A 56,993-nucleotide genomic window follows, 5' to 3' on the forward strand; every position below is an offset into this window, starting at 1 on the left:
AAAGAAATGGACCATGCCTATACAACACTGGCGACAGGCATTGAATCGCTTTGATATAGAATTTGGGGAGCGCATCAACGCTCACCAATAGTTCCGGGAGAACTTACACAGATTTTTTTACAGGCTCGATTTTGCGGGTACCCAGTTTGTCGGCTACCTTATCTACCACCGCAACGGGGGATTCTGCCAGGATAGAGATTTTTGGATAGACGACTTCAAAATTGCCACCAAATTCCTGGCGCACGAGTTGTACTTCATTTTCAAAGGTCACCAGCACATCACCAATTTCACGCTGGGTGAAGGTGGTGGTGGCACCGCGTCCACCACCATCAAGCACCGGTACATTCTTGAACAGGTTTTCTACCAGTTGGCGTGCCTGAGCTTCTGTGCCGCCAGTTTTGATGACGGAGCCCCAGGCTGCCAGGTAGCTGTAACGGCCATTTCCAGAGGTTTTTGGATTGGGGATGATGACTTTTAAGCCGGGTTTGCCAAGGTCATCCCAGTTGGCGATGTGCTTGGGGTTGCCCTTGCGCGTCAGAAATACCATGGTTGAATAAAACGGTGCTGCATTATTCGGGAATTGTTTGGCCCAGTCTTGTGGCAGCAAGCCCTTGTCTGCGAGGATGTCGATATCATTGGCCTGGTTCATGGTCACGACCGAGGCTTCCAGCCCATCAATGACCGAGCGCGCCTGTTTGCTGGAACCACCGTGGGATTGGTTAACACTGATGCTCTCGCCGGTTTTCTTTTTCCAGTCTGCGACAAAGGCAGGATTGATGTCCTTGAATAACTCCCTGGTCACGTCATAGGATGCATTCAGTATGCCGGTGGCAGCTTGTGCCGTGCTGTAAAAGGCAAGCAGGCTGACACTGGCAATTAGCAATGCGGCGGCGAAAGTGGTGCGGCGCTGGCGTTGGCGGGTTTTGATTAATTGTTTTACATGTGCGATTTTGTTCATTTTTTACTCTCGGTTTGCAGTTCGTCCATCTTGCGCAAAAATGCCAGGCTTGTGAACGATGATATTTTTACTTGCTTAGACGCATAAGGAATAAGTGACATGGCATACGCGAAACTGCAAAACGGGCCAGGTATTTCTGGCCGGAGAAAAACAAATATGCATACTCAAAATTAGTCTGATAACAGCTTGCGTCCGCTGTACTGCAAAGACATTAAATTTGCTACACTGAGCCTCTTGATATATTTATCCAGGTCAAAACCGATGAAAATGACTACTCCCCTGATGGCAGCCCTGTTGGCTGCAAGCACCTCAATTTCACTGACTGCCATGACTGCATTACCCGCCCAGGCGGCGGATAGCAAGGCGGCCAGCGCCTCAGCACATGCAGCCAATGCCGCGCAGGGCGGTATAGACTGGCGCAAGGACAATAATGTGGATGCGGCTTTTGCCCAGGCCAAGGCCAGCAACAAGCCCTTGTTTTTATACTGGGGTGCGATCTGGTGCCCGCCTTGTAATCAGGTAAAGGCGACAATTTTCAATCGCCAGGAATTCATCGATAAATCACGTCATTTCATTCCGGTATATCTGGATGGCGATACCCCGGGTGCGCAAAAATTTGCTTCGCAATTCAAGGTGCGTGGTTATCCGACCATGATACTGTTCAAACCTGACGGCACAGAGATCACCCGTTTGCCAGGTGAAGTTGATTCTGAACGTTATTTGCAAGTGCTGACCCAGGCACTGAATACCACGCTGTCTGTGCAGGACACCATGAAACTGGCACTGGCTGGCAATAAAAATCTCAAGGATGAGGATTGGAGCCTGCTGGCCGATTATTCATGGGATGATCCTGAGCAAAAACTGGTACCCGGCAAGGAGCTGGTGGCGACTTTGCTCAAACTGTCTGAACTGAGCCCGGCTGGTTTGCATGCCACGCGTTTGTACTTGCGCGGCATTTATGCAGCAGCGACAGCCAAGCCTGGCCAGACATTGCCAAGCATAGACAAGGCCCAGGCAACAGATAAAGTCTTGAAAGCCATCAATGATCCCAAAACAGCACGCGACAATATGGATTTGTTGAGCAATGCTGCTGGGGAGATCACCGAGTTCCTGACTGTCGCCAAATCAGAGCCTCGCAACAAGCTGGTACGTGCCTGGAATGCGGCAGTGGTCAAGCTGGCTGATGATGCCACGATTTCCAAAACCGACAGGTTGGGCGCAGTCGGTGCCCAGGTTGCTCTGGCCAGTCTGGATAATGCCAAGCCAGAAGCGGCTTTGCAAAAGGATGTGCAAAAGCGTGTAGCTGCGATAGAGCAGGCAACTACCGATGCCTATGAACGCCAGTCTGTCGTCAATGCCGCTGCCCATGCACTGGGTGATGCTGGTTTGCTTGATGACTCTGACAGCTTGCTCAAGGCTGAACTCAAGCGTTCACATTCTCCGTACTATTTCATGTCCACCCTGGGTTCTAATGCCAAGAAGCGTGGTGACAAAGTGGCTGCAGCAAACTGGTATGAGCAAGCCTATAACGCCGCTAAGGGCCCGGCCACCCGTTTGCAATGGGGTTCCAACTATGTCAGCAGCCTGGTAGAACTGGCACCAAATGATGATGCGCGTATAGAAAAAGCCGTGCAAAGTGTCTTTGGCGAAGCTGCAAAAGTCGATAATGCCTTCTATGAACGCAACCGTGCCTATCTGGAAAAAATGGGTAAAAAACTCATAGACTGGAATAAGGAAGGCAAGCACCAGGTCGCTTACCAGAAAGCCCGTAGTCAGCTTGATGGCATATGCGGCAAGCTTCCCGCGAATGACCCGCAAAAAGCAGTTTGCCAGGGTGTGCTTAATAAATCTTGATACATAAATCTTGATGCGTAAATCCTGATTACTGATAGCAGTCTTGGCATAAAACAAAAATCCCGCGACTTCATATCGCGGGATTTTTTATGGGATGTTCAATGCAACTTAGTCTGGTTTGAACTGGTGAGCAAAGGTAAATTCATCTGTCCTCGCTTTGTAACGCAAGCCCTTGCGCATGGCCCAACTGGCGTACTGGTGATGCAGGGGGATGGCCGCATAATCCTGCAAGGCGTTCGCCATGGCTGTTTTGGCAAATGCTTCGCGCTTGTCTGCTTCGACGGATGCGAGAGAAGATTGTATCGCCTCATCCAGTGCACGGTTGCTGTATTTGCCCCAGTTCCAGCTACCCCAACCATTGTCGGCATTAACAGTACCCAGAGTGGTACGTAACGCGAAGTCACCAGCCAGTGAACCCCAGCCCAGCAAGGCCATGCTGTAGTCGCCCTTGGACGCTTTGGGGAAATACACTGCCAGCGGTTGCGTTTCTACCTTGGCCTGTATGCCTATCTTGCTGAGAAATTGTGCAACGGTCTGCACTATTTGCTCATCATTGATATAGCGATTATTGGGGCCATGCAGGGTAATCGCAAAGCCATTTGGATAGCCGGCTTCAGCCAGCAATTTTTTAGCGCCTTCCGGGTCGTAGGCTTCGACCTTCAGACTATCGTTATAGCCAAACACGCCAGGGGCGACGAGATTGGATGCTGGCACTGCAAGGCCCTCCAGTATGCGCTCTGTCAATGCCGTACGGTTGATGGCCTTGGCAATCGCCTTGCGCACGCGTATGTCTTTCAGGGGATTGGTCGCCAGCGGTTTGCCAGCCTTGTCAGTGATATAAGGTGGGACCCTGGCCTGGTGATCCAGTTGCCAGAACAGGGTACGCCAGGAAATTTTTTGTTCCAGCTTGAATTTGGCATTGCTTTTGAGTTTGCTCAAATCTGCTGGAGGAATACTCTCTATCGCATCGACATCACCAGACAAGAGTGCGGCCATACGCGGCGCACCGGCGGTGATGATGCGGAAGGTAACCTTGTCCCAAGCCGATTTTTCACCCCAGTAAGCATCGTTTTTTGTCAGCTCGACTGCATCACCGCGTTTGAAACTGGCAAATTTATAGGGCCCGGTGCCGATTGCTGCCTTGCCGCTGTTGAAATCATCGGTGCCTGCCTGCAATGCTGCTTTTTTTGAAACGATAAATACAGAACTCATGTCCAGCGGCAATGGGCCGTATGCCGTCGCCGTTTTCAGGCGCAGGGTATGGGCATCAACTATCTGTTTGCCAATAATTTGTTTGGTAAAGCTGGTGTAGGGGCCAGGGCTGTTTTTTATATGTGCTGGCCTGTCCAGGGAAAACACCACATCTTCTGCAGTCATCTCGCTGCCATCATGGAACTTCACGCCAGGCCGTAATTTGAATTCCCAGGTGGTCGGGTTAATCGCCTTCCATGACAGCGCCAGGCCAGGTGCAACGCGACCATCTGAATCAACACTGACCAGTGCCTCGAACAAATGGGAGGCCATGGCATTGTTCGGCCCGCTATTGAAATAGTGCGGGTCGATGGAATTGACGTCAGCGGCTAGGCCTATCTTGAGATTCGCTGCAAGACTGTGTGCTGGTTGCAAAATAACCAGCGAGACTGCAAGCAGGGTGGGGAGCAGGAGCTTTTTTGTGGTGAGAAGCATAAGCAACTTTCAAGTTTCAATCTTGCAAGCTTACCATTGCCTGCGTTTTTCATCAGGGCCGCGAATGTATTTGTATATTTGAAATGAGATAAAGTGAGATGGAATGCGTTCTGACATGTTGATAACACCAGCTTGCAAATTTAGAAATTTAGAATTTCGAAATTTACAAATCGAAGCACATTCTGCAAGAGCGAAATGAATCAGGTTGTCGCGCAGGTTTTGCGAGGGGCTACAAGGATTTTTTCTGTAACAATCCGCAGTTTTGCTTATTTTGATTTACATGTCGTTACTTGTGAAAGCTATTCGCATGAAACTATATTGAATACATTGTACGAATGAATAAGCAAATCATTGTTCTTCTGCATAAATACTTCAACAGTTTCAATAACGGGTATAAAAAATAGATGAGAAACCTGACAAAAATTCCTGGCTTACTGGTGTTGTTGATTACCGTAAATATCTGTGTTCTTCCTGTGCATGCTGCAGGTCCTTCGACTGAGGCCGAAGCCCTGCACGTACTGAACCGCCTGGCCTATGGCCCGCGACCTGGTGATATAGAACGGGTCAAAAAAATGGGTGTGGATGCCTATATAGAGCAGCAACTGAATCCGCAATTCTTGCCCCTGCCAGATGGTTTGCAAAAGAAATTGAAATCACTCGATGTCATGAGCCAGAGCGCAGGCTCGGTCTTGTTTGATTATCAAAAAGCCTTGAAAGACACCAGCGATGAATCCGACGCTGCGCAAAAGAAACGCCGTGAACTGGTTGGCCGCATCATGGAACAAACCGCAGAATCCAGGCTATACCGTGCCATAGAAAGCTCGCATCAACTGGAAGAAGTGATGGTCGATTTCTGGTTCAATCATTTCAATGTGTTCAATGGCAAAGGCCTGGACCGCGCACTTGTCGCCAGCTATGAGCGCGATGCGATACGCCCCTATGTCTTTGGCAACTTCCGTGATTTGCTGGGTGCGACGGCCAAGCACCCTGCTATGATGTTTTATCTGGATAACTGGTTATCCACGTCCGCAGACTTTCATGCCAATGGCAAACAGGGTAAGGGCGGTGGACAAAAGGCCAAGTCCAGCGGCCTGAATGAAAACTATGCGCGTGAAGTCATGGAGTTGCATACCCTGGGTGTGGATGGTGGCTATACCCAGAAAGACGTGACCGAACTGGCACGCATGCTGACCGGCTGGACCTTTGATCCGCGTGCCATGGTCAGGAGTAATCAAAACTTTTACTTTGATGCTGACAGACACGATAAAGGCAGCAAGCTTTGGCTGGGCAAATCCATACCTGCGCGTGGTCAGGCAGAAGCAGAATTCGCGCTCGATGTGCTGGCAACACACCCATCTACTGCGCATCACCTGAGTTTCAAACTGGCACAGTATTTTGTCGCTGACAAACCTGCACCAGCATTGGTCGAGAGGCTGGCCAAGCGTTATCTCGATACCCGCGGTGATATACGGGCTGTATTGCAGACACTGTTTGCCAGTGCCGAATTTCGTGATCCCCAAAATGCGGGCGTGAAATATAAAACCCCGTATCAATATGTGGTGTCCGCCATCCGGGCCAGTGATGTCAACGTACAAAATGTCAGGCCCGTGTTGGGCGTACTGGCACAACTCGGCATGCCTTTATACGGCAGCCAGACACCTGATGGTTATAAAAACACTCAGGATGCCTGGATGAACCCGGATGCCATCAGCCGCCGCATCAACTTTGCCACCGCACTCGCAACCGGCCGCCTGCCATTCGATAAAGAGATAGGGGATGGAGACAAAATGGGCAAGAAGCAGTTGGCAAAACAGGCTGAAGAAAAATCAGACTGGCCCGCGGTCATGCCTGCGGTCAGCGCCACTGTCTTGTTGCAGACACTGGGACCAGGCTTGTCTGGGCGCAATATAGAAATTGTGAATGGCAATCCAGAAGCCTTGCGTGCCTCACTGATATTGGGCAGCCCGGATTTTATGCAGCATTGAAGCAGGCAAGCGAAAAGATCGTACAGACAAAGAGAGCAAAATGAAACGCAGAAATTTCTTATATTCCATGGCCGCAGGAGCGGGTTTGCTGGTCCCGGTGGGGCAGGCTGCCTGGGCTGCGAGGGCAAATGGTGCAGCTACCGAGGCAGCAACAAAAAACAAACTCATCGTCATCATGTTGCGGGGCGCAGTCGATGGCTTGAATGTGGTTGCCCCTTATGGTGACAGCAACTATGCGCACCTGCGCCCGGCTATCGCACTGGCAAGGCCTGGGCAGGTCGATGGTGCGATAGATCTGGATGGCTATTTTGGTCTGCATCCCGCACTGGCAGACTTGCAGGATCTTTGGCAGCAAAAGAAACTGGCTTTCGTGCAAGCCAGCGGTTCACCGGATTTTACCCGTTCGCATTTCGATGCCCAGGATTATCTGGAGTCTGGCACGCCTGGGCGTAAAGGCACGACAGATGGCTGGATGAACCGTTTGCTGGGTAACTTGCCGGGTACGACGACGCCAACGCGTGCCGTCAGTGTCGGTGCGGTCATGCCCCGTATCTTGTCGGGCATGGTTGCCGCCAGCAATATCGCCAGCGGTGCGGCGGGCACCAAGGCGAATGTACTGGACAGACCCAAGGTTGGTGCAGCTTTTGAACAGATGTATAAGGAGAACGATAAGTACGCGAAAGCCTTTAGTGATGCCAAAGAAGCGCATCAGGAAATGATGGGCGCGTCCATGGAAAAAGAACAGCAGGCTGCCGATGGCGGCGCGCCCTTGCCCAATGGTTTTCCTGACGACAGTACCCGTGTTGCCACCTTGCTCAAGAATGATCCTAAAATCCAGATGGTGTTCATGGCATTGGGTGGCTGGGACACCCATGCCAACCAGGGAGCCGGCAAAGGTCAGTTGGCCAACCGTTTGTCACCGCTGGGTCTGGGCCTAGCGAATCTGGCCAGACGCCTTGGCCCCATGTTTGATGACACCACGATAGTCGTGATGTCAGAGTTTGGCCGTACTGCCAAACAGAATGGCAATGGCGGCACCGACCATGGGCATGGCAATGTCATGTGGGTGATTGGTGGTAAAGTCGCTGGCGGCAAGGTATATGGCGACTGGCGCGGCCTCGGCAACGATCAGTTATATGAGGGGCGTGATGTGCCTGTGACTACCGATTTTCGTTCGGTATTGACGCAGATCTGTGAGCGTCATATGGGTTTGTCAGACAATCAATTGCTCAAGGTTTTTCCTGAACAAGCTTACGCCAGGTCCAGCTTTAATTTATTTGTGAATAAAGCCTGATTGCTGATTAATTGCTGATCATAGTAAGTAAAAAAGCCACTCTGGATTAAATCGGAGTGGCTTTTTTGTTTGGGACGGTGTTCAGGCAGTGGTATTGATGGTTGTGCCAGTCACTTGTCCGCTGGTATTGACCACTGGTTTTGGTTGTTCTGGCGGCGGTGGTTCTGGCTGCTTGACATTCTGCTTGCTGGCCAGTTGCGCCTGTTGCTCAGCCTGTGAGGCGGTAATTCTTTTTTGATCTGCAATGGCATCAGCCGTACCGGAGTCGCGGTCTGCAGCCGCGCCTATGGTTTCCGCACTTTGTTTCTGTTGCCCGGCAGCAGCCTGCTGCAAGAGTTGCTGTTGTTGTGCAACTTGCGCTGCGCTCGAAGATGTAACGGACGTGACCATGATATTAACTCCTAAGACTAGAACCAGGATCATTTCAACATAGCGAGCCTGGACCAAAATTACAAGCGATTTAAACACAAATCACAGTTTATTGCCACGTGTTAACTTTAATCAAACCCGCTCAATTGATAGTGCGTATTCATTTTTCACCTTTGCTTATACGAATAGTTGTATATACAAATGCATATATATGATTGGAAAAAACTTGTTGCCTTCGATAAAGTTGAGTCCAACAGTAACAACAGCCGGTCAGATACTCAGTGATACGTATAGAGCAGTTAGCAAAGATATATAGCCATCAGGGCCGCGAAGTAAGGGCCTTGCATAATATTAATTTCAACATAGAAGCGGGTCAGGTTTTTGGCATCATAGGCCGTTCCGGTGCGGGTAAGAGCACTTTGCTGCGCACCTTGAATTTACTGGAACGTCCCAGCGCGGGGAAAGTAGTGATTGATGATGAGGACATCACCAGTTTTGACACTCAACAACTGCATGCCTTGCGCCAGCGTGTGGGCATGGTGTTCCAGCATTTCAATTTACTGCATGCAAAAACGGTCATCGACAATATTGCCTTTCCGCTCAAGCTGAGTGGCAAATACACAAGGCAGGAAATCCTGGCAAGGGTAGAAGAATTACTTGAGCTGGTAGGTTTGCAAGACCAGGGTCATAAATATCCATCGCAATTGTCTGGTGGACAAAAGCAGAGGGTGGGCATTGCCAGGGCGCTGGCAAATTATCCGCATCTATTGTTATGCGATGAGGCGACCTCGGCATTAGACCCTGAGACCACGCAAGCGATCTTGCGCCTGTTGCTGGATATCAATAGAAAACTGGGCCTGACCATCGTCTTGATCACCCATGAAATGCAGGTGATACGCACTATCTGCGACAAGGTGGCAGTCATCGATGCGGGAGAGATTGTTGAGCTCGGTGATGTGGTTGATGTGTTCCTGCATCCTCAGCATGCGGTGACACAAAGCCTGGTGGCAGAAAATCAGGCACTGGATCTGTCTGTGCTGGAGCGTAACGACCAGGATGCTGGCCGCCATTTGCTGCGTTTGAGCTATGTAGGTGCAAGTACGCATGAACCCATCATTACCCGTATCGCGGCGCAGGCTGGTGTCGATATCGCCATTCTGCAAGGCGTGATAGGACGCATCAAGGATACGCCTTACGGGCAATTGCTGGTGGAGTTGCACAGTACGCAGGAACAGTCCGCGACTGTCGAGGATTTATTGAAAAATGCTGGTGTCAGGGTGGCAAGAATCAGCGCAGCAGCAGGGGTGCACTGATGGATTTTTCTCAAATTGACTGGAGTGATATCGCACTGGCGACACTCGATACCCTGACGATGACAGGTGCGTCTTTGCTGTTCACCGTGTTGCTGGGTTTGCCCTTAGGTGTACTGCTGTTTTTGACAGGTAAAAAGCAATTGCTGGAGCAGGGCCTGCTGTATGCAGTGTTGTCAGTAGTCGTGAATATTTTGCGCTCTATCCCTTTCATTATTTTGCTGATCGTATTGATCCCTTTCACGCTGTTATTGATGGGGACATCGCTGGGGGTGCCGGGAACCATACCGCCGCTGGTAATAGGAACAACGCCATTCTTTGCACGCCTGGTAGAAAACGTCTTGCGGGAAGTGGATAAGGGAATTATTGAAGCCTGCCAGGCCATGGGTGCCAGGACCTGGCAGATTATCTGGCACGCATTGCTGCCAGAGGCATTGCCGGGTTTGCTGGCTGCCGCGACAGTAACGACGATTGCCCTGGTGTCGTATGCAGCCATGTCGGGCGTGATCGGTGGAGGTGGTCTGGGTGACCTGGCGCTGCGTTATGGTTACCAGCGCTTTCAAACTGAGGTCATGGTAGTGACGGTATTTATTTTGATTGTGCTGGTGCAGTTGCTGCAATTTGTCGGTGACAAGCTGGTGTTGAAATTCACACGTAAGTAATTAAGTAACTGAGTTTTTATTTTTTATTGGAGTCTATATGTCTTTAAATTTGAAACGCCGTTTTACCCTGATACTGGCAGGTAGCCTGACAGCCGCTGCCATGTTTTCACCAGCAGCATTTGCAATCGAAACCTTGAACATAGCTGCCAGCCCCGTGCCACATGCAGAGATACTGGAATTTATCAAACCGCAACTCGCCAAAGAGGGTGTGGATTTGAAAGTGAAAGTGTTCACTGATTACATACAGCCAGCAGTGCAGGTCAATGAAAAACATCTGGATGGCAATTTCTTTTTGCACCAGCCTTACCTGAACGAATTCAAGAAAAGCCACAAGAATGATATCGAAGTGCCTATCGCCAAAGTGCACGTAGAACCTTTTGCTGCTTATTCAAGCAAGTACAAAAAGCTGGCTGACTTGCCCGATGGTGCAACTGTCGCTATTCCAAATGATCCATCCAATTCTGGCCGTGCCTTGCTGTTGCTGGCAAAACAGGGTTTGTTGAAACTGAAGGACCCAAAAAATATCTCTGCAACACAAAAAGATATTATTGAAAATCCAAAGAAACTGAAATTCAAGGAACTGGAAGCTGCGACTCTGCCACGTGTATTGAACCAGGTTGATCTGGCCTTGATCAATACCAATTATGCGATAGAAGCAAAACTCAATCCTGTGAAAGATTCTTTGTTTATTGAAGATGCAAATTCACCTTATGCAAATTTGCTGGTGGCGCGTGAAGATAATAAAAATAGCCCGGCTTTCAAAAAACTGGTGGCAGCTTTGAATTCACCTGAAGTCAAGAAATTCATTGAAGACAAATACAAGGGCGCAGTGGTTCCTGCTTTTTAATCGTCTCTTCGGATAATGAAACACCCCGGCAGAATTTTTCTTGCCGGGGTGTTTTGTTTTATATGACGCTTTATCTGTTGGTTGATGCCGGTTCAGTTGCTGCCTGCTTCAAATTCACATAGGGGCTGTGCGCAAAGCTTTTCAGATAATCGATATTGTCCTTGAATTCTTCATCTCGCATGGCATTGCCTTTTGGCGTGCTGTATTCCAGCAAAAGATTGTCGTCATTGGAGAGTGTGGTTTCACTCAATGCCAGCATTTGTTTGACTTGTTCAGGATTGAGCACCTGAGCGCCAGAAACAGATTGGATGCCGTTCTTGTAAAGATCGATATAGGTCTTCATGGTCTGGTTATTGGCCATCGCTAATAAATGTTTTTCCTTTTCTGAATTGGGGAAAGCATCCAGGCTATTGCTGGCTATCATTGCACCTTGCTTGCCCACGTTATAAATCCAGACATAGCGGAAGGAGTGGGACAGGCTCGCAATCATGACTCTCAAGTTCAGTTTGGACATATGCGCCAGTTGAAACCATTGCTTCAATATGCCTTTGTCGGCCAGCCTGGATTTGGCCAATGCATAAAACTCCTGGTTATACAGAGAGGCTGCACCTGCAAACCAGATAGAGGAAAGTTGTATCGCAATCAAGTCGTATTTTTTGTCGGTCAGCGACAAATGATTCCTGCCATCGGTATACAGGAATGACACACCAGGTTTTGTAGCGAGATTCTGATTAACGTCGGCAAAATGACGGTTGGCGATATTCACCAGGTCGCGGCTCAGATCGACCACTTCCATGGACTTGAAGCCGGATTCATGGATAGCCATGGCCGTGACGCCAGTGCCATATCCTATGACCAGGGCATTGTCGTAGTTATTCAAATGCAGCATGGGTATCAACCCAAAACCTGCCTGCGCCAGCATTTCACTACCGGCTTCCATGACATTATTGCCCTGGAATTTGCCATTCGTGGTCAGGGTTTTAAATTCCTTGCCTTGTTCGGTTTGCGCCATGACCGCAGTTAGGCCACCATCTGCACTCTCCGCATGGTCTATCATTTTCCAGCCCGCATAGTAAGTAGGTTTGAAATAAGTGTTGATGCCAGTGGCGATTGCGTTCAGGTCCAGTTGTTTGGGGCAGGCAATGAGTAATATCGTAGCGGCAATAGCACTGCCATATTGTTGCAGGGCGGGCGCAGATTTGTCGCGCGACCTCCAGGTCGCTATCAATAGCAGGGTGAAGGCAACCACACCGCACAACAAGCTGGTATAGAAACCACCGATAACTGGCAGGAGCAAAAATCCAGCCAGTAACACGCCAGCGATATTGCCCAGGGTATTAATGGCAGAAGGAAAACCTATGCCGTCATGCTGACCTTTAGAAGCGATCGTCATGCTGACAGGATAGAGGGCTCCAATTGCAAATGCTGGTGGCAGGGCAATGATGACGGCAGGAATAGCGCGCAAAAATTCCCTGAACCAGAAAGAGTAGGGGACTGTGCTTTTTGCCAGACCATAGAAATACAAAGAAGAAAGATGCCACAAAAAAGTGGAGCACAAGATCGTGCAGGTCAGCAAGAACAAGGCGTCATTTAATTGCTCATTGGTGGAGCGTTTGCTTGTCTTGCCTGCATATTTGCCACCGAGGGCTAGGCCTGCAAGAAAGCACGTCAGCATCAGGGAAAAAGCATAAGTGCTATTGCCTATGACTACGGCCAGCAAGTGTATGGTCGAGACTTCCATCATCATCGTCAGTGCGCCGACGATGAGCAGGACGAACAGGCCAAAGCGATAAGAGCCTTGCGCCAGCAGATCAGTTTTGCCTTGCTCCTGTGCTGGTAAGTTGTCTGCTATTTTTGTTTCGCTGACCAGCAAGAATGCCAGCAGCGCCACCATGATATCGATGGCTGAGGACAGCCACAGCGTGCCATTCATACCCAGCGCAGGAATGATCAGATAGCCCGACAATAAGGCGCCAGATGCCGCACCAAAAGTATTGGCTGAATAAAACCATGAAATAGAAGCCATGCAGGATTTGCTATCTGCAACGGCACGTACCAGCAGGGGAAAAGTCAGGCCCATCAGGATGGTAGGGAAGAGCAGCACCAGGGCGCCCAACAAGACCTGATAAATGACGAGGGAGCCAGAATCGGGCCTGTAGCCGATTGCAATTATTAAATAGATATCGTGCGCGAACGAAAATATATAAGGCGTACACAGACAGTACAGGGCAATGGCCAGCTCTGCGACGGCATACATGCGAACCGGGAAGCGTGTGCGCTTTGCCACGCCTGCACCTATTGCAGCCCCGATTGCCATGCCAGCCATGTATATCGCCAGCACGGTGTAGGTGGCGCTGGACTGGCTGCCAAAGACCAGGGCAAGCTTCTTTGCAAAATAAATCTGGTAAGCCAGTGCAGCAAAACCGGAGGCAAAGAAAATTCCAAACAAGGTGTTTATTTTTTTCACGTTGATATTTTTAGTGAGCGTCTTCCAGGCGCCGGTGGATGGGAATTTATTCTTTGTTATTTATACCATATTCGCCAATAGTTTAAGTGAATAATAGTAAAAAGAAGTTGAATGGTAATGATGTTGATAAATATTGTCAAATGACTAAATTGTGACCTTGCTTTTCAGGTGTATGATGGTTTGATAAAAAGACCATCTTGTCTCTGTCCGCCTGTGTTGGGGGCGTAGAAGGCAAATTGCCAGACGAAAAAAAACGCCGCTGTATCAGTGGCGTTTTTCGCAAAGTCTTTACGTCTTATTGCTTAGTTACGTACGACTTTTTTGTATTCATTAGTGCGTGTATCGATTTCGATCATGTCGTCCTGGCTGACGAACAGTGGAACTTGAACAGTATGGCAATATTCTTCGATCGCGTTTTCGATCTTGGCTTCTTTCAGGACGTTGCCTGAAGTGTTGCCTTTAACTGCTGGCTCAGAGTAAATAACCTGACGAACGATAGTTGTAGGCAATTCAACAGAGATCGCTTTACCGTCGTAGAAAACGGCTTCGCATTCCATACCATCTTTCAGGTAGTTGATGGATTCGCCCATGTTTTCTGCTTCGATTTCATACTGGTTGTATTCTTGATCCATGAATACGAACAGTGGGTCAGCGAAGTAAGAATAGGTAACTGGTTTTTTGTCCAATACAACTACGTCAAACTTGTCGTCGCCACGGAAGACGTTTTCTTGTGGGCTGTTAGTCAACAGGTTTTTCATTTTCCACTTGTAAGTGAAACCTGTACGACTGGAGCCGTTGACATCAGAGCGCAATACGATCATTGGTTTGCTATCGACCATAATGATGTTGCCAACACGAATTTCTTTTGCAAATTTCATAGCGAGTATACGTAAAAAGTAGGTTGCATAAAAATCATCTGTTGCCTACTGGCAAAAATCACCGCAAGCCCACGTTTGATTGAGATTTAAAACAGGTTAAAAATTAACCCAACATTATACTGCATCTTTTTGGCTTGCCACCCTAACTGCATTGACGAACTTCAATAAATTGCCCGTCATATCCCCATTTTCGCGCATTTTTTCCTGCCAATTGCCAGAAAGTTGTGCAATTTCAGGGAGGTCGGCTTGAAAGGCTTGCCATATTTCTACCCAGTCCAATGGCGGATGGCTGACGCCATTCCAGGCATGTGACAAGGCAATCAGGCTTGCTGTCGCAGATGTAGTGGTTTTTAAAAATGCATTCAATTTCACATGATGCAGGTTTTCATCCTGAGGGTAGATATGCCAGATGAAGGGTTTGTTTGCCCACTGCGCCCGCACGAATGAGTCTTCACCACGGACAAAGTTGATATCGCAGGCCCACAGCAACTTATCGTAATCTGCCTGCGGGATGAATGGCATTACACGTACTGTCAAGGCACCTTGACTGCCACTGACACCTGCTTTGGATGCTTGCCCCAAAAATGCTTCGATTGCTTCACTTGCGACGCCTTCAGGCACCAGGCAAGTCATGCCTTGATCACCGTTTTGCCATGTCTTGAGCAAATCAGCCACAGGTGCATGTGGGTAGCAAAACAGCGATACTTTTGTGCTCCTGATCTCAGTTTCAGTCAACCCCAATTGCTGCAGGAAGGCAGCGGCAGCCTGAGAGTCAGCTTGAAATGCGGCTCTTTCGTGGTCCAGGCTGGCTTCGCGCAACAGGCCGCCGGTTTTGTTATTGAAGCCGGGGAAAAAGAAATGCTTGGTCAATGACAAGGAAGGATGGGGCGAGGGCAGGGTATGGCAGCCTTCTACCCATTCCTCTGCCGTCAAGCCTTCAAGATTGAGCCAGACCGGGCGCGGCTCGCACTTTGCCATGGCCTGAATATAGCCTGGCGGGATATCGCAGGCAAAAAACTCTATAACGATGTCGGCAATATCGGCCACAGTAAATGTGCCCTGCTGATCACTCCAGTGCCTGACGGTGACGCCCGCAATTTCCTGCACTTCGGCATCAATATTCACTGGCGGGCAGATGCGCTGGAAGCTGCCCAAATCATCCACCCATAGCGTCACGGCTATTCCATGTTCTTGCTGCAGTTGCCTGGCCATGCGCCAGCAAATGCCTATATCGCCAAAGTTATCGACGACCTTGCAAAACAGGGCCAAAGTTTTTGCTGCGTGAGTCGTATTTATTTCTGTTAAATGCATTGCAATGTGTTTTTAAAAGCGTACCTGAAAGCGTACTTAAAAGCGGTTTTTCCATTCACGCAAAGCCGCGAAATGGCTGACATCGTTTTGTGCGGCTGGGATTTTACCGCGTTCCAGAAGTCGTTCGATAACTGTGCTTTCGCGGCTGCGCAAGAATGGATTGGTCTGTTTTTCCAGGCCTATCTGGGTAGGCACGGTAGGTATGCCTTGCTCACGCCTTGCTTGTTCGCGTTTGATACGCTCCAGCAAATCCTGGTTACCAGGCTCGACCTCTTTGGCAAAACGCAGATTGGATAGCGTGTATTCATGGGCGCAATAGACTGCCGTATCATCGGGCAGGGCAGCAAGCTGGTCTAGTGAATGCAGCATCTGCGAAGGCGTCCCCTCAAACAAACGGCCGCAGCCACCTGCAAACAGGGTATCGCCACAAAACAGCCAATGTTGTTCAGGGGCGAAATAGGCGATATGGCCCAATGTGTGGCCGGGAACGTCCAGTACTTTCAACTCCAGGTTGATGCCGGGCACGGTCACTACATCATCCTGTTGCAGTTTTTGCGTGACCACGGCGATTTTGTCATTGGTGGGGCCAAATACGGGCGCTGCCGCATGTTCCAGCAAGCGTGGCACACCGCCTATATGATCAGCATGATGATGAGTGAGTAAAATAGCGGACAACGTCAGTTGATGCTGTGCCAGGGCTTGCAAAATTGGCATGGCATCGCCAGGATCAACCACGGCAGCATGCTGGCCGTCATGGATAATCCATAGATAATTGTCGTCAAAGGCGGGGACAGTCAATATACTCAGGGAATTCTTCATATCAGGCATGGATGCTTTGGAAAAAAACATTATAGACCTTGGAGCATGGTTAGAGCTGCCGGCTGGTAGCTATATCCGTCAATGGGAGCAGGCCATGCTCGATAAATTGACGGTGGATATCTTTGGTTTCAATGCCTTGCAGATAGGTTTGCCGCAAATTGATGCGCTGGCAGCCAGCCGCATGCCACATCGCTGGCTGACCAATTCCTGCATGCCAGATGAAAATCAGCCGGGGCAAAAGCGGCCTGTCGTGGTCGTGCACGACTTTGCTGAGCTGCCTTTTGATGCGCACAGCATAGATTTGATCGTCTTGCCGCATGTGCTGGAATTTGCCGAAGAGCCACACCAGATATTGCGTGAGGTGGAGAGGGTATTGATACCAGAAGGCCGGGTTATCATCACCGGCTTTAATCGCGCCAGCCTTTGGGGGGCCAGGCAGGCGACCGGGCGTTTGAGCAAAAATTATTTCCTGCCCAAAGAAGGTGAATTCATCAGTCCGCCGCGTTTGAAGGATTGGCTGAAGTTATTGAATATGGAAGTGGGTAGCAGCGATTTTGGCTGTTATGCCCCTCCTGTTAAATCGGAAAAATGGTTGCAACGTTATCGTTTCATGGAAAAAGCAGGACAACGCTGGTGGCCTTATTTTGGCGCAGTGTATATATTGCAGGCCGTGAAAAGAGTCAAAGGCATGCACTTGATAAGCCCCGCATGGAAACAAAAGCGGGTTTCCAGTACACATGCCTTGCCAGTTGCAAACAAATCAAAAGAATCAAATGGATAATATAGAAATTTACACAGATGGCGCCTGCAAGGGTAATCCTGGCGTTGGCGGCTGGGGCGCTTTGCTGATCGCTGGCAATAAAGAAAAAGAACTATTTGGCGGTGAAAAAGAAACCACCAATAACCGCATGGAATTGATGGCAGTGATACAGGCGCTGGGCGCATTGAAACGCCCCTGTCATATCACCCTGCATACTGATAGTCAGTATGTATTAAAAGGTATCACCGAATGGATCACAGGCTGGAAAGCCAAGGGCTGGAAAACCGCTTCTAAAGCACCAGTGAAGAACGTCGATCTCTGGCAGCAGCTTGATGCTGCGCGTACCATCCATGAAATTGACTGGCGCTGGGTGCGTGGCCACACTGGCCACCCAGGTAATGAAAGAGCTGATCAACTGGCTAACCGCGGTGTTGAATCAGTATTGTAAAAGCACACAAAATATCTCATGGACATAGCGAACATCCACACTGGTATCCAAAAAGGTGATCATGAACAAGGCGACCAGGGCGCTTTGTCCATGCCCGGTGTGCCAGAGAGCTTTGAACATGTGAGTGACCGTGCCGAATTCAAAAGGGCACAGCATCGCCCAGGTGTAGAGCTATACCGCGCCCATATTGTCGCCCATGCTTTTGAACCGCATACGCATGAAGCATTTGGCCTGGGTTCTATCGCCAGCGGAGTAGAGCGTTTTCGTTATCTCGGTAGCGATCATCTGGCCCCGCAAAATTCAGTAGTGATGATGAACCCGGATGAATTGCATACTGGCAGGGCAGAGACTGATACCGGCTGGCGTTATCGCATGATGTACATCGATCCTGATGTCGTGGCCGAAGTCACTGGTGAGCAAGGCTGGTGGTTCAGGGATGCGGTTGCTCATGATGCCAGCAGTGCGCGCAAGCTGGGTGTCATGCTGGAGCAGATCTGGCAAGCAACCGACAAGCTGAGTTTTGATAGTTTCCTGTTTGATATCCTGTTTGAGTTCAAACGCTTTGCCAGTGCGCCGCAGGCGCCAGCGGGCCTGGCGAAACAACGCTTTGCCACGGTGCTCGATTATATGCGTGCCAGCATGGCAGAACGCATCAGCCTTGAGCAACTGGCACTAGTTGCCGGGCTTAGTCCCTTTCATTTTTTGCGCAGCTTTAAGGCGCAATATCATGCGACTCCTCAGCAGATGTTGATGGCCTTGCGCCTATATGAAGCCAAATGCCTGTTGGGCAAGGGTTTGCCACCAGCGCAGGTGGCGGCGGCAACTGGCCTGACGGATCAGTCTCATTTGAACAAGGCTTTTGTGCGTCGCTATGGCGTGACACCGGCCCGCTATCAACTGCAGATGCGCGCGTAGCCCGCACTTCAAAACTGTCCACAAGCGCAATCTGGTACAAGACTGTTTTCCCGCATTGTTTTAAGCTTATTCTTTTCAGGGGATGAACAATATGGGTATTGGTGTTTTATATGCGATGGCAGCAGGTTTGATGTGGGGGCTGGTATTTATCGGCCCTTTGCTCTTGCCTGAATACCCGGCTGCCTTGCAATCATTCGGCCGCTACCTGGCATTTGGTTTGATCACTCTGCCTATAGCCTGGATGGACAGGCGACAATTGCGTTTGTTGAACAAATCAGACTGGATAGAGGCACTGAAGCTGGCAGCGGTCGGCAATATTTTGTATTACCTTTGTCTGGCCAGCGCGATACAGCGCTCTGGCGCACCGTTGCCTACGATGCTGATAGGTACGCTGCCAGTCGTCATCGCCATTACCGCCAATTACCGCAATGCACAGCGCGACGGCAGCATCGCCTGGCGACGCATGCTGCCATCACTATTGATGATTTTTGCCGGTGTTGCCTGTGTCAACAGCGTGGAAATAGCCGCATTGCAGGCAGCTTCAAACAAAGATATCCAGACTTATATCATCGGCGGCCTGTTTGCCCTGGTTGCTGTGGCCTGCTGGACCTGGTACCCATTAAGAAATGCAGACTGGCTGCGCCACCATCCTGATCGCAACCCAAGGGTGTGGGCCAGTGCCCAGGGAGTTGCAACCTTGCCGCTGGCTTTGCTCGGTTATATGGGATTATGGATATACATGGGCGTGACTGGCCAGGATTTTTCCATGCCATTCGGCCCCCGGCCACAATACTTCATCACCCTGATGCTCATCATCGGTCTGTTTGCCTCATGGCTGGGCACGATGTGCTGGAACCAGGCCAGCCAGCGCTTGCCTACCAATCTGGCGGGGCAACTCATTGTGTTTGAAACGCTGGCCGCACTGGCCTATGCCTTCATTCTCAACAAGCGCATGCCAGAACCCATGGTTTTGCTGGGTATCGTTTTATTGATTATTGGCGTGATGACTGCCTTGCGCGCCAAGCCAGTAACAGCCTCGGTTTCATCTCCTGCACATTAATGACGATGGCCCTGATGATCATGTTTTTATCATCAGGGCCATGGTACTTTTGCTCAAGCAAGAGTCAAGTCAGTCACATCATGCAAATCAGAAAGCGTAATTGACGGTCGTCATCAATATCGGGCTGGTTTTCTTTTTCGTCAGCGGGCTGTCAGCCGCATCACCCATCACTTGCGATACACCGGCAGCACTACGTACGGACCAGTTTTTATCGATTACATGGGTCCATGCAACTGTTGCCATCGCCTGTGAGAAACCTGCTTTAGGCGCAAAGGTTTTATAACCGGAATTGGTGCTTTGCGTTGGCGTTACACCAAAATAAGTCTGGTTATATTTAGCATCGCTGTAAGTCAGGTTACCCGCAATTTCTACTCTGTCTGTCGCTGTCTGGAATACTGGTGCTGCCAGGCCAAATTTGTAGGCATTACCATTTTCCCTGTGTGACAGCGCCAGATTGGTGTCGATACTTGCCTTGATGCCGGGACCAAATGTTGTACCTGCATGCAGGTTGACTGTTGCTGAACCAGAGATATTACCCATGCCTTTCAAGTCATCTGAGCTGAACAGGGATTTGGAGTCGCGTGAATCTTCACGGCCGGCACGGTAACCCAGTGCGGCGCTGAATGAAAAGTCATCCACTTTTGTACCAAAACCGACGCCACGCATGGTGCTGGCAAAGAAACCGTTCTTGTTTTGGTATTCACCATAAATAGCAGGGCCAAAGCGATTTTTCTTTGCACCTATGTACTCGGGTGCGTAGAACACACCAGCACCGACCACTGCAGTTGATTCCGGTTCTTGCGCCGTTTTGTCCTGTGCTTGAGCAGAGAATGACATGGCCATCAAGCTGGAGAAGGCAATAGCTGTCAGTGTAAATATGTGTTTCATGGTGATCCTTTAATCAGTAAAAGCTAAACAGTCCTGGCAGTATTTGCGCCGCGCTGCTACTCCCCGGCGGAGAGCACGGAGCGAAGTCTCGCAAATATAAAAAAACTATGCCAATGGAAAATCTCAGGCTCTGCCTGCATGCACAAAACGTATCGCAATGCAGTACTTTTGAAGAGATTGACTTATGCAAGGGTTGCAAAGATAGGCTTTCAGGCGTGATGCAGATAAACAGGTCAAATGCTCGTTCCCGCATGAAAGAGACAGGATTGTTAAATTTTATTTGTTTTTTAGATAATCACTTGCGCAATTTGCAATCATGATGGATGATGTTAAATAAGCTAGTAAAAATGTTAAATATGCCATCCGTATTCAGGCTGGCATATCGCGTCAATGGACTGTTACCCGTCGGGAGAATTCATGATTCGCCTCAAGCACCTGTTAATAGAACACCGTGACAATAGTTTTGATCACAGGCTCAAGCTGCTCAAGCATTCCCTGCAGACCGCCATAGAGTTGGAGCATTCGACCATACCACCGTATCTGTATGCCTTGTACTCGATCAAGACAGACCAGAATCTGGAAGCCGCCCATCTCATCAAATCCATCGTCAAGCAAGAGATGTTGCACATGTCGCTGGATTGCAATGTCCTCAATGCCATAGGCGGACATCCAAAAATTGATCATCCGCGCTTTATTCCTCACTATCCCGGGAACTTGCCAGGTTCGGTCGAGGACAGCCTCATCGTGCCCCTGGCTGCACTATCCAAGCAATTACTGCTCGATGTATTCATGGTCATAGAAGAGCCAGAAAAAACCGTGGATGGCACAACACCTCCGGCAGACGGTGTGACCATAGGCGAGTTCTATGCGCACATCAAAAAAGAAATTTGCGAGTTGTCCAGGATGGGTAATATCTTTACCGGTCCGCCAGAAAAACAATTGGTGACGGGCTTCAGGGAATTGCAAAACAAGGGGGTCTATGATGAGGCAACGGCGCTGGCGGCGATAGACATGATCGTTGAACAGGGCGAGGGCAGCGATACCAGCCCCATTGATCCTGAGCATGAACTTGCGCATTACTACAAATACGCAGAGATTTATCATGGCCGCAAACTTATCGCCAACCCCAGACCAAAACCAGGTCAGCCAGGCTGGGTATTTGAAGGCCACCGCATAGAGTTTGATGCTGGCGGCATTTATCCAGTCATCAGTAATCCAAACAGGCATAGCTATGCCGGCAAACCTCGCATTACTGATCTGAACCTGACTTTCAACAGCACTTACTCTGACATGCTGCGCAAATTGCACAATGTCTTCAACGGCCAGCCTGACAATCTCGCACTGGCCTTGCTGTCCATGCAGTCGCTCAGAGAGCAGGCGCAGTTGCTGATGACGCAGGAAGTCGTTCCTGGTCAGACTGCCGGCCCCACATTTGATTATATTCCCGCCTGATATTCTGGAGAGCAGCAATGACGCAAACTAACTGGTGGATGTTCCATGGCGATACTGCGCACACGGGTGAAGTGCAGGGCAGTGATATCAGTCGTGACACACTTGATCAATTCAAATTACTGCACGATATAGCCATCCCTGGCCCGGTCCTGTCGGTGCCTGCGATTGTTGATGGTTATCTGTACGTGGGCCTGGCGAATAATCATGAACTGCCTGGTGCGAATGGTGGCAAGTTCATGAAAATAGAATTATCCAGTGGCATGACAGTGGCGCATTATGAATGGCCGATAGATCCCACCGAGGGTGATACGCACGGTTTCATGGGCATGGGTTGTACCCCTGCAATCTGGGACAATAAAGTCTATTTCAGCGCCTTCAATGGCAAATTCTATTGCCTGAATGCGACAGACCTGAGCTTAAACTGGGTCGTGGATTTGCGGCACGCTGATCCTGATTTCAATCAACCCACATCCAATCTTGGGGATGTGTCAGCAGGTGTGCCAGCAGCTGGCTGGTCATCTCCGGTCGTAGCGGCTGCAGATGGCACCAATGGCCTGGTTTTTGTTGGCATGGGAGAGGGCGAAAACCCCGGCTGCTTTGGCTTCATCTATGCCATGGATGCCCAGACCGGCCAGGTGCAATGGATATACTGCACCTGTCAGTATGAAGAAGGCGTGCCCAATTTACCCAATGTCTTGCCGCCAGAATCTGTGAGCGGCACTTTGCCTGCGATGTATTCTGTGGGGCCGAATAATCCAGCCATACGCGGGGCATCGGTCTGGTCATCAATTGCCTACGACGAGCGGCTGGATCGCCTGTACTGCGCAACCGGCAACCCTGTGCCTGACAGTGCATTGCCCAGCAAAGGTTTTTCCAACGGTATATTGTCGCTGGATGCATCCACTGGCCAATTCCGCGGTTTTAGCCAGCCTCCGGCAGAAAGCAGTTATCGTGCTACTGATGTCGATGTTGATTTTGGTGGCTCACCGACACTGATGACGATCAATGGCCGCCGCATCGTCACTGCTGGCTGCAAGAATGGTGGTTTCTTCAGGTTTGATGCAGCGACGCTGGAATTGCTGAACTGGCGGCAACTGCTCCCTTATTATAACGATGGCACTCAGATACCTACGGTAGATCCGCATGTTTCTCCTAATGACCAGCGCATGGACCCCTATGTGCCAAATCAGGAGTCAGATGAAGAAGACCAGGAAAATTATTCCGGTACCTATAGCACGGCAGCGGTGCACACTGCGCTGGGGCGTTTGTTCATCGGTGTAGGCGGCAATAATTATCACAATGTCGAAGCGGGCATTGATTACCGCACGACCCCCTTCATGCGCGCCCTGGACTGGGAAACCCTGGAAGATGCCTGGGCCATGGATGAAAGTGACCCGCGTCTGTACATAGAGTCACAACCACCGATGTACCGCACGCCTGGTGAATCCGGTTTGAGTTCACCTGTTGTCGTCAATGACCTGGTGTTCTTTTCCACATCCAAAGTGGCTGTGTATGCCTTTGATGTCTATACCGGCAAGATGTTGTGGAAGGATGATCTTGGTGACCAGACTGGTGGCATGAATGGCGGCTATGGCTATTGCCTGGGGCCGGCAGTGGCAGGCAATTACATGGTGGCCGGTGCGTTGGTATTCGGCAAGCAGGGTGGCGTATTGCGCATTTATGGTTTGCAGGACAAGGAGAAGCAACATGCTTGAGGTCATCTTATTTGGTATTGTCGCCGGGCTCGACAATTTGCAGGCCAGCAGCTCCTTGGGGCTCTTGCCCATGCAACGCAAACGCATACACATGCTGGCGATTGCGTTCTGTGTCTGTGAACTGGGTGCGGCCATCCTTGGTTTGATGCTCGGGCATGGCCTGATCAGCATGCTGGGGCCGCTTGCCTCAACAATTGCACCATTTGCGATGCTGGTTTGCGGTGTGATTATCTTGTGGCTGGCTTACAGAAGTGAAGCCAGGGGCTTGCCGCAATTTGTCAATCACCCAGGCTTTTTGCTGGGTTTGCCGCTGGCGCTGAGTCTTGACAATGTCATTGCTGGCGCAGGTGTCAGCTTTTCCAGTGCACCCGTGTTGAATTCGGCCATCATCATCGGCGTCATCAGCGCAGGCATGGCTTGCTTTGGCCTGTATTTCGCCAACTGGATACGTAATTTTTTGCCCAAGCGTGTGGAATTGCTGGCAGGTGCTTATATGTGCTTTCTGGCAGTACGCATGATGTATAACGACTGACGATTGGGCGCTTGAGTATGCCAAAAGACCAAAGCGAGCGCACGGCCATGCATGCCTATGTGCGCCATCTTAATTTTCCCAGCAGTGTTGCTGTTTCCCCTGCGGGGCAGGTATATATTGCAGAGACGGGTTTGCCATTTGATGGTGCTGCCAAAGGCGGGCGGGTACTCAGTGTCAATGATGATGGCAGCGTGCAGGAATTATTGAATAATTTGCGCCAACCAGTGAATGGTCTGGTCTGGCATGACAACAGCCTTATTATCTCTGAAGGCGGTTACCCAGGCCGCATCAGCCGCCTTGATATTCATAGCGGTAACTGGACAGTGTTGCTCGACTATTTGCCCGGCTTTGGTAATTACCACACCAATATGGTGGCGGTAGGGCCGGACAATAAAATGTATTTCGGCCAGGGTGCCATGACCAACAGCGGCATCATAGGCACGGATTCGCACGACCTGGCCTGGCTGCGTGAAACCAGGCATGCGCCAGATATACCTGGCTATGACATTGAGCTCAGTGACCATGTAGCGACAGTCACCGACCCTGAAGGTCAGCAAATTTCCACCAGCGCATTTGCCCGCTTTGGGCAAGTGCACGCAGGTGGAACCCGCTTGCAAGGCCAGAGACCATGCACGGCCAGCATCATGCGTTGTAATCTGGATGGTTCAGACCTGGAACTGGTAGCCTGGGGCATACGCAATGCCTTTGGCTTGTTATTTCTACCGGATGGCAGGCTTATCGCAACCGAACAGGGTACGGATGTACGCGGTGTGCGGCCAGTCTGGAATTGCCCTGATTTTCTGTTTGAAGTAAAACCAGGTGCCTGGTATGGCTGGCCAGACTTTCTCGGAGGCTTACCCATAAACGCGCCTGTTTATCGCAATCCGCAAGGTGAAGGCCAGGCCTTTGTGCTGGCTAATCATGCAGAACTGCCAGCGCCAGAGATGCCCTTGCTGGCCTTCGATGTCAATGCCTGTGCAGTCAAGATGGCGCAGATACCTGCCGGGCTGCGCCATGCTGGCGATCTCATCGTCACGCAATTTGGCGATGAACGTCCCATGACCGGGCCGCCGGGGCCAAGAGTAGGGCGTAATCTTATCCGTGTAGATACCAGCGACTGGAGCAAGCATGCATTGCCGGCTTTGGCGTCTGTACCATGGCACCGGCCCATCGATGTCGCTTTTTCGCCAGATGGTGCATTCATGTATGTGGTCGATTTTGGTGATTTTGAATTCACCGCAACAAAAGATATACGCGCACGCGCCGCTAGCGGCTGTGTCTGGAAAATTTCTGTCAATAATATGGAGCTGACATCATGAGCCAGGTTTCATTTGAAAAAGATATTGCGCCGCTGTTCAATCAGTTTCGTGCATCCATGATGTGGCGGCTGGACCTGACCAAATATGATGATGTCAGGCTGAACGCTAGCATGGTACTGAACCAGTTACAGGGCGGCATGCCACCACCGCCTTATCCACCTTTTACCAAAGAACAGGTTGCGATGTTCCAGACCTGGATCAATGAAGGTTTTCCCAAATAGCTTGTTCACACAAAATTGTGGAAGGAAATTCACATGAGCCTCAACGCACAAACCCTCGTCGGCAGTTGGGAAATGGTCGAAGCCTGGGACATAGGTGACGACCCCAGCGACCCGACCAAGAAAACCTACCCCTGGGGTAATCCGTCAGCAGGTTACTGGGTGTATGACAAGAGCGGCCACTTCAGTCTGATGATCTCGCAAAATCCGCCGCTAGCGATACCAGCAGACCCTTTCAGCGGTCAGCCACAATCATCCTGGCTGACGCCGCAAAAGCCCTGGGAAGTGCCACATTCCCTGCTGATAGACAGCTTCGCCACTGCCAGCCCGTATGCGTATTTTGGTACCTATACGGTAGAGATGGATACCAATCACCCGCATCTGGGCGGTACGATCATCATGAACGTATTTGCTGACGTCATGCGTGCCTATACCGGCACAGTGCAAAAACGCAGCTTTGTGTTTGATGGCAAGGATTATTTGAATGTAGGTACGCCAGGCCAGTATTTGCGACGCTTGAAGCGGCTGACGTGATTTTATGAAAGTGAACATGCATGTATAAAAGTCTTATCCAGGCCTTACCTTGGTGCAAAGCAGGGTAAGGCCTGGTTTTTGGTTGCATCAAGTATTGCCGGTAAAATCCATATCGTTCACAAGTCAGCCAGCTTACGTAGAGCGTCACCCTGTACACGGCGTACCATCATATGGTTGGCCTCTACAGCGCCAATGGAATCATAAAATTCCTTGCTCATCTGCTTATCCTTGACGGTCAGCCATTCTATCCTTGAGCATCCTGCATCAACAGCAATACTGGCGAGATGCTGCATGATGGTCAGGCCAAGTCCCTGACGCCTGAATTCAGGCCGCACATAGATGGCTTGCATATACATGTCGCGCACGCCAGCAAAAGTGCCCCATTTCCAGGAGTAAATGACGAACCCTGCAATAGTTTCATCCACCATGACAAATTTGGCAGAGACGGCTGGATGGTCACCAAACAGGGCCAGTTCAATTGCTGCTGCATCTGTGCGAATTTCGGCTACACCATCGCTCTTCCCCAAGTCCATGAGCATATCCAGCAAGGTGTTGATATCCGTCGTCGCGAGGTCTTTAAATTTCATTTTTTTGGCCAATGATATTTTCTTCAAGAGCTCTGCAAGTAAGCCAGATCGTTCACCTCCGTCAGTCTTGCCTGAGCTTGAACATGGAATGATGCTGCGTTAAACGCTCAATCACTTGCCAAGCATGCGCTTCAAGGTAGCATCTCTGTCTATAAAGTGATGTTTGAGCGCGCCAGCTATATGCAAGAGTATCGCTGCAATCAGGATGTAGCCAGCTGTCTGGTGCAAGCTTTCACCAGTCTCAGCCCAGAATTCGCTATAGGCCAATGCCTGGTCCGGGTTGCCTGGCATATGTTGGGCTGGCACGATGACCAGACCAAAGATGCCAAAGCCATGACCGCTGGCACCAGAAAACAGCATGCCGCTCATGGGCAAGGCCAGTGTGGCAATGATCAACACCCATTTGATGATTTTTGCCAGGCGCTGTTCAAGCTGCGTATAGTCTGCCGCCGCTGCTGGCCAACCATTTTTGATGCGCCAGAAAACGCGCAACAGGGCAACAAATAAAACCAGCACACCCACGGATTTATGAACCGGGTACAAAGCCCAGGCCTCGGCACGTGTCATATATAAGCCTATAGCGCATAGAGCCATGATGATTATTGCCGTGATCCAATGTAAAGAAATCGTGATCTTGCTGAGCTTATCTGCGCTGTCCATTGTCATGTCCTTGAATTTGTAAAGAACTGGATGGACATGCGATGACATTGAAAGTTTCAAGTTAGCTCGCAAACATTCAGGATTTTTATGGCACTTATCTGGATAGATGTTCCCTGAGCTGGATAACATTGCCTTCCGGGTCATAGCCATCGCAGATGCGGTAATGCTGGAATTCCCATTCGTAGTTCTCTGCATCTATCCTGCCACCAAGCTTGGCGGCCACATCCCTGGCTTTGCTGATGCTGGCAACAGGCAGCATTAATTTGATCGCAGTGTCTGACCTTGGCTGTGGCGGGACCAAAATTTCGAAGGTGTTGGCAATCTGCGGCGGGATGGCATGAATAACCAACTGAAAATGCGGCAACTCGAAAATCGTATAGTCGTCATTTGCGTGGGTGGCGGTCGGCCGCAGGACTTGCTCGTAAAAACCGCTGAGCTTGCTCAGGTTCTTGGCATAGATGACGGCACCTGGGGTGGGTAAGTGCGACATGATAGTCCTCGGCGTGTTTAAATCGATAATCTTATGTTATTTTTTTTGATATTGTTAGCGCGCAAACCCAGGGATGTGCAAAATATAGACAGGCTAGCCCGCCTTTAATTCATCCTGAGGCTGCTGATGAAATGAGTTTTAGCACATACGCAAATCACTTACAAATTTTACACGGATTGGTTTTTTCTTATGCGTTAATATATAAAGGCCTATGCAAAGACGCCAAAGATGCTGGGTATCGTAGTTCAGTACGAATTATGAGGAAAAAGTCTTTTGCGGTTTATAATTTCAGCTGTTACAACTTTAATGTGCATTTTTTGTCACTGACATGGTCAACATTTCCGGAACCAAGTCGGGCAAATAAAGTCTTAATGACTATGAATCAGGTTTCCAAGCAAGTACATCCGGATTTTCATCAGCATCAGAAGGGGCAATTGCGATCCATAGCGCTGGCCGCCCTTGTGCATGTCGTTTTGTTAAGTTTTTTATGGATAGGTGTGCGCTGGCAAAACAAGGAAAGCAGCGCAGTAGAGGCGGAGGTCTGGGATACGACCACCCGTGAAGCTGCCCCCAAGCCCGTTCCTGTTCCAGAGCCTGTCGTGGAAGAAAAACCGAAAGAACCTGTGCCAGTCAAGGAGGAAGTGCGTCAGGAAGACCCTGAAATTGCCCTGGCGCAGGAAAAAAAGCGTAAATTGCTCGAAAAGAAAAAAGAAGAAGAGCATCAACGCGAACTCGCTGAGAAAAAACGCAAGGAAGAGCAGCAGGAAAAACTTGCCGAGCAAAAACGCAAGGAAGAAAAACTGGCTCAGGAAGCTGAGAAAAAGAAACTGGCCGCCAAAGAAAAAGAAAAAAGCGATAAATCCTTTAAAGAAGAAATGGCACGTGTCACCAAACAGGCCGCAAATGCGGGTAGCGGCGGTTCTGGCACCAGCGAAAAATCTACTGGCAATAACAGCGGTGATCCAGGTTATGGCGCAAAGATCGCAGCCAAGGTCAGATCCAATACAATTTTCGGTGGAATCGATAGCACGGCGGGTAATCCTACAGTGGAATACATGATTAACCTATTGCCAGATGGATCACTCCGTGGTGCAATACGCAAAGTTAAATCCTCCGGGATTCCCAGTTTTGATGAAGCGGTTGCAGCGGGCATTACGCAATCTGCCCCATTTCCACGTGACAAAACTGGTCAAGTTCCGCCTAGCGTGAAGCTGGTTTATCGTATGAAGGAAGAATAAACACCAATGATGTCCATTTTTAAAAAAGTTGCAGTGACCGCGGTAATTGTTACCGTTACTAATTTATCCGGGTTTGGTCTTGGCCCTGTCTATGCGCAAATTACGGTTGAAGTTGCGGGCGTGGGCTCAAATCAGATTCCCATTGCCATTGCAGGTTTTTCAGACGAGGCACTAAGTCCTCAACAAGTTACCAGCATCATCAAGGATGACCTTGGTCGCAGTGGCTACTTCAAAATCATTGATGCCAACGTGGCCCTGAACGAAAATTCTCCAATCAATTTTGGTGACTGGAAAGCCAAGGGTGCCTACGCTTTGGTTGTGGGCAGTGTGCAAAGCCTGGCCGATGGTCGCTTTGATGTCCGCTATAAACTGCTTGATACTGTGAAATCCAGCACCCTGTCCGGCTTCTCCCAGACTACACCACCCAGCAGGGTGCGTCTGGCGGGACACAGAATTGCTGACGACATCTACGAAAAATTGACCGGTGTGCGCGGTATATTTTCTACGCGCATTGCCTACGTAACCAAGGCTGGCGCTGAATACCGCCTCGAAGTGGCTGATGCTGACGGTCAGGGGCCAATACCAGCCTTGCGGTCTTCTGAACCAATCATTTCCCCAGCCTGGTCGCCAGATGGTACCAAGGTTGCTTATGTTTCCTTTGAAAAGCGCAAACCAGTGATCCTCGTGCAAAACCTGATCACCGGAGATAGGACTGAAGTTGCCAACTTCAAGGGTAATAATTCGGCCCCCGCGTGGTCGCCCGATGGTAGCAAGCTGGCTGTGGCTTTGTCGCGTGACGGACAGACGCAGATATTTACAGTGAGTGCCAGTGGTGGCAATTTGCAAAAACTGACCTCCAGTTCTTCGATTGACACCGAGCCACAATATTCTGCCGATGGTCAGTCGATTTACTTTCTCAGTGACCGGAGTGGCGGCCCGCAAATCTATAAAATGAGTGCAAGCGGTGGAGACCCCAAACGCGTGACTTTTACTGGATCATACAATATCACCCCAAGAATATCCCCCGACGGCAAGACTTTGGCTTATATTTCACGTCGTGATGGCAAGTTCCAGTTATATGTACTGGACTTGGCCAGCGGCCAGGAATTAAGAGTGTCTGATACCACCAGGGACGAGTCACCGAGTTTCTCGCCAAATGGACGTTACATCATGTACGCAACCGATTCTGGGCGTCGTGGCGAGTTGGCAGTAGTGTCGATTGATGGCAAGGTGAAATATAAATTACCGGTTCAGGCCGGAGATTTTCGGGAGCCCACCTGGGGTCCTTTCATGAAATAAGCGGTATTTACTATTTGATTAATCAGGAGAGAAAATGCGTATTACATCCCAATCCAAAACCCTGGCGATCTTGATTTCCAGCGTTGTTCTGATGACAGCCTGTGCTTCCAAAGTGCCACTGGAAGAAAAGAAAGTCGAAGATAAATCCACAAATACAATGGCAACAGCCAGCGCAGATACAAACACTGTGAAACAAGTCACCGCGACTGTTGATCCGCTGACTCAAGGCGCATTGGCCAAACGTAGCGTGTACTTTGACTATGATAGCTATGCCGTCAAAGAAGAGTTCAAACCAGTGGTTGATGCACACGCAAAATTTCTGGCAACGAACAAGAACCGTAATATCCTGGTTCAAGGTAATACCGATGAACGCGGCGGCCGTGAATACAATCTGGCGCTGGGTCAAAAGCGTGCAGAATCTGTACGCAAATCACTGACTTTGCTGGGTGTGTCCGATGCGCAAATCGAAGCAGTTTCTTTGGGTAAGGAAAAACCAAAGGCAACTGGTAGTGACGAAGCCTCCTGGGCAGAAAACCGTCGCGCAGATATTCTGTACAAGTAATCCGGTATTTGAAAGCCTCTGTTGAGGCTTTCTTTGTATTTGGCGCTGCATTTTGTGCTGGTGCCCCGAATGATCGTGTGAAGCAATAATTCGGGATGCGAGCGTGCAGCGCGTATTCATTTTTTCAGATTGCCATGAAACTTAACTCCATACGCACCACCATTCTTGCTGCCGCGCTGTCTTGCGCATTTTTGCCTACCATGGCGTCTGCCGGTATATTTGACGATGATGAGGCGCGCAAAGCCATATTGGATTTGCGGGCAAAAGTGGATGCGGTCAACGCCAGGCTGGATTCCAGGCTGGAGACCAAGGCAGACAAGGGCACTGCACTGGAGCTGGCAAATGAAAATGAAGCGCTACGCGCAGAAATTTCCAAATTGCGCGGCCAGATAGAAGTCTTGTCGAATGATGTGACAAATGCCCAGAAGCGCCAGCAGGATTTTTATGTGGATCTCGATAATCGAGTCCGTAAGCTGGAACCCAAGCGCGTGACAGTCGATGGCCAGGAGGCGACTGTAGATCCCACTGAGCAGCGCACCTTTGAAGCTGCTGCGGCTTTGTTCAAGGCTGGCGACTATAAGGCGTCTGTTCCTGCCTTCACCAACTTCCTGGCAAACTACCCTCAATCCGCCTATGCAGGATCGGTGCAATACTGGCTGGGGCTTTCTTACTTTACCCAGCGCGACTTCCGCAACGCGATATTGAGTATGCAGCAAGTAGCAAAAAATTATCCAGATCATCCCAAAGCACCTGATGCGTTGTTGAATATGGCCGCCTGCCATATCGAGCTCAAAGAAAAACCTGCGGCCAAAAAAGTGCTGGAAAGCGTTTTGGCCAAATACCCGGATACTGAAGCTGCGCAGGCAGCCAAAAATCGTTTGGCGGGATTGAAGTAAGCTAGCCTCATAGCGGCGTTGCTGAACGGCGACGCCAAAATCTCCTGCCTTGCATACTGTCCTCCCTATGGCAGGACAGGAAAATCAGGCCTGCCTGACAGGCCTGTCCTTTCTTATTCCAGTAACGCCGTTGACAGAGTACCTGGAACATACTATAATTTTGGTCTTTCGGGGGTCGTTAGCTCAGCTGGTAGAGCAGCGGACTTTTAATCCGTTGGTCGCAGGTTCGAATCCCGCACGGCCTACCACGAATCACAAAGACTTGGGTCGTGTTACTAAGTCTTTAAATTTTTTAGCAGTTGCAATAATTTTGGGTCGTTAGCTCAGCTGGTAGAGCAGCGGACTTTTAATCCGTTGGTCGCAGGTTCGAATCCCGCACGGCCTACCAAGATATATAGCAAAAAGCCAACCTTATGGGGTTGGCTTTTTGCTTTTCTGCATTTGGCATTTCCTCAATAAATTGAGTTTGAGTATTGTCGCTGGTATTTCAATTGGGCGACTTACCTGCAACAACTTCAGGAGCTGGCATTATGAATAAATGGCTGTTACTAGGCATTGCCATCATTGCTGAAACTATCGCTACTTCATCATTGAAAGCGAGCGAGGGGTTTGCCAGATTGTGGCCATCAGTTTTAGTGGTACTGGGATATGGTTTGGCGTTTTATTTCCTGTCCCTGACTCTGCGTGTGATACCTGTGGGTGTGGCTTATGCAGTCTGGTCTGGCGTTGGCATCGTGCTGGTTACTCTTATAGGATGGTTTTTGTTTGAGCAAAAACTGGATATGCCTGCCCTGATTGGTATCGCCTTCATCATGGCTGGTGTGATTATCATGAATGTATTTTCCAGGGCTGCGGCGCATTAAATTACCGTAGTCCTTGATTGTAAGCGCTTCAGGCGCGCTGCCAGTGCATGACCCAGTTCTCTTGCCAGCTTTGCCCCTGGTCGCTTGAGATGCTCTGGTACCAGCGGCAGGAATTGCTGGTGATTTGGTCCCAGATGCCACGTACCAGTATGGCTTGTTCTCCGTCCTTGTATGCTGATTCCCAGGTGCCTACGCCATTAACAAAGCTGCCCACGGATGGTGCTGGGGTCAATACGCCATTTTTTCCATTGACCCAGTAGTCAGCCCATAACTTGCGTTCTGTATCGAGCAGCCTCAGGCCCATGCCGCTGAAGTCGCGTGCGGGGATGCGCAGTTCTTCTACGCTGGCAACGCCACCAAGTATTTCAATGACACTGGCTTCACCTTCAAAAATATCCCATTCCTTGTCTTTCAGGCGGCGGTGTTTGATTTTCCAGTTGCCAGACAAGAAGTGAAAGTCTCCGGGCTTGCCTGTTGCAGCTGGAGTGGCTTGAGATGAAATGGCCGCTGTTGTTTGTATTGCCGTTGCTGTTGCGGCAAGCCCTGCAGCCAGTTGTAGCAAACTGCGGCGTTTCAGATCGGAGGGGTTTGTCGGTTCAATTTCGATTTTGGCGATGGTGCTCATAGGGTGTCCTTGCTTATTGATCAGGGTGGTGTGTGTTGCTGTCACCCATCCTGCTGGTGACGGACAAAGCTTAAATCGTTAATAGGCTATTATTTATCCTAATTGTTTGCCCTTATTATTTGCCCTAATTGTTTGCCATGATGCATGCTTGCCCTTTGATAATTGCGTAATTGACACAGACTGTGTCATCCATGCTTTTGAGGGGGAAATTTCTCTGAAAGACTGTTAAGGTAAATTACGACCTGATTTGACATCGACTGTGTATGACGAAAGCCTGTTTTTTTTGTCGGGTAAGTGCTTATGCCTTATCATGCTGGACCTTATGTTAGTGCACGATGAATGAAAGCCATGAAAAAGAAAACTGCCAGTATCGCCCCTGCGGATAAGTCGGAAAAGCATGAAATACGCCCTGGCCAGTCGCTGGAGTTGCTCAAGGAGCTGCACATCCTCACGCGTGATGGCAAGATGAACCAGGATAGCCGCCGCAAGCTCAAGCAGGTTTATCATCTGTACCAATTCATAGAGCCTCTATTGCAGAAATTGCAGCAAGACCATGCCGATATCAGTCTGGTGGATCATGGTGCGGGCAAGTCTTATCTGGGCTTCATCCTGTATGACCTGTTCTTCAAATCTGAGCAGGCGCAAAGCAAGGCCAGGATTTATGGCATAGAAACACGTGATGAACTGGTGCGGCGCTCCACCGAACTGGCACAGCGCCTGGATTTTCCGGGCATGTCTTTTTTGAATTTATCTGTTGCCGATTCGATTACTTCATCGGCTCTGCCAGAAAAAATCGATATTGTCACGGCCTTGCATGCCTGCGATACAGCGACAGATGATGCAATACAGTTTGCCCTCAAGAAGAAGGCCCAGTTCATGGTACTGGTACCTTGTTGTCAGGCAGAAGTCGCGGCAGAGTTGCGCAAGTCCAAGGGTGATGCAGTAAAAAATAACCCTTTGTCAGAAATGTGGCGTCACCCCATACACACGCGCGAGTTCGGTAGCCAGATCACCAATGTACTGCGTTGTTTGCAACTTGAGGCGCATGGTTATCAGGTCAGGGTCACAGAACTGGTAGGATGGGAGCATTCAATGAAAAACGAGCTCATCGTGGCAGAATACAAGGGCTTGCCAGCCAAACGGCCAGCAGAACGTCTGGCTGAAGTGCTGAAGACCACAGGGCTGGAAGCCATGCAGAGAAGATTTTTTGTACAGTCTTGAGCAATTTGTGGCACTCAGACCACCGCAGTTTATCAAGGTCACTGTATGGTCATAAAAAATGATTAATATCATTTATGCTTATTCTGTAATTCACCTGTTTTTTCGGTGCGTTTTTTGATTGTCATATTCACACTCAGTAAAGGATAGAAAACATGCTGGCCGCCGTTGATCTGGGTTCCAACAGTTTTCGCATGCACATTGCCAGGCATGAAGGCGATGTCATCAAAGTCATCAAGAGCGCGCGCGACCCGATACGTCTTGCAGCGGGCCTGGATAAAAATGGCAACCTGACGCCAGATGCTATGCAGAAGGCGATTAATTGCCTGGCGCGCTTTCGTGAAATTCTGAATGCCTATCCGGTAGAAAGCGTCAGGGTGGTCGCTACCAATACCATACGCATCGCAAAAAACGCCGCGCAATTATTGCCGCTGGCCGAGGCTGCCATAGGTTGCCCGATTGAGGTAATTTCTGGTGAAGAAGAAGGGCGTCTGATCTATATCGGTGTATCGAATGCCGTGGCAGTGCCAGGCGAGCGTCGCCTGGTCCTTGACATCGGTGGTGGCTCGACTGAGGTGATACTCGGGCATGGGCATGAGATTTTGAAGGTCGAATCCTTCAGCATAGGTACGGTCAAGCATAGTGCCAGTTTCTTCCCTGACGGACGTTTGACGGATGCCGCATTTGAAGCTGCCATTCTGTCGGCCCGCTCGATGTTTGAAGATGCGGCGCCACCTTACCAGCCACAACACTGGCGCAAGGCTTACGGCTCATCAGGTACCATGCGGGCGATTTCTGATGCCATCAGTAAAGGTGGCCTCGGTGATGGCAGCCTGACTCTGAAGAGCCTGAATGCACTCAAACAATATTGCGTCCAATGCGGGCAGATAGATCAACTGGAGTTAAGCGGCATCAAGCCTGAGCGAGTCGCGATGGTAGTGGGTGGGCTGGCCATACTGATAGGCTTGATGACAGAATTTAATATCAGTGTCTTGCTGCCTATAGAAGCAGGTTTGCGCATGGGGGTGATGTGGGATTTGTACCTGCGCGCCACCAGGCGCGACCGCCGTGAAGTTGCCGTCGAATCCTTTGCGAATTTATTCCGTACTGATATGTCGCGGGCGAACCGCGTCGCAGACATGGTCAAGTCCCTGTATTTGCAATTGAAACCTGCTGGCGACACCTATGTGCGCTTATTGCAATGGAGTGCAACCCTGCATGAAGTCGGCATGGCGATCTCGCATACCGGTTATCACAAGCACGGCGCTTACATGATAGAGAATGCCGACATGGCGGGCTTTACCACACGTGAGCAAAGAGTGATGAGCAAGCTCATCCTCAGTCAGAAAGGCAATCTGCGCAAGGTCGGTGATGGTCTGGCTGACCAGGATTTTGCCAAGGCGGTGTTGGCACTGCGTCTGGCAGTGATGCTCATGCATTCACGCGCTGAAATTGATTTTGAAGATGTGCGCCTGAAAATGAAGGGCAGGGTTGAGCTTGAAATGAAACGCGACTGGGTCAGTGTCCACCCCACAGTGGCTTACTGGCTGCAAAAAGAAATTGAAGCCTGGCGTGAGATAGGCATAGATTTTCTGGTCAGGGCGAACGTGTAATTTTCCTGCGTACTGCTTACCACTCCTTGCCCTCACGAATTGTATCTGGCAAGCTGGGGTAAGCAAATGCAATCAAATGCAATCCGCCACCATGATGGACCTGAACACGCTACCCAGGCGCTTGCCTGATTTGTTATAGGCCTCGAAAAGTATCGTGCCACCAAATTTGTTGGCTTTACTGCCTGCACCACCGACCATATCGTAATAATGCACCTTGCTCACTTCCTTTAGGAGGAATGAAACGAGCGGTTTTTCTCCGGCATACGGGTCTTGTTGCAATTTATGGATATGAATGAGGGCGGTCTCTGCTTCATTGAGCTTGCCAAAAGCGTCTGAGTACGGATCTGTCTCATAGTCCAGTGCAGGTGATATCAGATACTCTTTCATCTTGATATCCTGATTGGCGGGCTTACCATCAATTTTCCCTGCCAGCTTGCCATCTGCCAGTTTGTCTATCTGTATTTCAAACTGGTGCTTGCCATTCCCAAAATCAGGGAAATTGGCGCGGCATTTTAATACTTCATCTGCGCTTGCAAGACTGGCGAGCAGACTGCCTGCGATCACAAAAATATACTTGAAGGTATTCATCATGTCCTTACTCATAGGTTTGCCTGAATGCGGGCTATAAGGATGACATAGTCTGTATCTAATGCCACGTATAGACTGAAAAGTATTGAATGGCAGTACTGCGGGCAATTAAAAAGCGATGCCAGATAAGCTGACATCGCTTTTCAAAGGATCATGCCGTATTAGAAATCAAATTGTGCTGATACTTTATAAGTGCGCGGCGCACCTGGGAATAAATAACCACCCAGAGATTGGGTCACATCACGCCAGTAAAACTTGTCCAGTGCATTGTCGATGTTAAAGCGCAGGGTAGTGGTCGTATTGCCGATTTGCGTTACATAGCGGGCCCCCAGATTGACAACGTGATAGCCAGGCACGGTAACGCTATTGTCCGGGCTGAAGGCCTTGCTGCTGGCGTATTGCCAGCTTGCATTCACATTCAAACCCTTGACTTCAGCTATCGCATAATCTGCATAGACTGTCGATTTAAAGCGTGGCACATTCATGACGCGCTTGTCATCGAGGCTGCTGATGCCAGTGTTTTGCTGTTTGGCATCCAGTGCAGTGATGCTTGCACCCAGATTCAGTTGCGATGTCAGCTTGCCCTGGGCAGAGAGCTCCAGGCCAGTATGCAGGGCTTCACCATTGCTGACATAGGTATTGCTGCTATTGGTATATTCCAGCGGCTTCTTGATGCGGAAGATGGCTGCAGACAAGCTCAGGTCACGTTGCACATCGGCCTTCACGCCAAATTCAATTTGTGTGGATTTGCCGGGGTTCAGCATCTGGCTGGCATTGCTGGTGCCGAATGGCGCGATGCCGCCATGTTCCAGGCCCTGGGCAAAACTACCATACATAGAAACTTGCTGTACTGGTTTGAACACCAGCGCAGCCGTCGATAGAAACTTGTTCTGGTCATAGCCCGGATTATCAAGTTGCGTGCGCGAGATGTTCAGATGACGCAGACCCAGATGCAGTTTCAGATTGTCTTGCAGACTGATAATGTCTTGTACAAATGCTGACCATTCCTTGTCAGTACGGCGCAGCAAAGCCGGGCCGGTTTTATTTGCAGATGGCATTACGCTGACAGGACGGAACAAATTGCTGCTGCCCGCATAGTCATACACATAGTCACCAAAATAATCTTTACGCTGTGAATTGCTGAGGCCAACAGCCAGCTCATGCTGCATGCCAGCCACATTGAGTTTGCCATTCAGCAGCGCTTGCGTGCCCCACAGTGATTTGGATTCGTTCACGCTTTGATAGTCGTACACATCATAGTCACCATTCGCGCAATAGCCCGGATACAGATTGGCTGCACCACAGCCATAAGGGAAGGCGGTGTAGTCATCGCGCTTGAATTCATGTTTGTTGGCTGAGACACTGGCGCGCCAGTCTGCATTAATCTGATATTCAAAACGCAGGCCAAGATTGCTGTTGCGGGTATCTACCGGTCTTGCCCACGGTTGCGCATTGAGCATCAGGTCCGCAGGAACACCCCGTGGTAAATCAGTGCCATTAAATAATTGAAAGCCCGGCACTGACAATTGTGATTTGTGCTGGTAGTCAGCATCGATTTGCAACAGAGCTTGTGGTGTGATGTGCCAGTCAAATGCGGCAGAGACAAATTGGCGGTTACCATCGGCGCCTTTGACATAAGAGCGCAGGCGTTCCCCCGCTGCATTGATGCGAAAGCCAAATTGCTTGTCACTGGAATTATCACTGATGTCCGCTGCGCCATATACAGTGCCGCGTTCACTGATTTCAAATGTGGCAGAGCGAACTGCATAGCTGGCAGGGCGTTTGGTCACATAATTAATGATGCCGCCTGGCGTACCAAAACCAGCCTGGAAGCCTGCTATACCCTTGAGTATTTCTACACGCTCCTTGTTTTCCAAAGGAATGGAAGCATCACCAGGAATCGCAAAACCGTCCTTGCGGTAGCTGCTGGAATTATCCAGGGCAAAACCACGTATGGAGAATTGCTCGGCATAACCGATGGCGTTATACGCATCATTGACACTGGCGTCATATTTCATCGCATCGGTAGTCTGGCGTATGCGCAGGTCTTGCATCTGTGCCGTGCTAAAGGCATTGACTGAGTTAGGCGTATCCAGCAGTGCCCCATCAATAAAACCGGTGACTTTGCTGCGCTCCACCTTGTTTTCTGTACCTTTGCTGCCAGTGATGGTCACTTCAGGCAGGGATTTGTCGTTTCCTGCGGTGCTCTGGGCATGCGCAGATGACAGCAACAGGCAAGCCTGGGCAATCGAGAAGGCAATGGCGGTGGGGCGTAAAAAGTATGGGCGTACAGTAAAGTCAGACATGATGTGCTCTTGGTTTGCTTTTAATGCGTTGTGGATGACAGCGCGGGAGCAAACAAAGAAGCAGGAGGGACCGGGACTTTGCGCTTCCCTTCGCTGGCATTATCCAGATCAGGTAGAAGGGACTCTCTCACCCGGAAATGATTATCCCCAGGACCCCTAGCGTTGAGACTAGTTTAACACGAAACCGATGCGGCTTTATTTTGACTTTACGAACGCTGTCGCATTTGAGTGAAAAGCGACAGCGCGCCATTCTCATTGCAAACTCAGATTATTGAGTTTAACGAAAGCCTGCGACCATTTTTTTGTTACCTTCAACATAGATTGCGTTGAAGAACAACAAGCTTTTGTTTTTTTCCTTGTATGTTGCAACAAGTTCGTTGATCGTCTTATCTTCTGATAATTCGACCAGTTCCAGAGGGATAATTTCCTCAGCAAGCGAAACTTCATGCAGTACCACATTGTTAAATGGCTCATTGCCAGCATGATAAGAAAAAAGCTTGACGTTGTTGGCTTGTTCAGAAAAATTGATGGCAGTTTGCTGGGCCAGTAAAGTTTTTGTTCCACTGATTTGTGCGTCCATGATGGTCTCCTTATTTGGTTGTATTAAATGCGTCGAGCAATGTTTTGAGATAGGCTTTGTTCGACTGGGTTTTTTTCAATTCAGCATCAAGGTTTTTCCAGACATCGTCATTGCTGATGTTGGCAGGCATGTTGCTGTCCAGTGCTTTCAATATTTTTTTCGCACCAGCGATGTCACCATTCAAGTACATCTCTCTGAGTTTTTTTCTCAATGTGTAGATTTGATTAAAGTCATCCGCAGTGGCATCAAGCACCAGATTGGCACTATCTTTTTCATTTTTTTCTGCGCTGACCGCGTCTTGACCGGCCTTGTTGGCTACTGCAATAACTGCCTCATGCAGCGTTCCAGCATTAAACAGGCTGACCAGGTCAATTTCTGCTTGTTCCAGCGAATATTCTTCAACGCTGAGAAGGGCAAGTTTTTTATAGATGTCAGCACTGATGTTGGCACGAGATGCCCGCATCTGTGCCACCAGCGTACCGTAGGTTTTATCTGCAAAGAAATTTTTGTCGATTGACAGTCTTGAACCTTTGACGCCTGTCAGCAAGGCGGTCAGATTCTTACGAGCCCTTTCGGCACCGGTCAATGTGGCAGCAGTGGACAAGGCCAGTTCAAGTATGTCTGCGCCAACCTCTGTCTGGGCACGGTTTTCAAACATGCTTCTTTCAAATGCAGAGTAATTGACTTCGATTTCCCTGCGTATACTCAAGACGATGCGATTACGGATAATTTTTGCTGCTGAGGCGTCTTTTTCTCCAATCGCTTTCTGATAAGCAGTGATATCTGTTTCTTTTTGTTTCGACGTATACCCGGTTTTAGTTATTGCTTCGATCGGTGCCGGGGCTTCGATTTTTTTGATTGGTATAGAGCAGGCTTGTAAAAGCAAAATCACAAATACCCCGGCCAGGTATTTGCTATAGTTTGGAATTGACATGATGTTCTCCCGGAAGATTTTATTGTGTAAATGCAGGGGGACTTCAAACTTCGACCAAGCGCAAAGTCCACATGTCGTCGGCCAGATTTCTGTCCGTGACATAGGAGTAGGGGATATAAAAATAGCCTTTGTCTCCCCAGTCGGTGCCCCACGAATTTTGTGCAATGAAGCATTGTGTGGCATCGTCATAGCCGACAGCCATGACGGCATGACCACCGATGGTTTTCTCGCCGCCATTTGGCAGGTTCAGTTTGCCGGTTTTTCTGACTTCTTCACTCCGCAAACTCTCATAGGCAGTGAATCCAAAAACAAAAGGATATTGATCTGCAAGACAAGCCTTGAATTGGCTTAGTGACTGTGTCAGGCGCTCGTATTGTATTGACTGGTAATTTTTTGCTTTGTCATAGCATTCTTTGTCTGGCGCGAGGGAAAACTTACTGACGTCATATGGCCAGTTGGTCTCTGGGCAAACACCTTCACTGGCGATCGTTTTAAATCCATCCCGGATGTATTCACCGCTATCTGAGCCTTGTGTTCCCTCCAGCAGGCGACCGTTGTAATAAATAAATAAACGCGAGGGCTGGAAAGCAAATTCTCGCTTTTCCCTCAGTTGACAAAAGTAGTGCGCGCTGGCAATGGCATTTGCCGTGCACGAGCCCAGATTGCCTTGAGATACTACAGGTGGGCAAAGTGGGCGCAAATCTACTGCGGCCGGCAAATTGTTGAGCAATTCGAATGATGCCGAATAGCTACGATCCCGGATATCTGGTAAATCTGGCTTCCATCCAAAAAAATACTTGATTTCCATGTTGGTATTGGCAGGCATGATAAGTCCTTCTTTCGTTGCGGAGTTTATTTTCAGAAACCAAATCTTCATGTCTGAACTTGCGTATTCATCAGCCTTGCTTGCATCGACATTATTGATATTTTTGCTTTCTGTATTGCCAATATTAGAAGCTGAGTTATGGAAGGAAAATCACTAAAAATGGGGAGGGCGTTGCGCTGCTGAAAAGCTTAGGATGCACCGTACCGGATTAATTTCGACTGGTTCTTTTTTGCGTCATGACGGAAGTCAAGTCTGTGTCATTATTTTTGAATAGCTTTCCCATTTTTTGATAGTGACTTTTGCAGGGAAATAAAGTAATTTTCTGATATGAATAAATTGACATCAAAAATTGACGTTGCTCTGGTGGAAGATGATGCGGCTACGCGGGAACGTTTTTGTGCGTCAATTGCAGCCTCTGAATATTTGCGACTGGTTCATGCAGCTGTATGCGGCAACGATATGTTGAATTGGCTTAAAGACCATCATGCGGATGTTTTGCTTAGTGATTTGGGATTGCCGGATATCAGCGGTATTGACGTCATCCGTTACTGTGCAATCCGGCATCCTGCAACTGACATTATGGTGATTAGCATGTTTGAAGATGAGTCACATGTGCTTGCCAGTATTGAAGCGGGTGCATCCGGGTATTTACTGAAGGATGCAATGGATGATGATATTGAAAAGCAGATCATGTTGCTGAGTTCTGGTGGTGCACCTATGACACCGGTGATTGCCCGTCTGGTATTGCGTAAATTTCGGAAAGAACCCGCCCCTGCCGTTGATGTTCCTCCAGGCGGGGCATTGACCTCACGTGAATTGGAGGTCTTGAATTATATTTCGCGAGGATTTAAATATGCAGAGGTAGCACGTTTGCATGAAGTATCGATACATACCGTGCATACACACATTAAAAATATCTATGTGAAATTGGCAGTGCATTCCAAAAGTGAAGCTGTGTATGAAGCAAACAAATTAGGCTTGTTGAAATAAACTAATGTATCGGAGGTTCCATGTTTTCAAATATAAATGAACTCTCACCCTCGCCAGATAAACTGCAAACCGGCGATCTTCTGTTCCCCAGGACACCAGACTCAAAAATTCCCTTGGCCCCATCTTTCAATGCTGATTTTCTCCAGTTTAAGAGTTTGAATGATGAATCACAGATATTAGCGAATGTGAAAGAGCGAATCTGGACTGTAGATGGCGCTGGAGATGGGGACGCAAAGCAATTCTTTTTGCTGGAAAAATTTTATGGCGATTCTTTATATGACATGCCGGAAAACAAATTACTGCATGAGGCCTTTAAGGTCAAAGACGCCATCAGTTCTTTCTTGCCGGATTTTTTTAACATCTTTGGATTTGATGCAAACAGTACGTTGGATGATTTTCTGAAAAATCCATTGGTCATGTTATTTCGCGCTGGTTTGGGCGGCCCGGACAATGAATTTAGCCTGGGTAATTTTGATGGGCATCTTGGGCCATATTATATTGGTCATGTTGCCATGGCTGTACGGCGTGATCAGCAGGTGTTTGTGATTGAGGCGAACGCCTCAGATTTTAGCCATTACCGTGTTTCTTTGCACCCGTATGATGATGCAGCTGAATTAAGCCAGGAGATTGCATGGCCGACGGGTGCAGGCATCGAGCGCTTGCGTTCCTGGCGCAATCAGAAACTCGCAAGGGGAAACTATATCTGGGCCGCTAGACCAAAAGATGCAGGTCAGGAGCTGTCACTTGAAATGAAGCAAATGGTCGAGGCACAAGCCAAATTAATGTTGGGCAGACCTTACGATATGTTTGACACCAAGACCTTGGGCGATGATGATCGCATTTATTGTAGTGAGTTTATTTTCAGAGCATTCAAGTTAGGTGCAAATATAGATGTTACTGATCAGGCGACATGGCAATGGGTAGTTGATCGCTTGTTGGACTTATCCGATATGCATGGCCCAAGCAAGGCCCTTTTATCTGAGGTATTAACGCATGCATTGAGCTTGGCAGGCATACAGCTATCGCATCCATTCCCGTGGATGACTCCAAAGATGCTTTATCATAGCCAAGTGCTCGACACTAGCCACCACAGGCCGCCTAACTTCCCAACTGGTAAAGCGGGACCGGGAAACTTTCCCTACGCCTGATGTGTTGATGATAAAAAAGAGGCCATCCAGTTTTTTCTGGACAGCCTCTTTTTTTAAAGGTATGCGTTTAAAAAATCATTGTTCAATTTGCGATTCGGGTTATGCGCTGCAATTACAGAAGTCAGGGATGCATGATTGGGATAGGCTTCCTGAAACAGCGCCCGGTCTGCGGCACGATAGTATGGAAGGTAATAGCTACCGCCCGCCGCGATTGCGAGTTGTATAGCCTTGTTAAAGCAGCTTATGGCAGATGGATCTGGTGCGCCACCTGAGACTTTCACATTTAAATCAACAGCCACACATACCATGCTCTCTTTTGGGCAGTATGAAAGAATTGTCGTATGATCGGTTTTCTCTGGTTGAACTATCCTTAGCGTCGTGCTCAAGACTGACACTGTATTTGTTTCCTGGTACAAGGATTTTAATTTTTTCACAAAAGGCAGGAATTCACGCAATGGGACAAAATATTCCTGGAGCATGTCAGTTTCATTGACGCCTTTATGCAGGACAAAGGAAATGGCAGAGCGCATCCAGTTCATGCGACTTTTAATTGTGTGGTCGCCAGGGTAAATTGCTTTGACCAGTTGCCATAATTTGGAACGTGCGCCTGCGCTTTGGCGCGAAACAGCCCATGCCTTACTGGTAAATTCGCCCGTGGCCCATTTTTCAATATCAAGTTTTTCATTGCTTGCGGCGCTTTGCAGGGTGTTGACATAATCAACGCTGAGTACCTCGTCATAAAGCTCATCTGGATCAAAGGACAGCCATGCATAGTGCATGTCCGGCCAGGTGCTGGTATTGTCTCTGTCAACGATCTTTTTCTGATAATCCTCCAGGCTGATTAATTTTGCATCCTGGCGTAATAGATCATTTCTCCCTACATGCAGCGTCGCCTCAAGAATGACTGCGCAACTACCATAGCCGCCAAGCACTGCTCTGCATAGCTCGTCTGCTGGCGTCACTGTTGTGATATCTCCATTCGGCAATAAAAGTTTCAAACTTTTGACGGTGGAAGATAATGGTCCTTTTCTGGCATCGCGGCCATGGCAGTTGACACTCAGTGAACCACCGACTGAAAAACCTGGTGACGATTGATGTACTAATGGAGCCAAACCAAATTGGTTTAAGTGATGATGGACTTCAGACCAGGTCGCACCAGCCTCTACTGTGACAGTGTTATCCGTCGTGTTTATTTCGGTAATTCTGTTCATTAACTCAGTGATCAGCATCGCACCATTACTGCATGTCGCTTGCCCACCCTGACTGTGACGTGAACCTGCGATTGATAATTTCTGTGTGTCATCATGATCAGTCAGATAAGTTTTCATTTCATCTTGATCTGCGATGATGGGCATGGCTGAAATCGACGTTGCATTAAGTCCGGTAAGGTCATGAATGGTGATCATAGTGCCTCTAGGTATATTTGAGTGTCATAATACTAACGCAGCATAGGGAATTTCATTGCTTAAATTATACTGACATAGTTTAATGACATTAGTCTATAAGTTGTTTTATTTAAAATAAATCACCTGAATTAGGGATGGTCATAATGGCCTTGTTGCAAAAGTGCTTCATTTCCGTCGGGATATTTTTTGTGCTTATGCTGGCTGACGGCCGTTTTGCACAAGCGCAAGTATTACGCCTTGATCATGCAAGTCTTTTGGATACCAATTCAGGCGTGCAGCTTGGCATCGTTGCATTGCCTGACTCCTGGAATGTATACAAGCCCATGCGTGCTGGCGTGATGCGTTATTCGTTCACATTTGTACTAAGGCAGCAAGTTGCACAGACCTATGCAATCTTTCTTCCACGGGCAGGTAATCGTATAAGGGTCGAGGTCAACGGCGTGACGGTCGGTAGCAAGGGAGAACTTGACGATCAGCGTAAAGACTTTGTGCATGCCCCGCATATGTTCAGTATTGCAAATGCTGTTTTGAATATTGGTGAAAATAAAATGTTTGTGACGGTCGCTGGTGAAGTAGCACGCTATGCTGGCTTGTCTGAAGTATGGATAGGTCCATTAAAGGATATCAGCCCCATGTTCGAGCAAAGAGTGACCTGGCAAGTTGGTGGATCTCTTGCCACGATCAGTATTTGTCTGTTTTTGTCCTTGATCTTTTGCGGTTTTGGCTGGGCTGCGGGATCCCGTGCGTACATCGTTTTTGGTTTGTCGGCCTTACTTTGGGGGTTTCGTACTACCTACGCACTGACCACAGAACCGATGTTGCCGTATAAATGGTGGGGGTGGGCAATAGACATGGCTTACGGTGGTGCCGTCGCTTGTCTGATCTTCAGTACCGTCAACATATTGAGAATGAAGTCAGTCTGGACTGTAAGAAGCATATGGCTTTTTGCGGTGATAACAGTATTGCTGACATTTTCCTATAGTTTTGGCGAAAGTTATCTGGCACGCAAGGTATGGTTATTTGTGATGTTGTTGTATGTATTTTTAACGACTATCTTGCTGTTTGCCAAATGGAGGAAAAAAACCAGCTTTCAAAATAACTTGTTGCTTGGTGCTGCAGTTATTGCACTGTCTTTTGGTATTTATGACCATATTGCTGTTGTACATATGAAGCATGGCTATCAGACATTTGCGTTGGCAAGATTTTCCATTCTCTTTTTCATGTTGGCGATGAGTGTCATCATGGCTATGCGCTTTACACGCTCGGTACAGGCCACAAGACGTAGTCTTCTGCGCACGCGAAATAATCTCAAGAAAGCCCTGAGTAAGCTCGAGCGGGCAAATGCAGAGAAGAAGGAAGGGCAAATCAAAGAGGCATTAATACTTGAACGGCAACGTATCATGCGTGATATGCACGATGGGTTCGGCTCGCAACTGGCTGGTATGTTAAATCATGTTCGCACTCAAATCATGCAACCAGCTATCATGGAGCAAAAAGTCAGGGAGTTGATTGATGAGCTAAGGTTGACTATTGATGCGCTGGAGCCAATGGAGGGTGATCTGGGGAGTGTTTTGGGTGCATTACGCTATCGTCTCGAACACCGTTTTAACGGTGCCGGAATAGAATTGGTCTGGGAGATTGGTGAGCTACCGACAATACAGGAAATGAATCCGGTTAAAGTTCAGCATGTGCAAAGAATTATTCTTGAGGCATTTACCAACATCATTAAACACGCTCAGGCTACTCAGGTGACAGTGAGCACTAAAGTCAATGCTGACTCAATTTCAGTCATCATTCAAGATAATGGAATTGGTTTTGACTTGGCAATTCCTTCAAAAGGTCGTGGTTTGAGCAACATTCGTAACAGAGCGTCTGAGTGTGGTATGCAATTGCAGATTCTGTCTTCATCGGGTGGGTGTTCACTTATCCTGATTTTACCAATTGCTGCATGATGAGCATTTGCCTGCTATTGAACTTTCCATTTCGCACTGACTCACAAAAAATAATTTGATGTTTTCTTAGGCGTTCATATTTTTTGTTGATTGAAATTGCGCCACAAACCTTCAGCCGAATAGACGACCAGCGCTGCCCAAATGGCGATAAAGCCAGCCAGTTTGTTGGAGTCGAAAGGCTCGTGATATAGCCACACGCCGAGCAATAATTGCACCAGCGGCGAGATGTATTGCAGTAATCCCAATGTCGTCATCGGTATGCGCCTTGCGCCTGCCGCAAAGAGTAACAGGGGAATGGCAGTGATAGGGCCGCTGATGAGCAGCAGCATCTTGATATCCACACTGCTGGCGATGAAGCTGTTTTGTCCTTGTGCAGTAAGCCAGCATAGCCAGCCAAACGCAAATGGAAAGAGCAGGGCGGTTTCCAGTGACAAGCCTTCCAGCGCACCCAGGGCAGAGGTCTTGCGCAGCAAGCCATAAGTGCCAAAGGTAGTTGCCAGTACCAGGCCTATCCATGGCAGGTGACCAGTCTGTACGGTCAGCCAGGCGACGCCGACAGCAGCCAGGGCTACTGACAGCCATTGACCAGGGCGCAGTTTCTCACGCAGCAATACTGAGCCTATGAGGATATTGACTAGGGGTGTGATGAAATAGCCGAGGCTGGCATCAACGATATGACCATGATTGACGGCCCAGATATAGACGAACCAGTTGGCCGATAAAAGTACGGCGCTGAGGGCAAAGCCGGCTATCAGTTTTGGTTGCCTGATTGCTGTGCTGACCCAGGCCCATTGCTTGCGCCAGGTCAGAACGCCAACCAGGAATAGCAATGACCACAGCATTCGGTTCAGCAGGATTTCCAGCGCAGGGACGTCGTGCAGGGTCTTGAAATAAATAGGGAACAGGCCCCAGAGGAAATACGCGGAGCCTGCAAACAAAATACCTTGGCGCATGAGTTGCAATCAATCTGTAAGGCTTGCGGCAGCAAGCAAGACAAACATTATCGCTTGAAAAGAAATTGTTTGCTGCCAGCGCTTATTTGCTTCTTGCTGCGGCCAGATGTTTACAAAGTGCTTCGGTGCCATCGAGTATGCGTGGCCCCGCGCGATTCAGCCAGTCACCTTTGACTGTGTAGAAGTTGTTTTTCTTTACGGCTGTCAGTATCGGGTATTGCTTCCAGTCTGCCATGCTGTCGATATTTTCACCGCTGCTGAAGATGACATCAGGGTTCGCCGCCAGCACTGCTTCATTGGTGATGGTGGAGCTTAACTCTTTGAGCTGGCCAAACACATTTTTGCCGCCGCACAGACGTATGGAGTCAGACACCATATGCGTGTCATTGATGGTCATTAAAGGCCTGCGTATCATTTGATAATACACGCTGACCGGCGCTGCCCCGGCTGGCAATTGATAAGTCTTGCGCAGATTGTCGAGACGCTGCCTGAATTTTTGGGCATTGGCTTTACCAGTACTTTCAGTACCAGCCAGTGTCGCCAGTCTTTCTATCGAAGTTGCCACCATTTCAAAATTATGGGGCTCACTTTCAAACACTGTAATGTGGTTGCTGCGCAATTTATTGGCCAGGATTTTTGCATTGCCCGTACCCCAGACAATGACCAGATCCGGTTTGAGGGAGAGCAGGCGCTCCAGGTCCAGTGCAAAAATATTACCTATCGATGGCAGTTTTTTCGCAGCCTCGGGATAGTCACTGTAATCAGTCACTGCGATGATGTTATTTGCCGCGCCTGCCTCGAACAGCATCTCAGTGATATGCGGTGCCAGGCTGACGACGCGTTGCGCAGGTTTTTCTAGCGTGACTGGGCGTTGTGCATCATCCAGTACCGTGATGGCAGCATACGAACTGGTTGATGCAAGACTCCCAGTCAGGCAGGCTGCAAGTGCAAGGCTGCCTGTTAGCAATTGAAAACGACGCATCAGATTTCCAGATTGTCTATCAGGCGTGTGCCACCCAGTTTGGCGGCAGCGACTACCACCAGCGGTGATTGCTGGGCGAGATCGCCAGCAGATGGTGGTTGCAGGTCGGCGCGTTTGCGTATCGAGATGTAATCCGGCTTCCAGTTGCGTGTCGCCAGTTTTGCCATAGCCTGACGTTCGAGTTCAAACATATCCAGATGGCCGCCACGTACTTCTGCTGCGACTTCATTCAAGACTTTATACAAGGCAGGTGCCTCGGCGCGTTCTTCTGGTGACAGATACATATTGCGCGAAGATAGTGCCAGACCATCTTCTGCCCTGAAAGTTTCAGCGGCGATGATTTCTGTCGGCAAGGCAAATTGTTTGCTCATATTGCGCACGATCATGAGCTGCTGATAATCTTTTTTACCAAAGACGGCAACGCGTGGCTGCACGCAAGAGAACAGCTTTAGTACAACGGTGGTGACACCAGTGAAAAATCCAGGGCGGAATTCACCTTCGAGGATATTGCCCAGATCATCCGGTGGGCGCACGCGGTATTCTTGCGGTTCTGGATACAGGTCTTTTTCAGTCGGTGCAAACAGGACATACACGCCTTCTTTTTCCAGCTTCTCGACGTCAGCGTGGAAAGTGCGTGGGTATTTGTCGAAATCTTCATTCGGGCCAAACTGCAGGCGGTTCACGAAAATCGAGGCGACTACAGGGTCGCCATGTTTTTTTGCCAGCCGCATCAGGGATAAATGCCCTTCATGCAAATTGCCCATGGTGGGTACAAATGCAGTACGCAATTGTCCACTTAACTGGTCGCGCAATTCTTCAATGGAGGAAATGATTTTCATGTTACGGCTCTTTAGTGAGGAATGGTTTTTGTTCTTGCCATCAGGCAGGCGAATAGGCCAGGCGCACATAAATAGGCGCAAAGGCTTCAGCCTGGGTGATTTCTATCAGGGTTTCTTTGGCCAGCTCAAGCAGGGCGACAAAATTCACGACCAGCACCGGCGCACCGCGGCTGACATCAAACAAATCTGAAAATTCAACAAACTTGGATGACTGCAGCTTGCGCAAGATACCCATCATGTGTTCGCGCACCGACAGTTCTTCGCGGCTGATCTTGTGATGGGCGACGAGCGTAGCGCGCTTCAATACATCGGCCCAGGCAGACTGCAGGTCAGCGATATCGACATGCGGCCAGTGCAGCACGGTGTTTTGTTCGACGAACACCTGGGCATGCAAAAAATCACGGCCCAGTTGTGGCACTGCATTGAGATCGTAAGCAGCCAGCTTCATCTGTTCATATTCGAGCAGGCGGCGTACCAGTTCGGCGCGTGGATCATCAGCCTCTTCACTGTCTGTGCTCTTGTTGGAGGGCAGCAGCATGCGTGATTTGATCTCGATGAGCATGGCTGCCATTAGCAGATACTCGGCGGCCAGTTCCAGATTGTGTTTGCGTATCTGATCGACGTACTGCAAATACTGCAGCGTGACTTGCGCCATCGGAATATCAAGGATATTGAAGTTTTGCTTGCGTATCAGGTATAGCAGCAAATCCAGCGGGCCCTCAAATGCCTCCAGGAATATTTCCAGCGCGTCGGGGGGGATATACAGATCTGTCGGCAGCTTGAACAGCGGCTCACCATACAGCTTGGCAAATGCCAGACCATCGACAACATCAGGCGTGCTGTCGGTTGCGCCAACCAAGGGTAAATCGGTTGGGGTTAACGCTGCTGTGGCGCTCACTAGCTTTCCGGATTGATCAGGGTATCAAGGCAGGCTGTATTAGCCTTAGCCTTTGTTTTGATACACGTAGGCTTGCTGGTTAATGCGCGATTCCAGATTGCGTTTTTGCGTATCCAGATCTATCGCTTGCTTGTCCCACAGCAGGGCACGGCCATCGCGCTGGCTTTGTTCCAGCGCAGGATTGGCTTTTTTCAGGTCTTTGATGAAGTTGGTTGCTTCGGATTCGTACAAAGAGAATTGCTTGGAGAATTTCATAATTTGAAATAAACACGAAAAGTCGGATGAAGCCGCATTTTACTCTGCTTTTGGCCTCGCCATGCGGTTTTGGCCCTTGAGTAAAGCTTCAGGCGTGCAGAGAAATCAAAGGTCTTTGACTTCCAGCCATTTTTTCACGTGCACTGGGCGATAGTTGGCAAACTTCTGTAAGAGCTGGGCTGGGTCGGTTTCCATATGCAGCAAGTCCAGGTGGCCAGGCCGCAAGAAGCCCTGTTCTACCGTGTGCAAGAGAAAATCATGCAATTTCCGGTAAAAATCATTGATATTGTATAAACCAACAGGTTTTTCGTGAAAGCCCAGTTGCGACCAGGTCAGCACTTCAAATAATTCTTCGAGTGTGCCTATGCCACCAGGCATGGCGATGAATGCATCCGACAAATCAGCCATCATGGCCTTGCGTTCATGCATATTGGCAACAACATGGAGGGAGCTCAGGCCGGTATGGCCAACCTCTTTATCCATCAGTGCTTTAGGGATGACCCCCGTGACCCTGCCGCCCAGGCGCATGACTTCATCGGCAATGACACCCATGAGGCCAACATTGCCACCGCCATACACCAGGCCAAGGTCTTGCCTGACCAGTTCAGCAGCCAGTTGGCGTGCTGCAATGGCATAGTCTGCCGTAATGCCCGGCGAAGAGCCACAATAGACGCAAATATTCTTCATGCTGGATTGATCTTGCGCAAATAGTCTTGCGACAGTTTTTCAAAGACGTTCTTGGTTTCGCCGCGCAGGTAAGGGCTGATCAGCACAATCACTTGGTAGCAGCCACGTGCCAGCGACTCTGACATGGTTTGCAGTTCAGTATATTTGCGCGGATTGCGCACATATTCATACGACAGCCAGTAAGTTGCGACAACCACCATATTGGTGGCCAGTGCATCGATATCGATATCGCTGGCTTCAAATTCACCATCTGCGCGCAATCCATTGCACAGTTCGGTCGCGACTTTGATCTTGTGCGTCAGTATTTCTTTGAAGTTGAGTTCGAGCTTGCGGTTTCTGGAGAGCAGGTCATTCAGGTCGCGATAAAAAAAACGATAGCGCCAGACCAGTTCAAACGTCAGGTGCAGGTAAGTCCAGATATCCTGGATATTGGCTTTGCGGCCTTCAGGGAACGCCAGCTTCTTGTTGATCTCTGCCTCGAACTGCACAAAGATAGAATTGACGATATCGTCTTTATTGCGAAAATGATAATATAGATTACCTGGGGAAATATTCATTTCCTCAGCAATCACGGTCGTGGTGATATTGGGTTCACCGAATTCATTGAAAAGGCGAAGGGATAACTCAAGTATGCGTTCCCTGGTGCGACGAGGAGCTTTGTGTTGCATGTCATTCTTCTCGATAATTTATTTCATAAGAATAACATTGAAAGCGCAACATCAAAAGAGTATCAGGTTCCTGACTGCGCTTTCAGCTCAATTTCTGAGGGAATATGGATCAATCTGGTCTTGGCCAGACGGTCATGCAAGAACTGGCCTTGCCTGTCGAAACGGGCGGTGTATGCCCAGGCCAGCATGCCAGCGATGACCACGCCAGCCATTTGCCACTCTTTGAGGCCTAGTTGATAGTCCAGTGCCATTGCGGGCAAAAACCACATCCATGCCAGGCAGTAGCGCACTATAGCCTTTACTACAGGCAATTTGCCGCCATCCAGATCAACCACCTTGATGCGCCAGGTCTGCATCGCCAGGGTTTGGCCGCTGCGGCTCCAGCAAAATACGAAATATGCACCAATGACAAGAAACAGCCAGAACTGACGGGCATGACGTAAAGTCAGGGCATGTCTGCTTTGTGTGATGACATCAAAGATAAAGCCGGACACAAAAACGATACCAAACAGCAGCATGGCCTCATAGACCATGCAAATCAGGCGGCGGCGTATGGCTGGAGCAGTCAGATCAGAATTCACAGGATTACTTGTTTTGGGACGCGGGCACGCTGGCAGCAGTGGTATCGGTTGCAGTAGTTGCCGGTGGTGTAGCGGCAACTGAGGTGGCAGGTGTGACAGGTGCAGCGGGTGTACCAACAACTGCCGCAGGTGGTGTAATGACTTTAACGGCTGGTGCTGATGTATTGGGCGGCGTCGGACCTACCTTGATAGGTGCCAGGATTTTTGGATTCTTGACAGATTCCGATGGCAGATTGGTCACGCTTTTCTTTTTCTGATTTTCATCTGCGAGGCGTTTTTTTTCTTCTTCACTCAGTTGTTGATATTGTTGCCATTGGGCCGACTTATGCTCAGGCTTGAGTTGTGTTGATTTTGCGTAGTTTTCGCGCGCCGCCATACGTTGCTCAGGGGTCAGTTTGACCCAGTCACGCATGCGTTCTTGCAACCTGGCTTGTTCGTCCGGTTTCATCGTTGCATAGCGATCGGCGATCCCCAGCCATTTTTTCTTACCGAGTTCTGACATCTTGTCCCATTCCGGGCTCAATGGTGCCAAAGCCTGTTTCTGTGCAACGCTGAGTTCTGTCCACAGCGGTTTGCTCAGGGTACTGCCACCCAGCAGGCCAGTGCTGGCCTTAGCTATATTAACTGTACTTTGTGGATTGGACGCAGGAACAGAAATACCGCCAGCAAAAGCCAGCGGTATTGCAAGAGACAGAATAATGAGACAAACAGTATTCGGTATTAACGCAAACGCCACTACTACTCCTCTGTTTTGTTCAAATAAGCACTGAATCCAGTATCAACATAGGCGGCTGGCGGTAATTCATCTACCAGGACGGCAGTATCGATATCTGCCAGTTCATTAATGTTTTGCTGTTGCTCGTATTCATAAATGCCCAGCAAGCCGACAACCAGGACCAGTAAAGGCAGGGCCAGGCCCAGTTTGCCCATCCAGGAACCTGGTCCCTGGAAAGAAAAGCCAGAGTTGCCAGCCAGCACGCCCTTGAATACCTTCACGGCTGCTGGTGCTTCCTGCTTCTTGCGAGCCAAAGCCGCTTTGCGTGCCAGCGCCAGCCTGTCAAGGGTAGGGGCAGGCAGGCTTTCTGCTGACTCGTTCAGCGCCCGTCTTACCTTGTAAGCAAACTCAAGGTCTTTAGCTTCTTTTGAGTAATTCATAGGTGTATTCCTTTCGCCTTGAGCGTGACGGCCAATGCGTGTGTTGCCCTGGAGCAGTGTGTTTTGACGCTGCCTTCTGAGCAACCCATTGCAGCGGCGGTTTCCGCTACATCCATGTCTTCCCAATAACGCATGAGGAATGCTTCCCGTTGACGTGCTGGAAGTTTTTTTATTTCTTCGTCAATTATGTTGAGGACTTGTTCACGTTCTATCTTGTCTGCACTGGATTCGGATGATTCCGAGCCTTCTTCAGCATAACTTTCTAACAAGTCAAAATTATCGTCGTCCTGATTATTTGACGGCGTGATGCTTGAAAACAAGCTGACCCAGGTGTTTCTGACCTTTTCCCGGCGAAAAAAATCCAGGATAGTGTTTTGCAGTATACGCTGGAACAGCATGGGCAATTCTGCCGCTGGTTTGTCGCCATATTTTTCGGCGAGCTTGATCATTGCTTCCTGGACAATGTCCAGAGCAGACTCTTCATTTCTTACAGTATAGACAGCATGTTTGAAAGCGCGTCGTTCTACACCTTCCAAAAAGCTGGATAATTCTTTGTCTGTGGCCATTGTTGGCAGTTACGCGCTTTACGTTCGCTTTGCGTTGAGTTACGTTGTTATAGCAGGCGCGGCTTCCTCATTGTCATTACGCACTGGCTTTGATCTATGGCGATCAATGGCGTTGAACTAAAGAAGCTGGCTATGCAAAATTGCGCACATGCTAGCAAAAATACGTGCTTATGTCCTGAATTTTGTGGCTTATTGTCATTTGATAACATTTTAACGGCAAATAAGTTTCTTTTCTTGTAGAATTTTCCTTGACCAAATTGCTGCGACGCAGTACCTTGTGAGTCCGCTCCAAAATCTCGGGGCACAAAATGCTTGTCTGGAGCAGCCCACAATGCCGTCGCCGACAAGTTCGCTTTAAGAAGCTGTTTGTTCTGACCCATGCCACAAGCGTGAGAAGTCTGTCGTTGTAAAGCCTTAATACTGATTGAACGAGTGCACTAAGCCTTGCCTGGTACCATATCCAACGGATGTGTAAAGGGAAATGTGACCGCACGTAAAGGGATCTCAGCTTTCCGGTATTTACATGTCGATTTCGCCAGGAAAGAACATCCGATCAATCTCCTATGGACCTTGAAAGGACACAATTTATGAGTTCAGAATTTACAGGCGCAGAGATACTTGTCAAGTGTCTTGCCGAAGAGGGTGTTGAGCATGTATTCGGATATCCGGGTGGTGCCGTACTCTATATCTATGATGCAATCTTCAATCAGGACAAGTTTCAACACATCCTGGTGCGTCACGAGCAGGCTGCAGTACATGCTGCCGATGCTTATTCCCGTTCCTCCAATAAAGTAGGCGTGGCTCTGGTCACTTCCGGACCTGGTGTTACCAATGCGGTAACCGGGCTGGCAACTGCTTATATGGATTCGATTCCCATGGTGATCATTTCAGGTCAGGTGCCCAGTGCCGTTATCGGCCAGGATGCTTTCCAGGAATGTGACACCGTCGGTATTACCCGTCCCTGCGTAAAGCATAATTTTTTGGTGAAGGACGTCAGGGATCTGGCCGAGACCGTCAAAAAAGCATTCTATATAGCAACGACAGGTCGTCCGGGCCCTGTGCTGGTGGATATCCCCAAGGATATCAGCATGCACAAAACTACCTATAGCTACCCTAAAGAAGTCGAAATGCGCTCTTACAAGCCAGTCGATAAAGGGCATGCAGGTCAAATTCGCAAGGCTGTGCAACTGCTGTTGCAGGCTGAACGTCCCATGATTTATACCGGTGGCGGCGTGATACTCGCGCATGCTGCGCCGGAGCTGAACAAACTGGTCGATCTGCTCGGTTTTCCTTGCACCAATACCCTCATGGGTCTGGGCGCTTACCGTGCCAGCGATGAAAAATTCGTCGGCATGCCAGGCATGCATGGTACTTACGAAGCCAATATGGCCATGCAGCACTGTGACGTGCTGATCGCCATTGGTGCCCGTTTTGATGACCGCGTGATCGGCAATCCCAAGCATTTCTCTTCGCACCCACGCAAGATCATTCATATTGATATTGATCCTTCGTCGATTTCCAAACGCGTCAAGGTTGATATTCCTATCGTTGGCAATGTCAAAGACGTCTTGCAGGAAATGTTGTCACAACTGAGTGCAGTTGAGACACGTCCTGATCCCAAGGCGCTGGCTAGCTGGTGGAAGCAGGTCAACGAATGGCGTGGCCGCGAATGCCTGAAATATCCGACTTCCACTGAAGTCATCAAGCCACAGTCCGTTGTTGAAAAAGTCTGGGAAGTCACCAAGGGCGATGCCTTCGTTACCTCGGACGTAGGCCAGCATCAGATGTGGGCTGCGCAATACTATCGCTTTGATAAACCACGTCGCTGGATCAATTCCGGTGGTCTGGGTACCATGGGCGTAGGTTTGCCGTATGCCATGGGTGTGCAGATGGCCAACCCTGATGCGACTGTAGCCTGTATCACTGGCGAAGCCTCGATACAGATGTGTATACAAGAGCTGGCAACCTGCAAGCAGTATCACCTGACACCAAAAATTATCTTGTTGAACAACCGCTTCCTTGGCATGGTCAGGCAGTGGCAGCAAATTGATTATGGCTCACGTTATTCTGAATCTTACATGGACTCCCTGCCCGACTTCACCAAACTGGTGGAAGCCTATGGCCACGTCGGCATGAAGATAGAAAACCCGGCAGACGTCGATGGCGCCGTGCGTGAAGCCTTTGCCATGAAAGACAGGCTGGTATTCATGAACTTCATTACTGATCAAACAGAGAATGTCTGGCCCATGGTCAAGGCAGGCAAGGGCTTGACTGAAATGTTGCTGGGTTCGGAGGATCTGTAATGAGACATATTATTTCCATCCTTCTTGAGAATGAAGCCGGTGCC

The 56,993-nt window shown here is 49.2% G+C and carries 55 protein-coding genes, 2 tRNA genes, 1 pseudogene and 1 riboswitch (1 of these 59 running past the window's edge); of the genes and pseudogenes, 30 read left to right on the forward strand and 28 right to left on the reverse strand.

Translation table 11 applies throughout. The annotated features are described in order from the left end of the window. Positions 1-130: 130 nt before the first annotated feature. Positions 131-958, reverse strand: a pseudogene (locus ACO0LN_RS00005) (sulfate ABC transporter substrate-binding protein); the annotation flags it as partial. Positions 959-1,219: 261 nt separating this feature from the next. Between ACO0LN_RS00005 and ACO0LN_RS00010 the strand changes: the two are divergent. Continuing rightward, positions 1,220-2,812, forward strand: coding sequence for a thioredoxin family protein (locus ACO0LN_RS00010; protein WP_422970395.1), 1,593 nt, complete (start codon positions 1,220-1,222; stop codon positions 2,810-2,812). 108 nt (positions 2,813-2,920) lie between these two features. On the opposite strand, the gene ACO0LN_RS00015 is transcribed toward ACO0LN_RS00010, so the two are convergent. After that, positions 2,921-4,498 carry an ABC transporter substrate-binding protein gene (locus ACO0LN_RS00015; RefSeq protein WP_422970396.1) on the reverse strand — a complete coding sequence of 526 codons (1,578 nt, stop codon included), beginning with the start codon at positions 4,496-4,498 and terminating at the stop codon, positions 2,921-2,923. A gap of 404 nt (positions 4,499-4,902) precedes the next feature. Between ACO0LN_RS00015 and ACO0LN_RS00020 the strand changes: the two genes are divergently transcribed. Both ACO0LN_RS00020 and ACO0LN_RS00025 read left to right on the forward strand, forming a co-directional pair. Continuing rightward, positions 4,903-6,483: a DUF1800 domain-containing protein gene (locus tag ACO0LN_RS00020; protein ID WP_422970397.1), complete on the forward strand. Its 1,581-nt coding sequence runs from the start codon at positions 4,903-4,905 to the stop codon at positions 6,481-6,483. 40 nt (positions 6,484-6,523) lie between these two features. Next, positions 6,524-7,777: a DUF1501 domain-containing protein gene (locus ACO0LN_RS00025; protein WP_422970398.1), complete on the forward strand. Its 1,254-nt coding sequence runs from the start codon at positions 6,524-6,526 to the stop codon at positions 7,775-7,777. An 81-nt stretch (positions 7,778-7,858) separates the two neighbouring features. On the opposite strand, the gene ACO0LN_RS00030 is transcribed toward ACO0LN_RS00025, so the two are convergent. Continuing rightward, positions 7,859-8,167, reverse strand: coding sequence for a hypothetical protein (locus tag ACO0LN_RS00030; protein ID WP_162059391.1), 309 nt, complete (start codon positions 8,165-8,167; stop codon positions 7,859-7,861). Positions 8,168-8,427: 260 nt separating this feature from the next. On the opposite strand from ACO0LN_RS00030, the gene ACO0LN_RS00035 reads away from it, so the two are divergent. The 3 genes from ACO0LN_RS00035 to ACO0LN_RS00045 all read left to right on the forward strand — a co-directional run bounded on the left by ACO0LN_RS00035 (position 8,428) and on the right by ACO0LN_RS00045 (position 10,965). After that, positions 8,428-9,459 (forward strand): methionine ABC transporter ATP-binding protein, encoded by a 1,032-nt coding sequence (locus ACO0LN_RS00035; protein WP_422970399.1) that lies wholly within the window; start codon positions 8,428-8,430, stop codon positions 9,457-9,459. Continuing rightward, on the forward strand, positions 9,459-10,118 hold the full coding sequence (locus ACO0LN_RS00040; RefSeq protein WP_422970400.1) for a methionine ABC transporter permease: 660 nt from the start codon (positions 9,459-9,461) through the stop codon (positions 10,116-10,118). The genes ACO0LN_RS00035 and ACO0LN_RS00040 overlap by 1 nt, the downstream gene beginning before the upstream one ends. A gap of 100 nt (positions 10,119-10,218) precedes the next feature. Then, the gene (locus ACO0LN_RS00045) at positions 10,219-10,965 is read left to right on the forward strand and encodes a MetQ/NlpA family ABC transporter substrate-binding protein (protein WP_422970761.1); all 747 of its coding nucleotides are present in this window, start codon (positions 10,219-10,221) and stop codon (positions 10,963-10,965) included. Positions 10,966-11,035: 70 nt separating this feature from the next. Here the strand turns inward: ACO0LN_RS00045 and ACO0LN_RS00050 are convergent, their stop codons facing one another. The 4 genes from ACO0LN_RS00050 to gloB form a co-directional block, all read right to left on the reverse strand. Continuing rightward, positions 11,036-13,432 carry a fused MFS/spermidine synthase gene (locus ACO0LN_RS00050; protein WP_422970401.1) on the reverse strand — a complete coding sequence of 799 codons (2,397 nt, stop codon included), beginning with the start codon at positions 13,430-13,432 and terminating at the stop codon, positions 11,036-11,038. Between the two features lie 302 nt (positions 13,433-13,734). Next, positions 13,735-14,310: an elongation factor P gene (locus ACO0LN_RS00055; RefSeq protein WP_422970402.1), complete on the reverse strand. Its 576-nt coding sequence runs from the start codon at positions 14,308-14,310 to the stop codon at positions 13,735-13,737. 114 nt (positions 14,311-14,424) lie between these two features. Further along, positions 14,425-15,621, reverse strand: a complete 1,197-nt coding sequence (gene earP / locus ACO0LN_RS00060) for an elongation factor P maturation arginine rhamnosyltransferase EarP (RefSeq protein ID WP_422970403.1) — start codon at positions 15,619-15,621, stop codon at positions 14,425-14,427. 36 nt (positions 15,622-15,657) lie between these two features. Continuing rightward, a complete protein-coding gene (gene gloB, locus ACO0LN_RS00065; RefSeq protein ID WP_422970404.1) occupies positions 15,658-16,470 on the reverse strand; it encodes a hydroxyacylglutathione hydrolase in 813 nt (270 codons plus the stop codon). On the opposite strand from gloB, the gene ACO0LN_RS00070 reads away from it, so the two are divergent. The 4 genes from ACO0LN_RS00070 (at position 16,448) to ACO0LN_RS00085 (ending at position 19,623) form a co-directional block, all read left to right on the forward strand. After that, positions 16,448-17,221, forward strand: coding sequence for a class I SAM-dependent methyltransferase (locus ACO0LN_RS00070; protein ID WP_422970405.1), 774 nt, complete (start codon positions 16,448-16,450; stop codon positions 17,219-17,221). The two genes, gloB and ACO0LN_RS00070, sit on opposite strands and share 23 nt — an antisense overlap. Further along, a complete protein-coding gene (rnhA, locus tag ACO0LN_RS00075; RefSeq protein WP_110254005.1) occupies positions 17,214-17,648 on the forward strand; it encodes a ribonuclease HI in 435 nt (144 codons plus the stop codon). Before ACO0LN_RS00070 ends, rnhA begins: the two co-directional genes overlap by 8 nt. Before the next feature lie 90 nt (positions 17,649-17,738). Beyond that, on the forward strand, positions 17,739-18,563 hold the full coding sequence (locus ACO0LN_RS00080) for an AraC family ligand binding domain-containing protein (RefSeq protein WP_422970762.1): 825 nt from the start codon (positions 17,739-17,741) through the stop codon (positions 18,561-18,563). 91 nt (positions 18,564-18,654) lie between these two features. After that, the gene (locus tag ACO0LN_RS00085) at positions 18,655-19,623 is read left to right on the forward strand and encodes a DMT family transporter (RefSeq protein ID WP_422970406.1); all 969 of its coding nucleotides are present in this window, start codon (positions 18,655-18,657) and stop codon (positions 19,621-19,623) included. Positions 19,624-19,710: 87 nt separating this feature from the next. Here ACO0LN_RS00085 and ACO0LN_RS00090 read toward each other — a convergent pair whose 3' ends face one another. Next, positions 19,711-20,511 (reverse strand): MipA/OmpV family protein, encoded by an 801-nt coding sequence (locus tag ACO0LN_RS00090; protein WP_422970407.1) that lies wholly within the window; start codon positions 20,509-20,511, stop codon positions 19,711-19,713. Between the two features lie 417 nt (positions 20,512-20,928). Between ACO0LN_RS00090 and ACO0LN_RS00095 the strand changes: the two genes are divergently transcribed. The 6 genes from ACO0LN_RS00095 to ACO0LN_RS00120 are packed head-to-tail and all read left to right on the forward strand — an operon-like array spanning position 20,929 to position 26,281. Next, entirely contained in the window at positions 20,929-21,963 is a 1,035-nt protein-coding gene (locus ACO0LN_RS00095) for a ferritin-like domain-containing protein (protein WP_422970408.1), read from the forward strand. A 17-nt stretch (positions 21,964-21,980) separates the two neighbouring features. Next, positions 21,981-23,678, forward strand: coding sequence for a PQQ-binding-like beta-propeller repeat protein (locus ACO0LN_RS00100; protein WP_422970409.1), 1,698 nt, complete (start codon positions 21,981-21,983; stop codon positions 23,676-23,678). Then, positions 23,671-24,210 (forward strand): manganese efflux pump MntP family protein, encoded by a 540-nt coding sequence (locus tag ACO0LN_RS00105; protein WP_422970410.1) that lies wholly within the window; start codon positions 23,671-23,673, stop codon positions 24,208-24,210. The genes ACO0LN_RS00100 and ACO0LN_RS00105 overlap by 8 nt, the downstream gene beginning before the upstream one ends. Positions 24,211-24,227: 17 nt before the next feature. Beyond that, positions 24,228-25,529, forward strand: coding sequence for a PQQ-dependent sugar dehydrogenase (locus ACO0LN_RS00110; RefSeq protein WP_422970411.1), 1,302 nt, complete (start codon positions 24,228-24,230; stop codon positions 25,527-25,529). After that, positions 25,526-25,750, forward strand: a complete 225-nt coding sequence (locus ACO0LN_RS00115) for a hypothetical protein (protein ID WP_162041848.1) — start codon at positions 25,526-25,528, stop codon at positions 25,748-25,750. The genes ACO0LN_RS00110 and ACO0LN_RS00115 overlap by 4 nt, the downstream gene beginning before the upstream one ends. Before the next feature lie 33 nt (positions 25,751-25,783). Further along, positions 25,784-26,281: a lipocalin-like domain-containing protein gene (locus ACO0LN_RS00120; protein WP_422970412.1), complete on the forward strand. Its 498-nt coding sequence runs from the start codon at positions 25,784-25,786 to the stop codon at positions 26,279-26,281. A 116-nt stretch (positions 26,282-26,397) separates the two neighbouring features. On the opposite strand, the gene ACO0LN_RS00125 is transcribed toward ACO0LN_RS00120, so the two are convergent. The 3 genes from ACO0LN_RS00125 to ACO0LN_RS00135 form a co-directional block, all read right to left on the reverse strand. Further along, the gene (locus ACO0LN_RS00125) at positions 26,398-26,868 is read right to left on the reverse strand and encodes a GNAT family N-acetyltransferase (protein WP_422970413.1); all 471 of its coding nucleotides are present in this window, start codon (positions 26,866-26,868) and stop codon (positions 26,398-26,400) included. Positions 26,869-26,979: 111 nt separating this feature from the next. Beyond that, a complete protein-coding gene (locus ACO0LN_RS00130) occupies positions 26,980-27,528 on the reverse strand; it encodes a cytochrome b (RefSeq protein ID WP_422970414.1) in 549 nt (182 codons plus the stop codon). A gap of 94 nt (positions 27,529-27,622) precedes the next feature. Further along, the gene (locus ACO0LN_RS00135; RefSeq protein WP_422970415.1) at positions 27,623-28,018 is read right to left on the reverse strand and encodes a hypothetical protein; all 396 of its coding nucleotides are present in this window, start codon (positions 28,016-28,018) and stop codon (positions 27,623-27,625) included. Between the two features lie 131 nt (positions 28,019-28,149). Here ACO0LN_RS00135 and ACO0LN_RS00140 point away from each other — a divergent pair, with 131 nt between their 5' ends. The 7 genes from ACO0LN_RS00140 to ACO0LN_RS00170 all read left to right on the forward strand — a co-directional run bounded on the left by ACO0LN_RS00140 (position 28,150) and on the right by ACO0LN_RS00170 (position 32,876). After that, the gene (locus tag ACO0LN_RS00140; protein ID WP_422970416.1) at positions 28,150-29,256 is read left to right on the forward strand and encodes a TonB C-terminal domain-containing protein; all 1,107 of its coding nucleotides are present in this window, start codon (positions 28,150-28,152) and stop codon (positions 29,254-29,256) included. A gap of 9 nt (positions 29,257-29,265) precedes the next feature. Beyond that, entirely contained in the window at positions 29,266-30,555 is a 1,290-nt protein-coding gene (tolB, locus tag ACO0LN_RS00145; RefSeq protein WP_422970763.1) for a Tol-Pal system beta propeller repeat protein TolB, read from the forward strand. A 34-nt stretch (positions 30,556-30,589) separates the two neighbouring features. Continuing rightward, positions 30,590-31,117 carry a peptidoglycan-associated lipoprotein Pal gene (gene pal, locus ACO0LN_RS00150; protein ID WP_422970417.1) on the forward strand — a complete coding sequence of 176 codons (528 nt, stop codon included), beginning with the start codon at positions 30,590-30,592 and terminating at the stop codon, positions 31,115-31,117. A 134-nt stretch (positions 31,118-31,251) separates the two neighbouring features. Continuing rightward, positions 31,252-32,013 (forward strand): tol-pal system protein YbgF, encoded by a 762-nt coding sequence (ybgF, locus tag ACO0LN_RS00155; protein ID WP_422970418.1) that lies wholly within the window; start codon positions 31,252-31,254, stop codon positions 32,011-32,013. A 172-nt stretch (positions 32,014-32,185) separates the two neighbouring features. Beyond that, positions 32,186-32,261: transfer RNA gene (locus tag ACO0LN_RS00160), tRNA-Lys, on the forward strand. Between the two features lie 64 nt (positions 32,262-32,325). Next, positions 32,326-32,401, forward strand: a tRNA-Lys gene (locus ACO0LN_RS00165). Between the two features lie 142 nt (positions 32,402-32,543). Continuing rightward, positions 32,544-32,876, forward strand: a complete 333-nt coding sequence (locus ACO0LN_RS00170; protein WP_422970419.1) for an SMR family transporter — start codon at positions 32,544-32,546, stop codon at positions 32,874-32,876. A 28-nt stretch (positions 32,877-32,904) separates the two neighbouring features. On the opposite strand, the gene ACO0LN_RS00175 is transcribed toward ACO0LN_RS00170, so the two are convergent. Continuing rightward, the gene (locus ACO0LN_RS00175) at positions 32,905-33,501 is read right to left on the reverse strand and encodes a hypothetical protein (RefSeq protein WP_422970420.1); all 597 of its coding nucleotides are present in this window, start codon (positions 33,499-33,501) and stop codon (positions 32,905-32,907) included. A gap of 348 nt (positions 33,502-33,849) precedes the next feature. Between ACO0LN_RS00175 and ACO0LN_RS00180 the strand changes: the two genes are divergently transcribed. Together ACO0LN_RS00180 and ACO0LN_RS00185 are read left to right on the forward strand one after the other, a co-directional pair. Continuing rightward, positions 33,850-34,722, forward strand: coding sequence for a class I SAM-dependent methyltransferase (locus tag ACO0LN_RS00180; protein WP_422970421.1), 873 nt, complete (start codon positions 33,850-33,852; stop codon positions 34,720-34,722). A gap of 152 nt (positions 34,723-34,874) precedes the next feature. Next, complete coding sequence (locus tag ACO0LN_RS00185; protein WP_422970422.1) at positions 34,875-36,332, forward strand: Ppx/GppA family phosphatase; 1,458 nt, start codon at positions 34,875-34,877, stop codon at positions 36,330-36,332. Between the two features lie 72 nt (positions 36,333-36,404). Here ACO0LN_RS00185 and ACO0LN_RS00190 read toward each other — a convergent pair whose 3' ends face one another. The 4 genes from ACO0LN_RS00190 to ACO0LN_RS00205 form a co-directional block, all read right to left on the reverse strand. Continuing rightward, entirely contained in the window at positions 36,405-36,920 is a 516-nt protein-coding gene (locus ACO0LN_RS00190) for a hypothetical protein (protein ID WP_422970423.1), read from the reverse strand. A 161-nt stretch (positions 36,921-37,081) separates the two neighbouring features. After that, entirely contained in the window at positions 37,082-39,226 is a 2,145-nt protein-coding gene (locus ACO0LN_RS00195; RefSeq protein ID WP_422970424.1) for a TonB-dependent siderophore receptor, read from the reverse strand. 68 nt (positions 39,227-39,294) lie between these two features. Continuing rightward, positions 39,295-39,394: riboswitch (TPP riboswitch) on the reverse strand. 109 nt (positions 39,395-39,503) lie between these two features. Then, entirely contained in the window at positions 39,504-39,806 is a 303-nt protein-coding gene (locus ACO0LN_RS00200) for a hypothetical protein (RefSeq protein WP_422970425.1), read from the reverse strand. Positions 39,807-40,783: 977 nt separating this feature from the next. Further along, the gene (locus ACO0LN_RS00205) at positions 40,784-41,566 is read right to left on the reverse strand and encodes a C1 family peptidase (protein WP_422970426.1); all 783 of its coding nucleotides are present in this window, start codon (positions 41,564-41,566) and stop codon (positions 40,784-40,786) included. A 327-nt stretch (positions 41,567-41,893) separates the two neighbouring features. Here ACO0LN_RS00205 and ACO0LN_RS00210 point away from each other — a divergent pair, with 327 nt between their 5' ends. Next, positions 41,894-42,556 (forward strand): response regulator, encoded by a 663-nt coding sequence (locus tag ACO0LN_RS00210; RefSeq protein WP_422970427.1) that lies wholly within the window; start codon positions 41,894-41,896, stop codon positions 42,554-42,556. 20 nt (positions 42,557-42,576) lie between these two features. Beyond that, positions 42,577-43,704, forward strand: a complete 1,128-nt coding sequence (locus tag ACO0LN_RS00215; protein WP_422970428.1) for a YiiX/YebB-like N1pC/P60 family cysteine hydrolase — start codon at positions 42,577-42,579, stop codon at positions 43,702-43,704. 53 nt (positions 43,705-43,757) lie between these two features. Here ACO0LN_RS00215 and ACO0LN_RS00220 read toward each other — a convergent pair whose 3' ends face one another. After that, the gene (locus tag ACO0LN_RS00220) at positions 43,758-45,110 is read right to left on the reverse strand and encodes an FAD-binding oxidoreductase (RefSeq protein WP_422970429.1); all 1,353 of its coding nucleotides are present in this window, start codon (positions 45,108-45,110) and stop codon (positions 43,758-43,760) included. Positions 45,111-45,253: 143 nt separating this feature from the next. On the opposite strand from ACO0LN_RS00220, the gene ACO0LN_RS00225 reads away from it, so the two are divergent. Beyond that, positions 45,254-47,062: an ATP-binding protein gene (locus tag ACO0LN_RS00225; protein ID WP_422970430.1), complete on the forward strand. Its 1,809-nt coding sequence runs from the start codon at positions 45,254-45,256 to the stop codon at positions 47,060-47,062. A gap of 74 nt (positions 47,063-47,136) precedes the next feature. Here the strand turns inward: ACO0LN_RS00225 and rarD are convergent, their stop codons facing one another. From rarD to ACO0LN_RS00280, 11 genes are all read right to left on the reverse strand, one after another. Continuing rightward, entirely contained in the window at positions 47,137-48,015 is an 879-nt protein-coding gene (gene rarD, locus ACO0LN_RS00230) for an EamA family transporter RarD (protein WP_422970431.1), read from the reverse strand. Between the two features lie 82 nt (positions 48,016-48,097). Next, entirely contained in the window at positions 48,098-48,997 is a 900-nt protein-coding gene (locus ACO0LN_RS00235; RefSeq protein ID WP_162041833.1) for a cobalamin-binding protein, read from the reverse strand. Then, positions 48,997-49,836: a pantoate--beta-alanine ligase gene (gene panC, locus ACO0LN_RS00240; RefSeq protein WP_422970432.1), complete on the reverse strand. Its 840-nt coding sequence runs from the start codon at positions 49,834-49,836 to the stop codon at positions 48,997-48,999. The genes ACO0LN_RS00235 and panC overlap by 1 nt, the downstream gene beginning before the upstream one ends. Before the next feature lie 40 nt (positions 49,837-49,876). After that, complete coding sequence (locus ACO0LN_RS00245) at positions 49,877-50,734, reverse strand: segregation and condensation protein A (protein WP_422970433.1); 858 nt, start codon at positions 50,732-50,734, stop codon at positions 49,877-49,879. A 45-nt stretch (positions 50,735-50,779) separates the two neighbouring features. Continuing rightward, a complete protein-coding gene (locus ACO0LN_RS00250) occupies positions 50,780-50,989 on the reverse strand; it encodes a DUF3460 family protein (protein ID WP_162059367.1) in 210 nt (69 codons plus the stop codon). A 105-nt stretch (positions 50,990-51,094) separates the two neighbouring features. Next, positions 51,095-51,676: a TIGR00730 family Rossman fold protein gene (locus tag ACO0LN_RS00255; RefSeq protein ID WP_422970434.1), complete on the reverse strand. Its 582-nt coding sequence runs from the start codon at positions 51,674-51,676 to the stop codon at positions 51,095-51,097. Next, positions 51,673-52,344 (reverse strand): TetR/AcrR family transcriptional regulator, encoded by a 672-nt coding sequence (locus ACO0LN_RS00260; RefSeq protein ID WP_162041829.1) that lies wholly within the window; start codon positions 52,342-52,344, stop codon positions 51,673-51,675. The genes ACO0LN_RS00255 and ACO0LN_RS00260 overlap by 4 nt, the downstream gene beginning before the upstream one ends. Before the next feature lie 62 nt (positions 52,345-52,406). Beyond that, on the reverse strand, positions 52,407-52,925 hold the full coding sequence (locus ACO0LN_RS00265) for an RDD family protein (protein WP_422970435.1): 519 nt from the start codon (positions 52,923-52,925) through the stop codon (positions 52,407-52,409). A 4-nt stretch (positions 52,926-52,929) separates the two neighbouring features. Then, on the reverse strand, positions 52,930-53,661 hold the full coding sequence (locus ACO0LN_RS00270) for a DUF3106 domain-containing protein (protein WP_422970436.1): 732 nt from the start codon (positions 53,659-53,661) through the stop codon (positions 52,930-52,932). Between the two features lie 2 nt (positions 53,662-53,663). Next, positions 53,664-54,080: a DUF3619 family protein gene (locus ACO0LN_RS00275; protein WP_422950399.1), complete on the reverse strand. Its 417-nt coding sequence runs from the start codon at positions 54,078-54,080 to the stop codon at positions 53,664-53,666. Next, entirely contained in the window at positions 54,077-54,646 is a 570-nt protein-coding gene (locus ACO0LN_RS00280; protein ID WP_162041826.1) for an RNA polymerase sigma factor, read from the reverse strand. Before ACO0LN_RS00280 ends, ACO0LN_RS00275 begins: the two co-directional genes overlap by 4 nt. Before the next feature lie 587 nt (positions 54,647-55,233). Between ACO0LN_RS00280 and ACO0LN_RS00285 the strand changes: the two genes are divergently transcribed. Beyond that, positions 55,234-56,949 carry an acetolactate synthase 3 catalytic subunit gene (locus ACO0LN_RS00285; RefSeq protein ID WP_422970437.1) on the forward strand — a complete coding sequence of 572 codons (1,716 nt, stop codon included), beginning with the start codon at positions 55,234-55,236 and terminating at the stop codon, positions 56,947-56,949. Beyond that, positions 56,949-56,993: the 5' end (the start) of an acetolactate synthase small subunit gene (gene ilvN, locus ACO0LN_RS00290; protein WP_162059361.1), read on the forward strand. 447 nt of this gene lie beyond the right edge of the window; 45 of the gene's 492 nt are visible here — the first part of the coding sequence; the start codon lies at positions 56,949-56,951; its stop codon lies beyond the right edge, outside the window. The genes ACO0LN_RS00285 and ilvN overlap by 1 nt, the downstream gene beginning before the upstream one ends.

This window comes from Undibacterium sp. TC9W (assembly GCF_049339865.1).
Classification (GTDB): domain Bacteria; phylum Pseudomonadota; class Gammaproteobacteria; order Burkholderiales; family Burkholderiaceae_D; genus Undibacterium.

Excerpts from the sequence above, each read along its gene's own strand:
- ACO0LN_RS00010 (WP_422970395.1), top strand. The coding sequence starts at position 1,220 with ATGAAAATGACTACTCCCCTGATGGCAGCCCTGTTGGCTGCAAGCACC.
- ACO0LN_RS00015 (WP_422970396.1), bottom strand. The coding sequence starts at position 4,498 with ATGCTTCTCACCACAAAAAAGCTCCTGCTCCCCACCCTGCTTGCAGTC.
- ACO0LN_RS00020 (WP_422970397.1), top strand. The coding sequence starts at position 4,903 with ATGAGAAACCTGACAAAAATTCCTGGCTTACTGGTGTTGTTGATTACC.
- ACO0LN_RS00025 (WP_422970398.1), top strand. The coding sequence starts at position 6,524 with ATGAAACGCAGAAATTTCTTATATTCCATGGCCGCAGGAGCGGGTTTG.
- ACO0LN_RS00030 (WP_162059391.1), bottom strand. The coding sequence starts at position 8,167 with ATGGTCACGTCCGTTACATCTTCGAGCGCAGCGCAAGTTGCACAACAA.
- ACO0LN_RS00040 (WP_422970400.1), top strand. The coding sequence starts at position 9,459 with ATGGATTTTTCTCAAATTGACTGGAGTGATATCGCACTGGCGACACTC.
- ACO0LN_RS00045 (WP_422970761.1), top strand. The coding sequence starts at position 10,219 with ATGTTTTCACCAGCAGCATTTGCAATCGAAACCTTGAACATAGCTGCC.
- ACO0LN_RS00055 (WP_422970402.1), bottom strand. The coding sequence starts at position 14,310 with ATGAAATTTGCAAAAGAAATTCGTGTTGGCAACATCATTATGGTCGAT.
- earP (WP_422970403.1), bottom strand. The coding sequence starts at position 15,621 with ATGCATTTAACAGAAATAAATACGACTCACGCAGCAAAAACTTTGGCC.
- ACO0LN_RS00070 (WP_422970405.1), top strand. The coding sequence starts at position 16,448 with ATGGATGCTTTGGAAAAAAACATTATAGACCTTGGAGCATGGTTAGAG.
- gloB (WP_422970404.1), bottom strand. The coding sequence starts at position 16,470 with ATGTTTTTTTCCAAAGCATCCATGCCTGATATGAAGAATTCCCTGAGT.
- rnhA (WP_110254005.1), top strand. The coding sequence starts at position 17,214 with ATGGATAATATAGAAATTTACACAGATGGCGCCTGCAAGGGTAATCCT.
- ACO0LN_RS00080 (WP_422970762.1), top strand. The coding sequence starts at position 17,739 with ATGCCCGGTGTGCCAGAGAGCTTTGAACATGTGAGTGACCGTGCCGAA.
- ACO0LN_RS00085 (WP_422970406.1), top strand. The coding sequence starts at position 18,655 with ATGGGTATTGGTGTTTTATATGCGATGGCAGCAGGTTTGATGTGGGGG.
- ACO0LN_RS00090 (WP_422970407.1), bottom strand. The coding sequence starts at position 20,511 with ATGAAACACATATTTACACTGACAGCTATTGCCTTCTCCAGCTTGATG.
- ACO0LN_RS00095 (WP_422970408.1), top strand. The coding sequence starts at position 20,929 with ATGATTCGCCTCAAGCACCTGTTAATAGAACACCGTGACAATAGTTTT.
- ACO0LN_RS00100 (WP_422970409.1), top strand. The coding sequence starts at position 21,981 with ATGACGCAAACTAACTGGTGGATGTTCCATGGCGATACTGCGCACACG.
- ACO0LN_RS00105 (WP_422970410.1), top strand. The coding sequence starts at position 23,671 with ATGCTTGAGGTCATCTTATTTGGTATTGTCGCCGGGCTCGACAATTTG.
- ACO0LN_RS00110 (WP_422970411.1), top strand. The coding sequence starts at position 24,228 with ATGCCAAAAGACCAAAGCGAGCGCACGGCCATGCATGCCTATGTGCGC.
- ACO0LN_RS00115 (WP_162041848.1), top strand. The coding sequence starts at position 25,526 with ATGAGCCAGGTTTCATTTGAAAAAGATATTGCGCCGCTGTTCAATCAG.
- ACO0LN_RS00120 (WP_422970412.1), top strand. The coding sequence starts at position 25,784 with ATGAGCCTCAACGCACAAACCCTCGTCGGCAGTTGGGAAATGGTCGAA.
- ACO0LN_RS00125 (WP_422970413.1), bottom strand. The coding sequence starts at position 26,868 with ATGAAATTTAAAGACCTCGCGACGACGGATATCAACACCTTGCTGGAT.
- ACO0LN_RS00130 (WP_422970414.1), bottom strand. The coding sequence starts at position 27,528 with ATGGACAGCGCAGATAAGCTCAGCAAGATCACGATTTCTTTACATTGG.
- ACO0LN_RS00135 (WP_422970415.1), bottom strand. The coding sequence starts at position 28,018 with ATGTCGCACTTACCCACCCCAGGTGCCGTCATCTATGCCAAGAACCTG.
- ACO0LN_RS00140 (WP_422970416.1), top strand. The coding sequence starts at position 28,150 with ATGAGTTTTAGCACATACGCAAATCACTTACAAATTTTACACGGATTG.
- tolB (WP_422970763.1), top strand. The coding sequence starts at position 29,266 with ATGTCCATTTTTAAAAAAGTTGCAGTGACCGCGGTAATTGTTACCGTT.
- pal (WP_422970417.1), top strand. The coding sequence starts at position 30,590 with ATGCGTATTACATCCCAATCCAAAACCCTGGCGATCTTGATTTCCAGC.
- ybgF (WP_422970418.1), top strand. The coding sequence starts at position 31,252 with ATGAAACTTAACTCCATACGCACCACCATTCTTGCTGCCGCGCTGTCT.
- ACO0LN_RS00170 (WP_422970419.1), top strand. The coding sequence starts at position 32,544 with ATGAATAAATGGCTGTTACTAGGCATTGCCATCATTGCTGAAACTATC.
- ACO0LN_RS00175 (WP_422970420.1), bottom strand. The coding sequence starts at position 33,501 with ATGAGCACCATCGCCAAAATCGAAATTGAACCGACAAACCCCTCCGAT.
- ACO0LN_RS00180 (WP_422970421.1), top strand. The coding sequence starts at position 33,850 with ATGAAAAAGAAAACTGCCAGTATCGCCCCTGCGGATAAGTCGGAAAAG.
- ACO0LN_RS00185 (WP_422970422.1), top strand. The coding sequence starts at position 34,875 with ATGCTGGCCGCCGTTGATCTGGGTTCCAACAGTTTTCGCATGCACATT.
- ACO0LN_RS00190 (WP_422970423.1), bottom strand. The coding sequence starts at position 36,920 with ATGAATACCTTCAAGTATATTTTTGTGATCGCAGGCAGTCTGCTCGCC.
- ACO0LN_RS00195 (WP_422970424.1), bottom strand. The coding sequence starts at position 39,226 with ATGTCTGACTTTACTGTACGCCCATACTTTTTACGCCCCACCGCCATT.
- ACO0LN_RS00200 (WP_422970425.1), bottom strand. The coding sequence starts at position 39,806 with ATGGACGCACAAATCAGTGGAACAAAAACTTTACTGGCCCAGCAAACT.
- ACO0LN_RS00205 (WP_422970426.1), bottom strand. The coding sequence starts at position 41,566 with ATGCCTGCCAATACCAACATGGAAATCAAGTATTTTTTTGGATGGAAG.
- ACO0LN_RS00210 (WP_422970427.1), top strand. The coding sequence starts at position 41,894 with ATGAATAAATTGACATCAAAAATTGACGTTGCTCTGGTGGAAGATGAT.
- ACO0LN_RS00215 (WP_422970428.1), top strand. The coding sequence starts at position 42,577 with ATGTTTTCAAATATAAATGAACTCTCACCCTCGCCAGATAAACTGCAA.
- ACO0LN_RS00220 (WP_422970429.1), bottom strand. The coding sequence starts at position 45,110 with ATGATCACCATTCATGACCTTACCGGACTTAATGCAACGTCGATTTCA.
- ACO0LN_RS00225 (WP_422970430.1), top strand. The coding sequence starts at position 45,254 with ATGGCCTTGTTGCAAAAGTGCTTCATTTCCGTCGGGATATTTTTTGTG.
- rarD (WP_422970431.1), bottom strand. The coding sequence starts at position 48,015 with ATGCGCCAAGGTATTTTGTTTGCAGGCTCCGCGTATTTCCTCTGGGGC.
- ACO0LN_RS00235 (WP_162041833.1), bottom strand. The coding sequence starts at position 48,997 with ATGCGTCGTTTTCAATTGCTAACAGGCAGCCTTGCACTTGCAGCCTGC.
- panC (WP_422970432.1), bottom strand. The coding sequence starts at position 49,836 with ATGAAAATCATTTCCTCCATTGAAGAATTGCGCGACCAGTTAAGTGGA.
- ACO0LN_RS00250 (WP_162059367.1), bottom strand. The coding sequence starts at position 50,989 with ATGAAATTCTCCAAGCAATTCTCTTTGTACGAATCCGAAGCAACCAAC.
- ACO0LN_RS00255 (WP_422970434.1), bottom strand. The coding sequence starts at position 51,676 with ATGAAGAATATTTGCGTCTATTGTGGCTCTTCGCCGGGCATTACGGCA.
- ACO0LN_RS00260 (WP_162041829.1), bottom strand. The coding sequence starts at position 52,344 with ATGCAACACAAAGCTCCTCGTCGCACCAGGGAACGCATACTTGAGTTA.
- ACO0LN_RS00275 (WP_422950399.1), bottom strand. The coding sequence starts at position 54,080 with ATGAATTACTCAAAAGAAGCTAAAGACCTTGAGTTTGCTTACAAGGTA.
- ACO0LN_RS00280 (WP_162041826.1), bottom strand. The coding sequence starts at position 54,646 with ATGGCCACAGACAAAGAATTATCCAGCTTTTTGGAAGGTGTAGAACGA.
- ACO0LN_RS00285 (WP_422970437.1), top strand. The coding sequence starts at position 55,234 with ATGAGTTCAGAATTTACAGGCGCAGAGATACTTGTCAAGTGTCTTGCC.